The organism is Mycobacterium sp. NGS27, assembly GCF_059813005.1.
Genome location: NZ_JCALDT010000011.1, coordinates 1 through 57,671, shown reverse-complemented (window position 1 = coordinate 57,671; position 57,671 = coordinate 1). Strand labels below are relative to the sequence as shown.

The following is a 57,671-nucleotide window of genomic DNA, read 5'->3' as shown; positions in this document are numbered from 1 at the left end:
GAGCTGCCCTGCGCTTGTCTCGCGAGCAGTCCAGTTTGGCCCTGGATGTCAAGCAAGCGGCGCGCGTTCCCGAACTGCCCACGGCCAAAAGGATCCTCGGTGCACTGCCCGCGACGGAGATTGGGCCAGATGACCCGGGATTGGCCGACGAACTCGACGACGATCCGCGCATCGACGACGGTCACTTCTATGAGGATGTATTGGAGGACGTATGAGCGCGACCGGGGTGGCGAGCCGGAAAAGGACCGTTAACTTAGACAACCTGACGCTGTCGCGCAAGGAGGGATGGCGGGAGTATGTCGAGGCGCCCAGGCGGATCAGGCCCGAAGAACTCTCAAGGAGCCAAATCCGCCGTCTCGGCGATGCAGCAGCCGACATCTACAATCAGCGACGAGCCGACTGGCACAACAACATCGGCCCGTTAAGAACACCTCAGCTCGCGATGCTGCATGAAGATCTGTGGGACATCATGGATAGCAGCACCCAGGACGGAAATCATGCCAAGGGCGCAGTGGCAATAGACGGCTACCCCGGCTTAGGCAAGACCTGGGCGGCGGAAACCTTCGCGAAGGAGTTTCATAAGCGCGAGATTGGGCGGCGCGGTGAATTCACGGTCGCCGGGAACGAGCGTTGGCCGGTCTGCCGGATCGGTATGCGCGGCAATACCAGTATGAAAGACTTCAATGCCGCGCTGTGCGACTTTTACGCGCATCCAGGCTACCGTCGCGGAAACAGGAGTACCGATCAACTAGGGCGGCAAGCGCTCGATTGCGTACTGAGCTGCGAGACAAGGCTACTGATCATCGATGACCTCCACTTCCTGCACTGGCAGCGATCTGGTGGAGTGGAGATCAGCAACCATTTCAAGTATGTCGCCAACGAGTTCCCAGTAACGTTGCTGTTCATCGGCATTGGGCTCGGTGATCGCGGAGTATTGATGGAGGACCTGTGCTGCAGCCTCGAGGGAGCAGGTTACGGCGACATCGTGCTAGAACAAACTGCCCGGCGCACAACAATGTTGGAGATGCGGCCCTACGGTCTGCAAAACGACAAAGAACGACGCCAATGGAACGCGCTTCTAGCCACCGTGGAGCAGCGACTGGTCCTGGGGGCCAAACATCAGGGCATGCTGGTGGAAGATTTGTCAGAGTATCTTTATGAACGAAGCACCGGTCACATCGGATCGCTCATGGAGCTCATCCGACGTGGATGTGCCCGCGCGGTTCGAACCGGCACTGAAACATTGAGCCGGAAAGTGTTGGACTCGTTCAGGATTGACAGTGCAGCCGAAAAAGCGCGCAAAGAACTCGCTGCAGCGTTCCGCACTCGCCGCCTGCGAGCGCGATCTGCGCGACCGCCACGTGTGTCATAGATTCAGGCGCTGCTGAGCGATGCCGCCACGCACACTGCCCATCAGGGTGGCTCCGGTCCCTGGAGAGGCCCTGGAGTCGTGGTTGGGTGCAATTGCGCGGAGGCTCGAAACTCCTTGGGGCCATCTACTCGCAGCGCTCGAGCCGACGCCAGCCGACCCGCCAGGTCTCGTTCGAGAGAACCTCACGGCCTGCCTTCACACCCGCGAAGCCGCAGCAATCGCCCATGCCACTGGGATCTGGCAAGCTGCGGTCGAAGCCTCGACGCTCGTTCACTACGACGGGCATCTGATCACCGTCGATCGATCCACCGGACGGGTGCGGTCGACCTGGAAGTCCGTGCGATCGAGATTTTGCCCGCAGTGTCTTCGCGTCTCGAACGGCCGCTGGCAATTATCGTGGCGACTTCCGTGGATCTTCACCTGCCAGGTACACAGTTGCCTGCTCGTCGATGTGTGCCCCGAATGCGCAATGTTTCAGCGTGTGATGCCGTGGTGGCTGCGGGCACACGAGATTCCGGACCTCTGTCGATGTTCAAGGAATATTGAATTAGATGGTGAGAAGCGCCGATGCGGCGGCGATCTCGCGTATGCAGCGACGCCACACTTAGCCCGGCAGCACCCAATCATGGTGGCGCAGTGCCGTCTATCGGGACTGCTGTCGCGGCCGGTGATCGACTGTGGGATATATCAGGCGATGCCAACGTCGACCCTTGACTTCCTCCGAGACGTGCGACTGCTTTCGGCGCGAATGCTGTCGATGGCAAAGCTTGACTACATCGCAGAGTCACTCGAGATGCGTGGAGATAGTCATATTCGAGAGCATTCGGCAGCTTACGGTTTGAATCTGGACCGCTGGTCGACACCTGGGGCCTTCGCAGCGAGCGCACCTGCGTTGGTCACCGGGCTTGGAATCATGCTGGCCCTCGATGTCATTGGACGTGAAAGTGTAGAAGATGCCGCGTCGCGGCTTCGCCCGCTCATAGAAAGGGCGAAGGCAACGGGACGAGAGCTCACGCCGACGCTTCTTCGCTGCGGCGGCCCGACTGCAACGATGGACGCCGTTCACATCCGTGCATTCGAGCCTTCGTTCGGGGTGTTGGATAGGATGCGATACGGCACAGCGTCGTGCTTGCCGCGCTATCCGCGCACGTTGACCCCCAACTCGTTGCGGTCAATCCCCACCTTGTTCTGGCGCGAGTGGTCTTTTCGCTTGACCGTCGGACGCGGCACTCTTTCCGTGATCCGCCCAGTGCTCTCGATCATGCTCGTGTGCCACGGACATCAGACAACGGTGCCAAGTGCCGCCCGCAGACTGAGCCTGTCGATGACGGACAGGAGATTCGCCTACATGGTCGCAGAACTGCGCCCTCACCGGTTGTGGCCAAACATCCTCGCCACGATGATGCGGCTGGCCGACTATCTTCGCGAAAACCCGAGTCCGATCGACTACCAACGACGTCGCCTGCTTGATTACCGAGACCTGCTGCCGGCCCAGCAATGGAATGCCATCTACGACAACGCTTATCACGGACCCGCCTGGAGAAACCGGGTCGGCGACATTGCGCGATCATGGCTCTTTGAGCGGATAAGTATGCTGCCCCGAAGCGCTGCCCCATTTAAAACGACAACGCAATACCGCGATGCTGTGCGCGCCGAGATGATCGCTATGTTCACACCCGCCTTGATCGATGCTCTGAACAGTGCCGGTCTGCAATACCTATCGCACAACAACGTGATAGGCGAGCCCCTTACCTGGGCGCCGCCGTTCTCCCTAATTAACGACCTTGAGTTGCCGGGATCGGACCTCAACTCGATTTCTGTCACGCAGGTGCACCAGCTAGCTCAGGATCCCTTAATGACCACGGCTGCAATCGCGCGCAATTTGGCGGTTTCCGCCGACGTCGTGAGGTATCTGCTGGAGCAATTTCCGCTTGTACGACCAGCGACACGCCGGCGGATTCGCAACGACCCCGCCGAGACGCGCCTGACAAAAGCAGACCTCCTTCGCATGTACAGCCGCGAGGGCATGACGCTGACGGCCATCGCGGCCGAGGTCGGCGCCGGGCGAGAGGCGGTCGGCGACCTAGCCCGAAAGTATGGCATCCCAATTCGCCACTACTACAAAATTGATCCGGACATCTTGGACTGGCTGTACGAAGAACACGTCGTCAAGCAGCGCACCCTCACCGCTATAGCTCAAGACATCGGCGTCTCTCTTTCCGCTTTGAGTCGAGCAGCGAGAAAGTACGGCATCCCGGTCTGCCGAGACCCCCGCAAACGGCGCCAGTCTTCTCAGCGTGCATGAGAGACGTTTACCGCTCTGCGTGACCAGCTCCGTGACCACCTACCGCGTCGAGAGCCGGCGAGCGATGGTTGCCTGCACGCTGCCGATCACACGGCGCTGAGTTGCGGCCCAGTCCCCGGGAATTGGTCGAGTCGTCCGATATTGGTGCAACCTGCGCGACGAAAGCACCGTCCGCCGAAGGGCGTCCAGTGACAGGCTGTGCCCGATGTTCCAACAGTTCCGGGAATCCATCGGTGAGAATCCACGCCGGCGCATCGACGTCGTCAGCCATTGCAGGCGCTGGGCGGCGATCTCGGTGTCATCAGCCTGGAGGACGGGCATCGCCATACAAGCGGTAACGGCATCGGCGGCGGCGCTCGAGCACGCCACCCGCGCACCGCCACCCGTGACCAAAGGCCGCGCAAACCCGTTCTTTGCTGCGAGCACGAACTGCTCCCAGAGCAGATCGGAGATCGGGGCGGCCCCATCAAAGGGCTGCGCGTAGCGCAACATCCAACTGCCCAGCGTGTGTAGATCTCCCATGAATATCGTCGATGGCACTGGCGACGACCCGTAGATGCCACCCGACGCATAGCCCGCGCGAAGCACGCGGAGAAGCTCGCATTGGGTCACCACCGCCGGATCTGTCCCTAGGCGTATGGCAGGAGCACCCGACAACGGCTCACGGCACCGTGGTCCCTCGCCGGATCGGGTCACACCCCGGGTGCACGACCCCAGCTTCGGTACCTCGTTGAAGCGAGGCGGTGCCGTGCGCTGCAGACCGCCGCACACGCCGCACGCGTCGGCGAGCAAGCATCCATGCGTCGGGCACACGAATGCCCACCGCAACCGCCACCACACCCGCCATCTGCCACCGCGCTCCTCGAGGCACTTGGGACAGAACCGCGAACCAGTCATGCGCAGTGAGGCTGCAGACGGGCGTTGCCAGCTTGTGTCGTTGATCCACGGTTGCAGAGTCATCGCCTGAAGCAGGCGGGGTTCGACGCCCGTGCAGTAGCTGATGGTGTCCCCCTGCCCCGGTGTCAGCGACACGTTGGCCCGCCCCGCCCAGTGCGAGGCCGTATTGCCCCGCGTTCCCGAAATCTCTACTGCGCGCAGAATTTGACCCCAGGTCGCGTCTGTGCGGCTAGCCAACGCCTCCAGCCACGACTCAAGGCTCTCTTCTGGCAACGGTTTCACCCGGAGCGGCAGAGTCCGCACTGCGCGCCAACGTTCTACGCCGCCGCCGCGAGGGACGACCTCGTGTGGCAGCACCCGGTGACCATCAACCCAGGATGCACTACTAGTAGTGCATCCTGGGTTGTTTCGCTATTGCCGTGCTGCGCGTTTGGGATGTCGGGATTTCGGGCTCCGGCGTCCTAATTGTGCAGAGTCAAGTCTCGCCCCCGCCAATCCGAGCAAACTCGCGTATCGAGGCCAGTGAACGCGTCGCATGCACCGAGATCCGGGGGTCCACGCTCGGTGGGCGGCCTTACTAATAATTTAGACCTACTAGTAGGGCAGACTTTTCCGGGATCTGCAGCGGTACTGGTATGCGTGCCGACGCGCCCCAGTCAAAACGACCCGAAACGGGTCGTTGTGTGGGAGAGACGACGCCGTCAGGTGGGCACTCGAATACAGACCCTGCGCATCGAGCGCGGCTACACCCAAGAGGAGCTTGCGTTGAGGTCCGGTGTTTCGCGCAACGTGTTAATCGACCTCGAGTACGGCCGCCGCGGCATCCTGCACGAAAGACTGTTCGATATCGCGAAGGCCCTCGGCGTGTCCGCTTCGGAGCTGCTCGAGGGCATAAAATGACTGCTGTCGGGGTTATTGACCCACTCGGTCGAGATTTGTTGTCAACAGTGTTTCCTCGAGCTGAGGACTTGCGGGGTCGGAGGGCAGGCGGACGCTCTCTATGTGCTGCACGCGGGTGTACCCCGCAATGTGCTGATCCAGTGTCGAATTCGGCTGGCGTGGCCTGCTTTACGCAGCTTTTTCGGCCTCGCGGAGGCCCTCGATGTGCCGGTCGCTAATTTGCTTGTCGTGCCCGAACCGGCACCAGCGCGTAAGCGACATCCCAAGCCTCCTACGAAATACTGCTGCATTCCGGTTGACGTAGGCGGGTGTCGACTTCTGCGGCCAGATGCGCGATCCGATGCAACGCAAACAAGGTGTTCTGCCCTACTAGTGCTACACTCCCTATTGGACCTGGTCTGCTGACTGACCTGAAGAGTCGGACAACGGGTGAGGATCCGGCCGCGCAAGGGGCGGTTCACCGCCGATCAGACGCCCCGCAGTGCCGCCGGCCAGGTCCACCCGCCACCGCGGCCACCTTGCCGCTCCCGGGCGGGCGCGAGCGTGATGGAGGTTGGGCATGTCACCACATGGTTGGGCGGGAGTGGCTCGACACCGCCAACAACCTCATACCCGACCAGCGAGGCGCGCACCGCAGCGCCATTGCCGACAGCACGTTGGAGGGCTGGAATCCTGATGCGCGATCCGTGAAACGGCTCACCCAATTCAGCAGTGGGGCAACCACCTTCACCGAATACCGGGCGATCGTGTTGCATGGAGCGCGAGTTGGTCTCCCGGCTACCCGCACGGTGATTGATGAAGCAGACATTGAGGCCAAACACTATTCACCATAGGTCGACGTTGAAGGGTTTTCGGTCACGGCGCTCAGAGGGTGATCCCACGGGCGGCGAGCAGTCGCTCTTGCTGCGAATCGATATCGATCACCGGTCAACTCGAAATCAATCTGACGCCATGGCGATCTCATGCCAGCCGCGACGGTATGGATGGCCAACCGGAGATGCATATGGTCGATTTCGCCCATGTCCGAAGTGAGGCCGACTACCGAGAACAGCTCGAGAACGCTCGCGCCGAGGCGCGCCGCCGCTACCGCGACCACCTGGCGGCGGCATTCGAGCTGCACCGCTCCCCGCAACCCGAGACGCTTGCCGACCTCGCGCTCAACGCACTCACGGATTGGCGCTACATCGACAGCGGCGAGCGATGCCGGTGCGGCTGCCACCCGCGGCTACCCGAAAGTGATCTTCACGACTACGGATTTGATTGCGTGTGCACACGAACGTCCGAGGATCGCCGCCGCTCGTGGCAGAAGTGGCGCCAGGGCCTGGCGGCGTTCTGGGAATCGCCAGAGGGCCAACAGATCAAAGCCGACGCGCAAAGCGCCGAAGCCGACCTGCAGGCCTGGCTGGCGGGCCAGCGCGATGTCATCGTGCGTCGACATGGCGGGTGGTTCCCCGAAGAGTGGACCGGAGAAGTCGACGGCCGCAGCTTCTACTTCTGTGAACGCCGCGGCGAGTGGCGCATCGAACTCGACCTGCGGCCAAGCGGTCGCTTCGTCCGTACTCTGGCGGAGGGCGACAGTGATGGTGCGCCCCAATGCTACGAGCGTGAACTGGACGAAGGTGATGTAATCGACTCTGGCACAATCGATGTTGAGGGATACGGCAGCACCCCAGCACAGCGGGCAGACTTCATCATCGACACCATCCGCGTCCATCTCGCCCGCCAAGCATGCACACTGCACCGCGACAACCTGCGCTCGATACAAGCATCGCTGGGCAATGTGCTCAGATGGTGCCCAGCTTGCGGAACCCGCCTATCCACCTCGTGACCGCAGCAACCAACGCACGTATTCAGTGCCAAACCATCACCGGCGAAGCGCTGAGATCGATACGCGGCCGTCGACACGAAATCCCGTTGACGACCCGGCAGGCAGGTGAGAATCTGCTGGCCTGCCCTGTCCCCGAATCACCCCAAACGCGATGAACCGCAACGCTAGCGAATCGAACGATCTGCCTGCCGGGCTCACCGGAAGCGCGGACCTCGTCCGCCGACCCATCTCCGACGTCAACGCCTGGCTGGACAGCCAGCATGGCGATGTGCGATCAGCGCTGCGCGCACTCGGGGAGTTGCTGGTCGGCGTCGCCGAACAAGACAGTGCCGAGAACGCTGAGCGATTCACCGCCCGCTGCCTCGGCGTACCGGACTGCGGGCACCTGCTCGACGAGGAACGCCCCTTGCATCCGGTATCACGGCTGACCACTGCACTGGCGTTGGCGCAATGGATCGAGGAACACAGGCCGGACTGCGAGATCGGTCCAGGCGAATTCACCCACCCCCCAACGTGGACGCAGGCCAAGATCGGCGCCCGACGTTACCGCCATCCACTCTGCCTGCGTGTGCACTTTCCCGCCGGGACGCTGCTCGACGACACCGGATGCATCATCCACATCGAGACCCGTGAGAACGTCATGCGGTCCGCTCACGTGAGTGCCTTCGTGACGCCCGATAAGCAAGCCGATGCTTGCGCGCTATTGGATCGGCTCGCCGAACGCGCCAACGCACTCAACCCGTACCGCGGCCGCGCGGTGCGCGCCACCTACCAACGCGGACTGAGCCTGGACGTCATCGACCTGCCCGCAACCGCGACGCGCGACAACGTCATCGTCGGCGACGAGGTGTGGGCCGAGGTCGATCTTGGTGTCACCGCGGTACGCGACCGCCACAGCGTGCTCAACGGGCACGGCTTGGGGGTCCGCCGCGGGGTTTTGCTGTGCGGACCACCCGGCACCGGCAAGTCAGCGATTAGCGCGGTCGTGGCCAGCGAAGTCGTCGGCGACTTCACCGTCATCTACGTCGAAGCCAAGGCGGGTGCTGAGCTGCTGACCGCCGTCGTCGAGGAGGCGCAGCGCCTCGACGGTCCGGTGCTGCTCGTCCTGGAGGACGTCGACCTTTGGTGTCGGGACCGCTCGACCGGTGACGGGGGGCTGTCGGAACTGTTGCAGGCAATGGACATCGAACCCAACGCCCGCATCCTGACACTGGCGTCCACCAACGATGCCGCCACATTGGATAAGGCGGCGATCCGCACGGGGCGATTCGACTCCATCGTCGAGGTCGGTTATCCAAACAGCACGCAGGCTGCCCGGATCCTCTCGGTGTTGATCAACGAGATCCCTGGCGGTCAGACCATTGACATTGCGACCGTCGTAGCCGCGCTGCCTGAAAATACCAGCGGCAGTGACCTTCGTGAAGTTGTGCGTCGTGCCGTGCTCGCCCCCGGTGACGAGGGAAGCATCAGTACCGCGACGTTGCTATCCGAAGTCGGCACCGGGCGATACCGGGCCCAGTTGCCGGCAGGGATGTACTTGTGACGAGCCACCGCGACAGCTTCCCCGAGCTCAGCTAGAAGAAGGGAGCCCCTTTGGCGAGCTATGCCTCCCGAGCTGCGTCACGCCACCAGAGTCGAAGGGGGACTTGAACTCCGAGCTTCGGTGGCCAAAACCGGGCATTCTTCTCCTGTGGCCGCGAGGCCAACCTTGTCGATCCGGCGCAATTGGTCATTATCGACGCTGAGTCGGGCAGGTCCTCTAATGGGCGCGCATCCAAAACCTCATGGATAACATCCGCGACGGGTGTTGCTGGCTAGCGTCGGCATCGGCATATCTACCGATCGAGCATCGCGAGAAGGTGGTGATCGCCAGGCCGCCGACGCTGGAAGGCGCGAGCGGTGACGCATGACGAGGCGGGCTGGACCCTCTAACATGCGATTTTATATAACCCACATGGTACATTGTGAGTTATGAAAACTTCGGCGTTGTTGCCGATCCTACGGTCGCAGCTCCAGGGCGGGCTTCTCGCGCAGTTGTATCTGCGCCCGGATCGCGAATACAGCCTCACGGAGATCGCCAAGTACCTTGGGGCGAGCATCACCGCGGTGCACCACGAGGTTGGGCGCTTGGTTGCCGCCGGACTTGTCGACGAGCGGCGGTACGGCAACATGCGACTGATTAGAGCCGGAGAGAGCCGGCTGGCTCGGCCGTTGACCGAGCTACTGGCCTTGACTTACGGGCCGATTGCGGTGCTCCCAGACGAACTCGCCGCGGTCCAGGGGATACGCCAGGCATACCTTTTTGGTTCTTGGGCGCGGCGCTACGGCGGTGAGCCCGGACCGCCACCCGGCGACGTCGACGTCCTCGTCGTCGGAAGCACAGACCTCGACGACCTCGATGAGGCGGCCCGTCGGGTGGAGAAAATCCTGCAGCTTCCCGTGCACATCATCCGAATTCTGCCTGAGCGGTGGGACAGCCAGGCGCCCGATGACGCGTTCCTGGCCGATGTCCGCAGCAAACCGCGCGTGCTTATTGCATTGGGGAACAACGAATGAGGTGGAATCAGGGACGCGAGACGGTCGACGCATTGATCGCGGATAAGCAGATCGAACAGGTGCAACCGGATCGGGCCGCTGCCGATCGGATGCTAGGTGAAGCTCGTGCGCACCTGGAATCGGCAGCGCAGATCGCAGACTTCGATGCCACTGGTGCGTACGCGTTGGTGTACGACGCCGCGCGGAAAGCGTTGGCAGCGGTATTAGAAAACCAGGGATTGCGGGCCGGTTCGAACGATCTCAGCGCCAAGGCCTTTCGGCAACGACTTGGGGACCTTGGGGCGACCTATCAGCGGCATGGGATTGGACTCAAGCAACTCGCTGGTGTACAGAAAGCTGCACAACGTATTCCATGTCGACCAACAGCGCCGGATCGAGGAGGCCTCGTGGTTATCGGCGTAGGCGGCAAACGCTGTTCGCATCGCGTCCTTCGTGATAGCGCCAGCCGGTAGCTCGCTGATCAGGGTGCGGTCGCCAGCCAAGAGCTCAGCGATCGCGGCGAAGTCTTGCCGGTATGCCTTGGCTGTGTGTCGGGAGGGCTTGCGTACCGCGCGATCAGCCAGAAAGGCCGAGAACCACTGCGGGTAGCCCGGTTCTACGGTCAAGCCTGTACTAGACGTAGGAGAGGTCTTCGCCACAATCGCAATGTTCGCACTTTTTGGTGGATAAGCAGTTGTCCACGAAATATCCCGCGTGCCGCGCGACGCCAGCAGGGGAGTGCGCGGAGATCCTGGAGGTCAACGGTTATGCACGATCGCACGATGTTCCGACCGCAGTGAACGTACGCGTCTCCTTGGTGCATACGCCTAATAGCTATAGGCCGCGTGCATGAGGTACACCGGTGGACTTTGTGCGCGCACGGGGCGGGCATCGTCGGAGTTAGTCAGAGCGGTATTGCGTGTAGAGCGCGGGTGTCAGGTTTTCGCTGCTGGTGAGACGTAGTTGTCCTGGGCGCGTTCGCTGTTCATAGGCAGAGATGACGAGGCCGATGCCGCCGGTGGCCGGAATAAGGATTCCCTGCATGTGCAGGAACCAAGCGGCGTGTCCGACTGCTTGGCAAGCGGACCAATCGTCGCCGTAGGCGTCGTCGTCATCGAGACCGACCCCGTCTCGAGATTCGGGTGTACGCAAGTCGAGAACGTTGAGTTCTTCGATCTGGATATGGTGCAAGCGGTAGGCCGCCTCCAGCATCTTGGTTGCGGTGGTGGCAGCTGCGTTGGCGGCGCGTTCGACTTCGACCATGCAGGCCTTGGCGGAGTCGGCGAGATAGATGGCAGGAAAAAGCAGTGGGGGGTTCCATCGGCCACCGAACCGTCGTGCGCCTTCGCCGGAGAGCGCGTCGCGATGAGCTGTCGTGTATCGGTAGCACGTGCCGGACCACGGAGTGGTGCCGCGTGCGTCGATGCGCTGGACGAGCCCCTCATCGAGGGCATCGCTCACACGAACACTCCCTCGGCCATGGCGTCGATGAGGGCCAGCACTCGTTGGTATTCGCCATCTCGGACGAGGTCGGCCGGCTTGCGGTGCTCTAGCAATCGGTTGGGCGAGAACATCCACATGTTCGCCTGGTCGCGAGGGAGGACTTCAGCCAGGGCGTCGGCGACGTAAGCCAGCTCGATCAGACGTTGCTTGTTTAGTCGTTGTGGAACTACTTGGCCTGACGTCCACCGCGCCACAGAGCGCGGGGAGGCCTCGACGATGTCACCAACTTCTTCGTAGGTCAGTCCCAGACGCTCGATCGCGCTCGACACGGTCGAGGCGAGCGCATTCAATCCCATAGTCGGCTTGTCTTCTTTCTGTCATCCATTCTGTCCTATAGTATGACATGAAACAGCGCCTCGACGCGAGAGGGACTTCGACAACGATGGGCATCCATTCCGACTCGGTCCCGGTGATCACAAACCGGTCGAGGACTTCTTGTCGCGGGAGCACGCGGGCACATCGGCCATTACCCTGGACACTAAGGCCGCCCGTCACCAGCATCATGCCGCCGCAGCTGCCGTCGATGTGGGCCTACACGTGTACTGGGAGCCGGGTGTCGAGCGGCTCGCGGCGCCCGGCTTCGGCCTCGAGAAGTTCCCCTTGTGGACTGGGCAGCCATACGACACCGAGGCACTGTCCAGGGATTCGGGTGCGACCGCGCGTGCAGCGCTCGTTGACCTCACCGTCGAGAACCACCCAAGCCCGGTTACCCACGTTACTGCTCCGCACTTCTACGTCACCGATGATCGGACCGCACATCTGAACGTCGACCTCGCCGAGCGCACGCGACTGCTGGTCGGCAACGACCGCCCGACGCGTGCCGTACTCACGCTATCGACCACCGCCTTCGGGCGCTTGGAGATGAACCTAGCGTCCGAGTACGCCGGCGCCGGTATCACCACCATCGAGGTGCGCTTTTCTCCGCTCGGCGGCGACGATGAGGGCATCCGCAAGATCCGCCGGGTCTTCACCATCCTCGACGAATTCCGTGAGTACGGCATGAACGTCACGCTCGGGCTGTCGGGAAACATCGGTCGAGCGGCTCTTGCGCTGGGCCATGCGGACGCGTATTCGGTTGGGTCGGCATCATGGAGAAGGTCAACCATGCCCAGACCGTCGCGCAGTACCGACAGGCTCCCGATCCGGACAAACAATGGGGTGACGGCTTGCGAATGACGCGATCGGCGAGGAATTCCAAAAACCATGGTGGGTAACTGGATTCCCCATTGTTGTGGCCGGGACGCGGCGTGTCATGAACCAATCGTCGCACGATATGATTGATAACGGCAACAATCCATGAACCTGAGCGCTGACCCGCTCTCGGACAACGTGTTTCAATAACCATGACGCAGTGCGAAGTAACGTCGACCAGCTTCTGCGCTGAAGTGTCCGCCCCTCTAGTCGCTGTCACGTGACGTAATGGTGTTCATGCTGACGGCGGCGCCGAGCGATGACCAGAGCTTGCTAAAGCCACCCAAATGCAGCGCCTGAAGAAATGACTCTCAATGATTAAGTCAAGCCGCCGCGGTCGCTGTGGTCGGCTTTTCGGGGGTGAACTCGCGGCCGTCGCGCAGCAGCGCCCAGAGCACATCGACCAGACGGCGAGCGAGCGCGAGGAGCGCTTGGGTATGGATGAGTCGTTCTTCGCGTTTGCGATCGTAAAAGCAACGCGAGGGTCCGTCGACGCGAAGGCTGGACAGCGCGGCCAGGTAGAACACTCGCCGCCTGATCCGTGCATCTCCCTATCGTTGCCGTGTAGGAGTTTTCAGATAGCCTGCGCAGGTATGGCGTACATGTGGGTTGGGTATGCTGTAGATTGGCAACGCACGACGGCGGTGGGGCTCGCCATAATTGCGCGTCGAGTATTGGCGGCCAACGGTCCCTGCGGAACACATCAGTTTGGCCCGTTATTTGCGCGGCCGAATGTGACGCGGAGGAACACACATGGCCGTCCAATTTTTGTCGATATCTGCAGTCGAAATCCTGGATTCCCGTGGCCGACCAACTCTTTCGGTGTCGGCTACGCTCGCCGATGGCCACCAGGTGTATTCGGGTGTCCCGTCTGGGGCCTCGACCGGCAGTCGGGAAGCCGTCGAATTGCGCGATCATGACGAGCGTTACGACGGTCTGGGGGTGCGCCAAGCGGTGGCTAATGTCAACGGGCCGATCGCAGGATTGCTGACCAGTCGGCCGTTTACCGCTCTGGAGCAAATTGACCAGGCGCTGCAAGCGCTGGATGGTACACCCAATAAATCCCGATTGGGGGCCAATGCAATTGTCGGCGTCTCGATGGCGGCCGCTCGGGCATTCGCGCTGGAGGCTGCACAACCGTTGTGGCAGTGGCTGACTCCTGCCGCCGCGCATCCCCGGCTGCCGGTCCCGCATTTCAACGTCATCAATGGCGGCGCTCATGCAGCCAATGAGCTCGACTTTCAAGAATTCATGGTCGCACCGATTGGCGCGCCGTCATTTTCGGAAGCGCTGCGCGCGGGTGCTGAAGTGTATCGCCAGCTGCGTTCGACGTTGACCGATCGCGGCTTGACGACCGGACTGGGGGACGAAGGCGGTTTTGCCCCCGAAATCAGTTGTCCTGAAGATGTTTTAATGTTGCTGTCCCAGGCGATTGGCGACGCCGGTTATGTCGCAGGGCGGGATGGCGTCGCGATCGCGCTGGATCCGGCCGCGAACGGCTTTTACCGTGACCGTCGCTATCAGATCGACGGCGAGTCGTTGACCAGCGAGGATCTGATCGATCGCTACACCGCCATGGTCGATCGTTACCCGATCTGGAGTATTGAGGATGGAATGGACGAACACGACGTGCAAGGCTGGCGGAAGTTGACGAACGCGCTGCGGAGCAGAGTGCAGCTGGTTGGCGACGACAATTTGGTGACCAATCCGGATTTGATCGCTTTCGCCGTGCGTGCGGGTATCGGCAACGCTGCGCTGATCAAGGTCAACCAGATTGGAACGGTGTCGGAAACCCTTGAAGCGCTTGCCCTGTGTCGGCAGGCCGGTTACGGCGCGATGGTCTCGCACCGTTCGGGAGAAACCGGTGATTCGTTCATCGCCGACCTTGCGGTGGCATCGGGGTGCGGTCAGCTCAAATCGGGCGCTCCTGCTCGGGGTGAACGCGTCTCGAAATACAACCGGCTTCTGATAATCGAGTCGGCCGCCCCGGAGTTGCCATTCGGGTTGACCCCGGTTCATGTCTGACTCTCGGATTTGAGTGCACACCCATCATGATGTCGCGATCACAACGGCGAGAACGGCTAGCACCGCGAGGAGCATGTACGCCATGTAGGCATCCAGGCGACCGGACTGCAATTTTTTGGCGGTGTGTGACACCACGAGCACACCGCGGGTCAGCGGCCGGTAGAAGAAGCGCTCGACGACGTCGACGACGTCGATGCGGTAGGTGTAGCGGTGCGGTGAATCGTGGTGATTGTTGGGTTCGTCTTCGGTCTCCTCGAGGGCGGTTCGGGTCAGCAGGACCGTAGCGAGCACGTTGCGCACCGGGTTGGCGTAACCGGAGGACGTGTAGCCGACACCACGGTCGACTCCCGGTGATGCCGAGGACCACGGTGTGACGGCGCGAGCCCGAAATGGATTGCGGCCGGCGAATACTGCGGTGCAGCCGGCGATGAATAGGGCCATCGCGGGCAGCACGATCCATAGCCACGAGGGCGACAAGGCGGAGAACTTCGCGAAAACGGGCTGCAATACCCAGGGGTCGGCGTTGGCGGCGGCGGCCTGATCACCCACGATGGGCCGCAGGCCGCGTGCGATTAAGCCCACCTGCAGCGGAGCCACGGCCGCGACACCCAGGCAGCCGATGACGAGAACGGCTATACCGAATCGGTAGGTCCACTGGCGATCGACACGGGCGGCTGTCGGAATCAATGGCGGCTCATCGATGCGGGCCGGACCAAATGCGGTGAGCGCAACGACCCGCACGAAGGTCACCCCGGCGATACCGATGGTCAGCGCGATCAACGCCCCGGTGGCGGCGGTGGACAGTTGCATTGCCAGACTGCTGACTCTGAACTGCTGCATCAGTGACTCGAGGGTGAACCATTCTGAGGCGAAGCCTGCGGTCAGCGGTAACCCGGCTAATGTCAGCGACCCGATCACCAGACCCGTGCCTGCCCAGGGCAGCCGGCGTACGATCCCGCCCAGTCGGTCGAGCTCGGTGGTGGCGGTGGCGTGCTCGATTGTCGATGCGGACACGAACATCAGCGACTTGCCTAAGGCATGGGCCATCACCTGGGCGGTGCCGGCGATGAGTCCGGTTGCCACTAGCTTGGGTTCACTAGCAGCAGCACCCACCAGCGCCACGCCGAACCCGGCGGTGATCATGCCGGCGTTTTCCACACTGGACCACGAGATCAGGGTGGCCAGGTCGGGATTGACCGCGGCGTGGGCGATGCCCAGAATCGCGGTCACGCCGCCGAGGACGAGGACCACGCAGACCAGCCAAACCGGGGGGGCACCAAAGACGTTGAGGGTGCGCCACATCCCGTAGAAGCCGACATTGACGGCAGCACCGGCGATCACAGCACGGGCCGGTCCAGGCGCAGCGAAATATCCCCGCGGCATCCAGATGTGGGCGGGTACTAGGCCGACTTTGATGCCGAATCCCAAGAGCAACAGTGCATAGGAGGCTTGGCCCGCGGCACTGTGTGGGTCGATTGTGGCGGCGGTGAAGGCGAAGGTGTGGGTGTGCGCAGCCAGTAGTAAAGCGCCCATCAACAGCGCCGCGCCGCTGGCCTTGCCGAATACCACGGTGATAACGGAGCCGCGTGCTCTGCCCGGCAGGTCGCGGTCGTATCCCGATACCAGGTAGAACGCGACGGTCAGGAGCTCCCAGCCGAAGAGCAGAACAAACAGGTTGTCGGCGGCGAGAATGATCGCGACCGCGGTCAACGTCACGGCAATCGTGGCCGGTAGGCGCGGACGGGGTTGGTTAGCGGATGCGGCCGCGGCGATCAGGGCCGGCACGGCGACCCCGAATGACACGATGAGGAACAGCCCTGATAACGCGTCGAGGCGCAGTGCAGCCGGGCCCAGGCCCGCCAATCCGCCGAGGCTGACTCGTTGCGGATGACCGGCCACCGCTTCAGCGCCGGCGGCGAGCAGGATCGCGGCGCCGGCCGTGTTCGCGGTCCAGGCCGTCGCGGCTAGACGCCTTTGTGCGCCGTGGCCGCGGCGGCGTCCTGTGCATGCGCTGATCAACGCCGCCGTAGCCAGTAGGGCCAGTCCCGCGATCAGCATGGCGTGCTCCTGGCTGCGGGCAGCGTGACGCGGCCCAGTGCCAGCAGGATGCCGTGCAGGATGCTGAACGGAGAGGCGGGTGCGCCGGGGATCCATACGTCGACGGGCACTATGTTGGAGATCCCGACGCCGCCGGTGTAGCCGCGGCCGATCAATCCTCCACTGAGGGCATCGGTGCCGATGGCAATCACGACTGTGGGGGCCGGCATGGCTTCGAGCGTGCGTCGCAGCGGTTCAACCATTGCCGCGGCGCCTATTCCGGTGACCAACAAGATGTCGGCGTGGCGAGGGCTGGCGGTGAAGAAGATCCCTAACCGGTGTAGGTCATAGACCGGGTTGGTCAGGGCCTGAATTTCCCATTCGTCGCTGCCGTCGGATCCGGTGTCGATGTGGCGAAGATGCACCGAGCGGCGTAGCCGGCGCACGCGCTTGGCCAGAGCCGATCGCAGCTCGACGAGCGCCTCGTCGCTGTCGGTAACGTTTCCGACGACGAGTGTGTCGCGGGATAATCGTGCTGTGGCAGCCCCGCCCGCCCAGGTAAACCACTGGGGGGCGAGTTCCACGCAGCGTCCGCACATGATGCAGCGTCCGCGGTCCAGCTGTGGTTGCGGCTGAACCGATATGGCCGCGGTGGGGCAGGCTTCGGCAGCGGCGGCTGCCGGGGAGGTAGTACGCGTGGGCGGGTTTGCGATAACGCGTACTGCTGCGGGGAATTGGTCGAAGTAGTCGTCGGCGTGTTTGGGCCAGCCGCTGGTGATGATGCCATCGCGCAGCCCTCGGAATATCCATGGCATCTACATCGCCACCCCGGCGTAGCACAAGCCGAAGCTGGCTTCGATGAACGGGAAGTCGGTAAAGATGTCGCCGCCGAAAACGTCGTGGAAAAGCAGCATGTTATGGAGGGAGGCTGAGCGGGCAAAGCACCGGTGGATCGCGCGGTCGCGGACCTCTAGGCCGTAGAGCACCTCGCCTTGGGCCGCTTCGGCCCACCCCAGTGTGAAACCGTCGACGATCTCAACCGGCACCAGGATCGCGGTGTCGGTATCGGCGATCGCGGAGAGCCGATCGCAGGCGCGGCGGATCAGTTCGGCGGAGATATCGATTTCACCCCACCGGACTCGTAGCCGAGCCAGCGCGTCGCCGTGATCATCGACTACGGCTCCGTCGATAACAGGGAGTTCTGTGTAGCCGTCGTAGGCGCGTTTGCGTGCATCGTCGTCAACGCCGGACGCGCGGCCCACTGGGCCCAGCGCGCCATGTGAGGTTGCCAACGAGAGGTCCAGATGCCCGGTTCCGCGCAGCCGGTCGAGAAATGAAGCGTCCACCATCAGTGCGTCGCGGTCGCGACGGATTCTGCGCACGATCACCGCCAGGCGGGCGGAGATTTCGGCCGGTTCCAACCGCGGTGGGTTGTTGATCCCGCCGGTCCGCACAACCGAGCGGCCAAACCGGTTGCCGCACAGGGCAGAAACCAATCGCATAATGCTTTCTTTGTGCCACCCGAAGCGCGCCAACGGTATTGCGATTCCCGCGGCGTCGCACAGCCGCGTTACGACGTCGAGGTGGTTGGCGATGCGTTCGAGCTCGGCGAAGATCACTCGAACCAGTCGCGCCCGGCGCGGCGGGGTCGCGCCGGTGAGGGCTTCTGCGGCATGGGCGAAGGCCAACGCGTGGGCCACTGAGGAGATTCCTTCTACCCGTTCAGCGACCAGAACCCCGTTGGCAACCGGCAGTGCTTCGAATCGTTTCGCGATTCCGCGGTGCTTGTAGTGGGGACGGATGTTGAGGTGGGGGATGTCCTCGCCGGGGGTTTCGATGAGAAATTCGATGGATTCAAAGACTCCCGATCGCACTGGGCCCAGCGGCAACGTGAAGACACCGCCCCCGGCGACATCTACGGGTCCGCGCGGTTCGGTGGCGCTGGAATGGATCTGCTGATCCAGCGTGGCGTGGTTGATATAGCCGGGCCGCGGTGAGGGTTGGCCGGGTTCGCGAGCTAGCAGCAGCGGGTCGAGCCTGGGGTGCCCGAGGGGCACGACGCCGGAGAGGTCGTGTAGGGCTCGTTCGTACCAAAACGCTGCCGGCACATCGGGTGTCAGCGCCGGGTAGGTCATCGCGCCCTCGGCGTCGGGGGTCAGTCGGGTGCGAAGGCAGCTCACGCGGGCACCGCCGACCAGTAGTGCGTGCAATTGTTCGGTCTGCATATCGTGGGAGGCGTACACCCCGGCAAAGCGGTAGCCGTTGGTGACGTGTTCGACGACGTCGGCCCGCCAGCGTTCCAGCGGCAGGTCGACGGCGTCGGTCGTCGTCGCCGAGGTCATCGGCCACCGGCCGCGAGTTCGCTGGCGCCATGGTTGAGCAGGTCGACCAAGTCTGCCGGGGGCGCAAGTCCGAGTACCAGCAGCACGAGGACTCCTGCCACAACGGGGGTGACCATCCATCGGCTGGGTTCACCGGGAATCCGGGGGTCGGCAGCGGTCGGTTCGATGGGGCGAGGGCGGAACAGGATTCGGGTCGTTGCCAGGGTCAACCCGAGAAATGCCAGGGTGACCAGACAGACGAGTGCGGCCGCGGCGGCGTTGCGGGGGTGGGCGAATCCCCCGGAGACGATCTGGAATTCGCTGCGAAACAAGCCGAAGGGCGGCATCGCCGATAACGCCAGGACAGCGATCAAAAACAGCGGACCCGACCACGGTAAGACGGCGATGCCGTCGGCCATGCGGGCTAGTTCCTTGGTGCCGAATTTGCGCACCAGCACTCCTGCACCCATGAACGCGTTGCCCTTAGCCGCGGCGTGGGCCAGCACGTGCAACAGCACACCGGACAGAGCAATCGGCGCGCCGAAGCTCACCCCGATCGCTAGGATGCCCATGTGCTCGACACTCGAATAGGCAAGCAGCCGTTTAATATCGCGCTGCTCGAGCAGATACAGCGCAGCTAGAAGCAGCGAGAGCACCCCGAAGACCAGCAACACCATTTGCGGAAAGCGGGCCCCTAGTGCGGCCACCGTGATCTGGTAATAGCGCAGGATGGCATAAAAGCTCACGGCCAGAAGCGATCCCGACAACAGCGCTGAGACCGGTGTAGGGGCCTCTGCGTGCGCATCCGGCAGCCACGTATGTACGGGGAAGAATCCCACTTTGGTGCCATAGCCCACCACCGCAAGGACGAACGCCAACCGCACTGGCGTGTGGGGAGATTGGCCGGCCGCGGCGATCAGTGGGTCGAAGGCTAAGTCATAGGACTGCCCCAATACCTGCGCGCCTGCGTAGTACATGAAGATTGTCGCTAGCAGGCCGATACCGAGTCCCGAGGAGGCGATCAGCACGTACTTCCAGGCGGCCTCCGTGGCCCCTTCGGTATCGTCCAATGCCACTAAAAGCGCCGAAATCACCGTGGTGATCTCGATGGCGATCCATAACAGCGCGAGTCCATTGACCAGCGGTGCGCAGATCATCGACCACGCGAAGGCGTTGAGGCCCATATAGAAGCGGGCGCTATGGCGGGCGAACCGGGCCTGCTGCTCGGCTGTTTGTGTGCGCACCACGCGTTCTTCGTCGGCGAGGTAGCCGATCGAATAGATCCCGACGGTGGCGTACAGGAAGCAGGTGGCGAGGAGAAAGATCAGGGACAGCGAGTCGGCCCTGAGGTAGTGCAGTGCCGTGATGGTGTGGCCGATCCCGGGCGGCACCAGTGCGATGGCCAGAATGAAGGTGGCAACGCCGGTTATGGCTGTCAGGGTGGCGGCGAGGCGATGCGGTGCGCGCAGGCACAACAGGGTCGTGATCAGCGGCAAGATGACCAGTAGCACAACGAGTATCGACATGGGCTATCCCCGCAGCCGGTCGAGTGTCTGGGTGGACAGCGACTGGGTGCGCCGGTGATGGGTCCGCATTAAGACCCCGAAAACCACCACGGCGACAAGTAAATCGAACAAGAAGGCAACTTCGAGGATGAGCGGCATCCCGGCAGCGACTACGAGACTGGCCAACGAGACCCCGTTTTCCAGTGAGAAGAAGCCGATCGCCTGGCTGACGACGTCACGTCGGACGATCATCAAGATGAAGGCAACTAAGATCACGGCCACCGACAGGCTGAGCGCGGCTGTGGGGAGCACGGGGGAATGGATGCCCAGCACGCCGACGGCGAAAAATCCGAACGCCGCCACAGCGATGGAGATCAGGACCTCGTTAGCGACTCCGAGCGCGCCGCTGCCGGCGATTTCTTGGTTGGCCTCTCGCAGCAGGCCTACCACCAGCAGCGGTACCACGATGACTTTCAGCAGTAGCGAAAGCCCGGCCAGCGCATACAGTTCGGGGACATCGCGGCCAAACGCGACGACGGCGGCCAAGACGCTGACGGCCAGTGACTGCCCGGCATACAGGCGCACTTGGCTCCGCAGTAGTGCGGCACGCAGCATTCCGAACTCCAGCAGCAAGACGATCAGGGCCACGGTGTTCGCGAGGCCTTCATATACGGTCGGAACGGACTCCGTTGCCGCGAGCACGGACATCAGCCGCCTCCCAAGTAAAGGGTGAATACCGCCAGGATCGCCAACAGCAAGGCAGCCGAAACGAATTCGGTGATTTTAAACAGCCGCAGCTTGGCATAGCTGTTATCGATCACTGCGACAAGGCAGCCCAACACTGCGGCCTTGGCTAACAATGCAAGGATCGCCAATCCGACTGCAGCTGGGCTGGTGGTGGAGGCCATCCCCCAGGGGGCGACGAACACATTGATCAAGATCACATACAGGACGAATTGCTTGGCTGCGGCACCCCAATGGAGCAAGGCTAGATCCGGCCCGGAATGCTCGAACGAGCGTCCCGTCTCGATCATTCCGAATTCTGTTGTGCCGGTGTTTGTTTCGACAGGGATCCGTGCCGTCTCATACAGGATCACCATGAACAGCGCAGCTGAGGCCAACAAGTGTGCGGGACGTACGATCTGGTCTGGGCCACTGCGCACGGTGGCTCCCAGGACGTAGGGAAGGTCGGTCGTGGTGATCAGCGCCACCGTGATCACTACAAGCAGCACCACTGGTTCGGTAATGGCCGCAAAGGTTTTGGCGCGACTGGACGCCAGCTGCGCGTAGGCATCGCCGGTTTCGGCGGCGGCGACGGCGACCAGGAAGCTGGCGAATGCCAGGATCAGCCCCCCGCCTTGGATATCACCCATGTAGCCTAGCGGCAACGCGTAGCTGGTGAGTACGGGGATGAGCATGGGAACGGTGAGGTAGCAGGCGAACGATGTCAGTGGCGCCAGCCGGAAAAACGGGCCTGCGCCATGTGGAGCCAGCGTCTCTTTCCCGAAGAGTTTGCGCAGGTCGAAATATGGCTGCAGGATTCGGGGTCCGCGGCGGCCCTGCAGACGCGCTTCGAACCAAGCGATGAAGCCGCTAATGGCCGGTGCGCCGCCGGCGACAGTGAGGACCTGTAACCCTTGGATGACCGGTAGCGGCAGGCTGGTCATGAGGTAGTCGGTCCTGCCCGCCACAGATCGCCCAAGTCGCGAGCGTGCCTAGCGTCCGCCGGTGGGAGGTCCCGCACCAAGTCGGCAACGGGCGAGCACAGCGTTGCGTCTTTGAGGTCTGTCCACGACACCCATGTCGACGTTCGCCTCGGCTCACTCGCCGTTGGAGCGGCGTCATCGGACTTGCCTGTAGGCAAGCCCAATTCAACGACGCGTCGGCGGCTGTGCGGATCGTTGACTTGCAGAACCAGCGCACCGCCAACGTGTTCAGTATCCAGGCCGCCCTGTTCGTGGGCTTCTCGCCGCACCCATGAGCCCATGCTCTCGTGCATCCGGGGACGTCCGCTTGACAGCACCCAGTCGCCCTCGTCGCGTTGCAACAGCAGCATCGCATCATTGCCGACGATTGCCATAGCGCAACGCGATTCGACAAGGGATTCATCGGCTGGTTTCATCGCGGCGCCCGACATATCGGGCTGGCGCGGCTAAGGACACAAGTCACCTGCGACTCCTAGGGTGTTCGCAGGTGCCATCAGCCTTGCGGCGGTTTGAAAGCTTCGCTTTCTGGCGGACTCCATCGCCGTTGTCAGTTAACCAATGGCGATTCGGTTGGTCAAGTCGGAACGGGCTGGTCGGGTGCCGGCTGTGGTGCTGAGGCGGTGAGTGCCCAGCTGCGCTAGGTTGACCACCACCATGTTGTTGTCGATGGGATCACCGTTTTTGCTCAGGCCATCAACGACAGTGCGGTATCCGTCGCCCTGCAGCACCGCTTGGTAGCGGCGGTGAAAGTGGCCGTGCCACAGCCGGGCCGGTCGAACTACGTCGACAACGGAGCGCAGCCGCACTCGGTAGAGCTCGGAGCGTCGTAGCTCCTGTGCCGGAAATCCGAACCGGTCGTGCGCTGCGCCTGGAACCGTGATTCCCGCCGGACAGTCGTGGCAGAACATCACATCGACAGGCCCAGGGGCCCCGGCATCACGAGCTTGCGCAGCTGTGATGCATTCCTGTGCCCACCATGATTGTCCGGGCTTGCGCAGAAAGCGGTCGATGGAATACGCGCCCCCCAGCGCTAGACATCTGGTCCCGGCCCATTGCCAGCGATATCCTCGCGGCAAGTGAACGATGCGCTCGCGTAGCTGACGCAGGCCGTCAGCATCGACGGGCCAGCTGTGCAACCGGTCGAAGTTCTCGTGATTGCCGTCGACGAACCCCAAAACGACGCCGCAGCGATCCAGCGCGCGGTCAACTGAATCCAGGAAATCGTCGGAGAAGTTGTAGCCGAAGTCCCCGAGGTGAAGCAACACCGTGGCTTCGCGCTTAGCAGCGTGCTCGATGGCTCTCACTGCATACCCGGTATCGGCATGCCAGTCACCCGCGATCGCGATTCGCGCCGGCGGGGACAAGATCGAATGTGAGAGCACCTGCCCTGGGTCCGGCATTGGCGCGGGTAGTGATGACCGGTTCATGATCGGCTCCTGGGTCCATTGGCGCCGCGCGGCGTGTCTTGTCTCAACGCGCCGCGCGAACGGCACTGCTCAATTCCCAGGGACCGTTGGCGACCGCCAGGCTCTCCTCGCGCCCAGATGCGGTGGCGAATTGGCGGGCCCCACCGCCTGTTCTGTCGAGGCTACGCGCCTATTTCGAGCCAGGTCAATGACATTGGCGCTGGCGTCTTCTGGGTCTAAGCGGCTAGCCTGATCGTTAGGCGATGGATCTCCGCCCGGGTAGTGCCCAAACCGCCAATTCGGCTGATGGCTCCTGTTTGATCTTGGGCGTGCAAACGGGCGAGGAGTCCGCGCTATGACACTGGTCGTCGGATATGACCGCCACCGCGCGAGCCGGGCCGCAGTGCTCTTCGCCAGTGAATTAGCCGGTGCTCTGAAAGTGCCTGTTCACGTTGTCCATGTGGTGGACATATCCGACGGCGCCATCTCCGGTTCATCGGGCGATTCGGCCAACGCCGTCAAACGAAAGCTCGACGCCGAACGTCAGCATGTCGGCGAAGCGCTCGACGCGGCCGGCGTGCAGTGGGACTATCACCTTCTCAACGGCGATCCCGTTAAGGCGCTTCTCAAGACCGCCGATGATTGCGCCGCGACCTTAATCGTGGTGGGCCGCTCGCAGCACAGAATCGCCCCCACCCTGAGCCACCTTCTGACCGGCGCCGTGATACGAAACCTCTTACGTCACAGCACCCGCCCGGTTGCCGTGGTTCCCGAGTTCGCAGAAAGCCGGTAAGTACAGCGCGTCTGCCCCGCGTCTATGTGGCCCCGGCACACCGCGCTGAGCGCGAAGGTCATCTGTGCGGCTCCAGGGGCGGGCCGGCGCACCGGCATGACGCTGCCCCCAGCAGCGGTCTGCGGCCCTTGGCACGAGCCGCTTACCTCGCGCAGGCAATCGGCACCCGGCGAGCCTCGACGCACACGACTATGGGCCCATGATCGACTTTCGGCCAGACAACGCCTGAACGCTATTACGGCAGTGTCGATTCCGCACCTGACGTTGAATCCGGGGCGCTACTCACCAACCGAGCGCGGCGGCGGGGTTTCTTAAGCGTGTGACAGGACTCGGAACGGAACCTGCTATGCTGGGCTGCCACGACCAATGCTTCGGCATCGCTCTACGGGTACAGCGAATCCCTTGCTGGGCCACATAAGTCAGCGAACGGCGTGCTGGACCCGACTCAGTCTGGCCGAGGGGCCACGGTAGGCGGATGGCTATGGACGTGGCGGAGCGACTCGGGTCTGGACGAACTGTGTGGTTGAGGTACGCCATCAGGACATCATCGGCGCGATGGTACCGCAGTGAATCCACCCACAAACGGTGAACCGGTGTCCGGACATGGCCGAGCTTACCTCTCACAGTTGCCACATACCCGCCCACGTCACCCTGGGCAAGCAGAGCCAGCACCGCTTCGACATCGCTGCATTCCAGGTCGGCCAGCTCTGCCCAATACGCCGCGAAGACGCCGTTATTCGCTACCGCCGGGCGGTAGCCAGAACGTGATGTCAAATCGCACGGGGTTCTCGATGGGGCGCCGCGGCGAGTTCATCGCAATTCCATTGCGGTTGGCCTGGTCATATGATCCTCTTTGGTACTGCGCAGGAGCTATTGGCGACGTCCGCAGTGTCGGCAAGCCCCACTGCCTTCTCTCACCTTGGCGCGCTGTGGCCGGGTCCGCCGCTGGATCTGAGCACACGGGTTGTGCTTGAGGCCTCTCCTGCCATTGACATCGCAGGTGATGAGGCTCGCCTTGAGTGCCGCACCAGCTAGCGGTTTCCGCCCGTCGGGTAAGGCGGGTTACACGGCCCTCAGATGACGCACAATCGCGGGGTACTATTGTCGATATAGGCGATGAAGCTCGCCTCAACCGCCGCACCGGCTGATGGCTTCTACCGAGGAGAACAACTCGCGGTAGAAGGAGGGTGAGCGGGAGATGGCGGCTCTTGCGAGCATCCTTGATCCAGCAGCCGGCACTGGAACGGTGGCCAACGGCGCACCGGAGTGTTGCGGCGATCTGCACCTGGATCAGATCATCACCGCGGTGACGGCATCCTGTGAGGGCAATGACATCGCCAGTATTTTCCATGTGCCCCTGCATGATCTGCGCGCCGTGCGATACCGGCAGCAAGTCTTTCGCGACCTCGACGACGAGCAGGCACGGTCAGCGATCCAAAGGTTCGTTGACGGTATGCGTGCCATGCGGGGTCAACTAAGCGTGGCCCGAAATGCCTGGCATCGCTTACAGCGACAGGGCTGGCTGCTCGCTGCGATCGAAATCTATTGCCGTGCAATGAAACGCCTACGCGACGATCTCGTCCGCGTCCAGGCACATTCTGCGGGCCTGCGTAACTTCAGCGAACACGTCACAAGTTATGTGGACGGCGAGGTTTTCACCACGCTGGCAGCGGAGACCCAGACGATGCGAGATCAGCTGCACAAGCTGCGCTACATGGTGCACATCGAGGGCTTGCAGGTCCATGTCGAAACCTACGATGAACAAACCGATTACAGTGCAGCCATCGCGGAAAGATTCGAACGTTTCGCCACCGAAGTGAGCAAGGACTATCGTGTTGGACTGCCCGAATTCGACGATATGAACCACGTCGAGGAACAGATTCTGGAATGTGTCGCCAAACTTCATCCGGAGCCCTTCGAGCTGCTCGGTAGCTTCTGCCGGCGCCACGAACACTTTATTGAGCCGAACATCGCGAGATTTGAGCACGAGATCCAGTTCTACCTGTCATATCTCGCGTTCATCGGCCGCTTCACCGCAGCCGGGCTAGCGTTTTGCTATCCCGATCTCACCGACGAGCCCGGTGTGGCGGATGTGTGTGACGCGTTTGATCTCGCGCTGGCCATATCCGCGATCCAAGATCACGATCGTCCTGTTGCCAATGACTTCTCTCTGTCAGGAACCGAGCGAATCTTCGTGGTCACCGGACCCAACCAGGGGGGCAAGACAACGTTTGCACGGATGATCGGCCAATGCGCCTACCTCGCCTCGCTGGGTTGTCCGATACCGGCCAGCAACGCCAGGCTGACTTTGCCCGACCAGATCTTCACCCACTTCGAACGCCAAGAAGACCTCTCGACATTGCACGGGAAGCTCGACAACGAGCTGGTGCGAATCCATCACATCCTTTCGTGCGCAACCGATGCCAGCATCATTATTATGAACGAAAGCTTCTCGTCGACCACCGTCAATGATGCCCTGCTGATTGGTCGAGAGGTGATTGAACGAATCATCACACTGCGCTGTGTGGCGGTCTATGTTAGCTTCCTCGACGAGCTTTCCAGGCTAGATCCGGTGTGCGTCAGTATGGTTGGCGAAGTTTCTCGCGATGATCCGACGCAGCGAACATTTAAGTTCGTTCGCCGGCCCGCCGACGGCCTAGCCTATGCTGCCGCGTTAGCCGACAAATACCGGCTTGGCTACGATGCCCTGGGGCAAAGGATCCGCCAGTGAGAGTGCGATTACTGCACCCGGTTCACGACCCGGATTTGTCGCCACGTCTTCCTTGGCGGTTGCAGGACCTCGTCGATCAGGACCTCGAGCTGCGGCGTGTGTATCAAGCGATGGCTGGCGGCGACGAATTCCTGCTGGAGACTGCGAAAAAGATCGTGCCGCTGGCGATCACCGACCCCGACGTCATCATCTACCGTCAGCAAGTCTTGGGCGATTGTCTGGCCAATCGCGCGGCGGTGCAGCAGATGTATGACGTCGCGGTCGATGGTGTGCAGGTCCGGCGCAAAGTCTTCCTGGGGGGTTTGATGTCGCGTGACCCGCAAGCCATCCTGCGCCGTTCCGTACGTATCCTCGAACTCCTGGTGGGCAACCTTCGACAACTGCGGGCCGTATGCGACGAACACGCCAACAGTTTCAGCTCAACCGGGTTTGAGCAGTTGCTGGATATGATCGGCATCCAGATCTGCGACGAGTACCTCGAGCAGCTTGACGCAGACCTTCGCGAGTTGCATCTCCCGCGAGGGGTGCTGCTCAGCGTTTCGCTGAGTTCGGGCAATAAGGGCACAGATTATCTTCTTCATCAGCCACCGATCCGCAAGTGGTGGGACAAATTGACCGGAAATCACAGTGGCAGTTGCGGATTCGTTGTCGATGACCGCGACGAGGCTGGCGCGAAAGCGCTCACCGAATTGGCCGGGCGGGCCATCAATGACGTCGCCAATATCGTCACTCGAGCCGCGGACCACGTCGAAGGATTCTTCGGTCGGCTGCGCACCGAACTGGGGTTCTATTTGGCATCTACCAACCTCTACGAACAACTCACGAAAGCTGATGCGCCCACCTGCTTTCCGACCCCCATCCCAGTAGGCCTGCCTCAATTCTGCTGCCGCGATCTGCGCGATGTAGGCCTGTGCCTGACCGCCACTAGACCGGTCGTCGGAAACGACATCGATGCTGCTGGTTCGTCATTGATCGTAATCACCGGGGCCAATGAGGGCGGCAAGTCGACGTGCTTGCGCAGCATGGGCGTAGCGCAGGTGATGATGCAAGCCGGGATGTTCGTGACCGCAGCCTCGTTTTGCGCCAACGTCCGGGACGCTGTCTTCACGCACTTCAAGCGCGAAGAAGACGACACCCACGCCCACGGCAAGCTCGATGAGGAACTTGCTCGCATGAGTGATATCGCCGACGTGGTTGGCTACACATCGATCCTGCTGTGCAACGAGTCCTTCGCCTCGACCAATGAACGGGAGGGATCGCAGATCGCGGGCGATGTGATACGAGCCATGGTGGAAAGCGGAATCAAAGTAGTGTTTGTCACGCATCTATACGACCTCGCGCATCGCCTCAGCTCGCAAGGCGATCCCCGCTATCTCTTCCTGCGGGCCCAGCGTTGCGACAATGGCGTACGAACGTTCCGGTTAGAGCCGGGACAACCGGAGCCCACCAGCTACGGCCAGGATTCATTTCGGCGGGTGTTCGCCAACACCCCACGCGGTGAGGTCAGCCACAAAGCCGTGAGGTCCGATTGACCTTGGGGGCGTCGACAGCAGCCCGGTGGAGCGGGCTCCGGTCGCATACCTAATTACGCCGGCCGCTCGGCGGCGAGCAGGGGACCGATGACCGCACCGAGATTGTCTTCCGCACGTTCGAACCCGAATACGCGCCTCTGAGCCGACTCCCGGCTACAGGGACACCAACACGGCTACAGCGACACCAACAGCGCGTCACGCTCAGGGACCGCAGGCCACGAGACAACCTGGCACACGCACCCAGCGGCACCGGCTTGCCTCCGTGATGGCCGCGCCGACCGCGCCGGTTGTCATGGCGGTGTCGCCGTGGCCATCCGCTGCGGCCGTGCGCGTCTTGGGTTCAGCGGCCGTTGAGGACTCGTTGGGTCGTTATCGACGACCGGTGTGCAGTTCTCCTGTCGTGTTTGCGACGACGGCTCTGGCCCAAATGGTCGGCTGGCAGTGACGCATTCCGTGGTGGACCACGGCTGGTGGTGCTGCTACCGTGAAACTTAGCCGCCGTTCGAGCCGGCGGCCGGCGATGAGGCTCGCCGTTACTTGCGCCGTTCGGCGTTGATGGCTTCTACCCGTAGTGCAGTTGGTCAGCGCTCTGCTGTCCAACACAGCATGGGGAGGAGCCGCGTCTGTGGAAATCAAGCAGCAAGCGGATCTCGGTCTGGTCAACGAGGCTGGACGCATCGTCGGCGGGCACACCATGTGGGGGTGCCGTCCTGAAATAACCGCTGATGTCGCAGCCATTCTCCGTGCTTGGCTGATGGCTCTTCTCGTGAGACGGACACCGCCAGGGCAGATTACGTCTCACGGTGCGCGAGCGTTGTTGCAGCCCTGGTGGTCTTGGCTTGTGGTGTTCGGTCACGGCGACCGGCGTGTACACGTCGGCGAACATCAAAAGCGAATGGACGGATCGATATCGGCGCGGCTTGGCCTTCTCCACACGAGGTGGAGCCGTCGCCAGCAGCGTGACCATGCGATGACCTGCCGGCGCCTTCATTCCAATAGCCACGGCCGCCGTCGTCACGTCTATGGCATCCAAAGATGCTGCATACCAGCCGCTGTCGGCTGTCCGCACCCGATCTACCGTATCGCCAGACCACCCATAGTTCGCGGGCGAAATGTCAAGGACCGCTGGGGAGCGGGGCCAACCAGCCCCGGGATGGCCAGAGTGCGCCCAACTAGCGGGCACGTTGCGCGGGGTAAAAGGTTCCGGACGGATTTACCGGTGAGTCGAGCGCCACCCGAAGCGACTTCGAGATCCGGTGAATAACCTGCGCCTTCGGCTAAGGGGCGATGCGACAGTCAATGACGTTAGCGAGTGGGGAGTTTGGAGCCATGGGTATCGCAGTGCACGTCGAGGGACTCACGAAATCCTTCGGCAATCATCGGATCTGGGAGGACATCACCCTGTCCTTACCGGAAGGGGAAGTCAGCGCGCTGCTAGGCCCCTCCGGGACCGGCAAGTCAGTGTTCTTGAAGGCCTTGGTGGGGCTGATCCACCCAGAACAGGGCAGGATCATCATTGATGGCACCGACATTGTGAATTGTTCTGCCAAACAGCTTTACGAAATCCGCACCCTGTTCGGGGTGATGTTCCAGGACGGTGCATTGTTCGGATCGATGACGCTATATGACAACACGGCCTTCCCGCTGCGTGAGCACACCAAGAAAAAGGAGAGCGAGATCCGCAGGATCGCCATGGAAAAGCTAGAGATGGTGGGTCTTAGCGGCGATGAAGGAAAATTCCCGGGCGAAATCTCCGGAGGCATGCGTAAACGGGCGAGCCTGGCGCGTGCCCTGGTGCTCGAACCGCAGATCATCCTTGTCGATGAACCCGACTCGGGCCTCGACCCCGTCCGCACCGCATATCTAAGCCAGTTACTCATCGACATCAACGCCCAAACTGACTGCACACTCTTGATCGTGACCCATAACGTCAACATTGCCCGGACGATGCCCGATAACATCGGCATGCTATTTCACCGTAAGCTGGTCATGTTCGGGCCTCGTGAAGTATTGCTGACTAGCGACGACCCCGTCGTGCGGCAATTCCTCAATGGCCGCCGGGTCGGCCCGATCGGGATGTCAGAAGAGAAGGACGCCGCCACGATAGCCCAGGAGCAGGCGATGGTGGATGCCGGCCATCCCGACGGCGGTGTCGACGAAATTCGGGATGTGCCAGCACAAATCAACGCCACACCGGGTATGCCGGAACGCAAAGCCGTCGCGCGTCACCGAGCACGGGTGCGTGAGATCCTCGATACGCTGCCAGCAAAAGCCCAGCAAGCCATCCGCGAAGACCCCAATGCTGCTGATTTCTCACACTAGAACCTTGGTTGTAAGAACCGCTCTGCCTGGAATACCGCGGCGGGATCTGCTCGCCCAGGAGGCAACTAACGTTGGCGGCCAACGGCACCTGCAGAAGCACATCGATTTTCGGCTGGCCAATTGCGTAGCTGAATGTGAAGCGGAGGAACGTAGTTGACTGTTCTGATTACCTTGGGATCTCCGAATTGGAACCTCGATTGCCACCCGGCCACCCCGATGGTGTCGAGCACCCAGGTTAACCGCCGATACACGCCCGCATCGGTGACCGTGGTTAAAAGCCGGTGCGCGGGTGAATCGGATGACCACCGCGTCGAATGCTCCAAGCTCATCACTCCCACAGGCGGCTACCGGCGTCATGATCCCGCGGGGACCGCAATCGTGACCAGGGTTGATTGCTTCGGGGCGACACTGGGCGCTACCGAAAGGAAACGATCATTTGAGGTGGGAAGGCCAAATCGATGATCGCTTCCACCACCGAGGCTCAACTTCGCCGTTGTCTAACTGGCATCCGGTTCCCCGCAAACCGGGAAGATCTGCTGGACGCTGCGATCACAAACGGATGTGACCAGGACACCGTCGACGCCGTTCGTGACATTTCACCCATGACATATGCGAACCTCAGACAAGTCCTTGCGTCAATCACCGTTACCGACGACGCGAGCGACGCCGCCACACCGCATCCCTCTAACACCGACGATGCTGATGACACGCGCACCTAAACATCAGCACGCCAACAGACAACCTCGAACATGCCGGCTGGGGACCTCGCAGCAAAGCCACATCCGCACGACCATTTCCAACGCTATGCGACAGGTGGTTAGTAGACAGACATCCCATGGCATCGACCTGATACACCGACGGGAGACCCACGAACGGTTCAGCGTCGATATGATCGCGTCAGCTAAAGCGGCTGGGGCGCAGCGGCTGTCATTGTCGCTTACTGCGCTCTCCCGAGATCTGCGACCACGAGGATCGCGGCCGCATCGAGCGTTGCCTCGTACCGTTTCAGCCACATCCTGGGCCCTTCAATCGCAGTCGAGTCGTCGTCAAAGTCTGTGTGCAAGCTCCAAGTGTTGGATGGCTGGCGGTGCGTGCTGATTCCGATATACCAGCGAGCCTCATTGGTGCTCGTGTCGTTAATGTTGGCCACCGAGACGTCCGCCGCGAAAGTCGCCGAGGCACGTTGACTAGAGACGTTATGGGGTTGTCCGTGCACTGGTTTGACCATGTTGGAGCCCAGCAATTAGGTAGGGATTTACGAGCAACTGACTAGCTGAGTACAGGAGTGAGGATGAATATTCGTCGTATGCAGTTGGATGTCGATAAGGCAATTTCGAGACCAGATCTGTTGGAACTGGCCGCAGCGATCAACGACGTTTCCGGTGTCGAAGCGCTCAACATCACCGTCGCAGAAATTGATCTGGAGACAGTCGGCCTCGAGGTCACGGTGGAAGGCGGATCCATCGATGCGGCTCAATTGATGAGACAAATAGAGAAGGCCGGCGCGGCAGTGCACAGCATCGATGAGCTCGTTGTCGGTGATCGCATCATCGAGCGGGTACCTCGCACCCGGTGAATGCGTTAAGGCCCCGCCGGGGCACGCGCCCGCACCGGTCGGGCAGGCTGATTTTCGCCATGGCACTTGGCGTCTCGGATGGCATCCTTAATGCCCTAACGCTGGCAGCCGCAACGGTGCTGCACGGCGTCGGCCTGAGCCTGCAGTTGAGCGCGCGGGTCGGCCTTGTCGCGTTCGTCTCAGCGGTCGTGACACTTTTCGTCGCGGAATACACCCAGAACCGGGTAGAGTTGCTGCGGGCCGAACGCCAGCTGATGTTTACTCAGTCTGGGCGCCTCGCGGCGACAAGCCTGGGCAGGGCGGTTTTTCGCGACTCGATTACTGCGGCCGTAGTGGCCGGGGGGTCCAGTTTCACCGGTGCCGCACTTCCGCTGATCATTGGTACGTTGCTGCCGCGACTGTCCTGGCTTGCACTCGTGGTGTCGGTCGCGGCCCTGGGGGGCCTGGGTGTCGTCTTAGGAACTCATGTGGGAGGCCGCCGAATCCTATGGGCCGTGGCCCTCGTCGTCGCCGGCATTATCGTAACGATTATCGGCGTGCAGGTCGACCTTGTGTGACGACGCAGCAGGGTCGCCTACAGTGGCTGCGCCTGTCAGACGGATCGCTCACCACTCCGGGCGGTGGAGATGTCTATCGGCCGCATCGCCCTGCCGGGTGCGAAGAAGGGGGCGGCACCGGAACCCGCTCTAAACAAACGTTGAGCGGTCGATAAGACAGATTTCTTGGATCTGTTGCTGAGTGCGACCGCCGAGCCAGGTGGCCTCGTGGCCGTGCCCCGCGAATTGGCCCATGTGGTCAACCGATCGGGGTCCGGCCACCTAGTTGCCAGCTGCGGCTGGCCATACACCGAGCCGCAGAAGAAAGATCGTTGTGGTCAGTTGAGTACTCGGCACTACCCACTTTGTATTCTGTTGGGGAAGCCGGGATGTCGGTGACCGCGGCCGCTCAAGCTGCGTTGGTAGAACTGGTAGCCAAGCGTCAACGCTCCCGCCCCGATAGCCACAGAGACCGGGTACTTGATACTCGGAGAGTTGATGACGAGTGGAAGAAGTCCAATCGCTAATGCGGGCGGCATGTGAAGCCGCAGCAGGCGAAGCGCGAGAACACCGGACATCAGCCCACATCCGGCTGCTACACCGCCGCTGCCGCACACCCCCACCGCGGCCCATCCTGCCGTCGCGGCCAGGCAGCAAGCCGCCGGGAGCGCCAGCGGCTTGCCGGCCCACGGACACGTGGTGGGATGGGCGAACATCTCATAAGCCATGACGATGAGTGGAGGGAACAACACAAGTCGCATGTCCAAAGCCGTGGCACACAAGGCCATCACCGTCACAAACGCAAAGAACGGTAGGAGCCACGTATGTCCGCCCGGGAGGGTTTCAAGAACATCGTCGGAGCTCGCGTCCGAGGCCTGCTGCCGGTACTTCCGGCGGCAATACCGCTGCAGGAGAACAAGAATGGTAAACAACACGACCAAGCTCAGTGCGATCGAGGCGGGGTACAGCCAGCTCCTGATATCCAAGAAGAGTGGTAGTACCCCCGCCGCTATCGCTGGGGCGATGTTGGACTTGAGCAGCGTGAGAAGAAGCAAGCACGAAGTAACGATGAGCAGAATGGCCAGCACACCAAAAGGAAGTGTGCGCGTGATCAATGTACCGATCGTGGCGCCTAGCACTGGGGTCACGACTAGGCGCAGCCGCTGAGCCGCCCACTTGCCTGTCGGCCGGGTCAAAACGTCATGCGAGAGGGCTGCAAGGCCAGGAAACACGAAGTAGTGCCAACCGTGACACTGTGCGGCCACCACGATGTACGCCAGGACTACCGCCTCCATGAGGAGGCGGAGGCGAAGTGGCAGACCCTGATCAGCCATAACCGGCAAGGTGCGCTAGCCGGCCGGTGACGCCGAGCGCCACCCTTTGATCCCGCAGCTTTGAATCAAGCGTGCGCCCGAGTCAGGATTGCGCTTCCTGAAGAAAGCGATCCACCACATCAGGGCCGGTGGAATGCATCGCGATTGAGAGCTCAAGGAGCCTGTCTTTCACCTTTTTGGGGAGCAACTCGATGGATTTGGTAGTAGCAGAGTCATACTTGGCGCCAGGGAACCGCTCCAACACGACATTCTTCTGCTCTTCGGTCGCATAGATCTCCAGCAGCTTCATGCCGGCAAAGGCGTCCTTCGCCGAGTCGGCCATTCCAGCGTTTGCCAGTGCATCCAAGCGTTCTTCGTTGATCCACACGTTGACTTTGATTTTCTTCTCGGCGCTGCTCATGAACCCAGCCCCTCTGGTTGCTTCAGTGTAAAGACCGGCCGGCGTGTGTTGAGGTATTCATCGGTGACGAAGGGTGAACCTTCGCCGTACTTGGCAGCACACTCCATCACAACGTCAAACACTTCGTGGCGCATCACCTTCTGAGTCGGCTTTACTTCATCCGTCAGAATGCTTCGTATGAGGCTGCCACTGAAACTTTGCGCTTGTGAATCGTGGCCGCACAGAGCAGAGTTGGTCACTTCCAAGCACTTTGGGCAGTACCAGTTCTCTCGGAGGAACACCGGTTTGATGCCCAACTCGGTTTTGTGCTGCTTGAGCAGTTTTTGCGCGTCGTAGGGGTCGTAGAAATCGCCCACCCCGGCGTGGTCTCGCCCGAACATGTGATGGGTGCATCCGAGGTTGGTCCGCAGGATCGCGTGGAAGATCGCCTCCCGGGGACCGGCGTACCGCATATCCCAGAGTGTGAAAGACACCGTATGGACGTTGTCGCGGAAATACCCGCTCGTCCTCAGGACGTTCTGCGCCAACAGTATTGCCTCGTCGATATAGTCCCCGATACGCTTCTGGCCGATGATGGCATTGACTAGGACCCCCGTATTCAGATCGCTGACGGGCATGTCCTCGTTGGCCGCAAACCAGGCTTGCTTCATCAATGCTTCGTGGCCGGTGTGCGGAACGTTTCGCGTTTGATGGGCGACCACGTGCCTCCATTGCTTCTGCGCCAACGCGTCCATGTGCTGCTTCGGCGTGAGCCAAAAACTCTTGAACGGCTCGTTGAAGACCGGCTCGTTGATCAGCGTGATCTCACCACCGATGAACCTGTTCTCATAGCCCAACGTCTTTTTGACCCCAGGGTGGCGAGGATCGGTTGTGCCGTAAGTCTTTTCGGCCATACGCTCGAGGTCGTATTCGTATATCTCGGCGATGTCGAAGATGGCCATGGGTGCGCCAAGATATTCCAGAACTACGCTGGCCCCCTCCTTTACACTCAGCTTCTCGATGGTCTCAGCGGACATGTCGAAGACGATGGGTATGCTCCATAGGATTCCGTCTGGAAGTCGCAATTTGTCCAGGGTTCCATCAACTTCGTGTCGGCCCATGAACCCCGTCAGCGGGGTGAAGAAGCCATAGGACAGGCTGATCACTTCGTGGGCGGTGGCCTTTGAAATGGGAACGTGCGGCATGCCTTCAACCCGGCTAGCCACCCTTTCCGTGGACACTCTTTCGACGATCGGTTTCCCGCCATGACCCGTGTAGTTCATGTCATCACCTCGTTTCTCACCTTCTTGCTTTCGGTGGCCTGTATCGTGTGTCGCCGGGTTGGTCGGTCACGATGTCTGTGCGTCATTGACCAGTCCCATGCCAAGCACTAGGCCTCCACAACAAGTTGTCGACGCAGTCATGTCCCGACCGGTTCCCCAAGGTGCTTGCTGCGCCGCTGTTGTCACATCCGTCCTGTGAGGACGCACGTAGTGGACCCACATCAACAACAATGTGGCGACGGTGTAACACGCCGCCAAGAACGCCCAGAATGCGGTTGTCTCGGTGCCCGCGGTGTCGCAGGACTGCGATCAATACATGTCTATTCGTGACGTTTGAGTCGACGTGCTGGAGGTTCTGACTAGGCGAAATCACAACGGCCAATTACCATCCTCCGCGTCACAGGTGGCTACGAAAGTCGTAGCCGAATACCGATCTGTTCCGCAGGGACCGTTGGCCGTCGATACCGACGTGCAGTTGTGGCGAGCCCCACCGCCATCGTGCGTTCGTCTTCAGTAAAGCCGAATTTTGGCCATAGCACAAGCTAAGATGGTCAACTTACTGGAGTTTCCCGTCTGACCTTGTTTTCCTATGCTTTGGGCAGCCGCCAACCACGTGTGTCTTGGAACTTCAACCGAGCTTCGAGCACTCCACGCCAGCAACCATTAACCGCGAACATGGCCTATACATTAAATATTCGCCACCTGAGTCAACTGGTCCGCCCGGAATCACCGAACCTGACTTTGGTGGACGCCGCTCTCATCGGCCGTCCCCTACGGGGGCGGCGTAGGTCATCCGCAAAGCACCTGGCGGTGCTGGCGTTGATCGATGAATCTTCACCGTTCGTGGAGAAGCCCGAGATGGCAAAGCAACTGGGATGCCGAGTAAGCCTGCTGGCCGGAAGCGATCTGTCGTCCCCCAAAGCGAACCCAATTGCGCTGACCATCGTGAAATATGACCGCGCGTTGTAAAGGATTGGCATCCAGCACGCGAAGCGCGTTTCGACCCGGGGTCGAAACCTCGTCAGCGACTGGGCGTCCGCGCCTTTAGGCATGTTTTGGCGACTTGTGCATCGGTAACTGGAGTCAGAGCCGCGACCTGTATGTGGAATCGCTGTGGGCTTGAGTTCGGCGCTGCTAGTACCGATGATTTGCCATGGGCGGTCTCCCGTGATCGTCGTCATCGGAGGCTAAGGCGGGCACCATTTCACTAGTGACCAACCCTTCGTGTCGTGTCAATTCATCGACCACGTCGAAGGATTCGGCGATGTTGGCTGGTGTGTCGACGACGATGGTGACAACGGGCACGTGACGGGCCAACGAGAGCAGCTTGTCCCCGTGGGGTTCGTGATCTCCGTGGAAACCCCAGATTCCGCGTAGGACGGTTGCCCCATCGGGCGCTTTGCGCTGTCGAAGGCGTTGAACAATGGCGCGGTGAATTGGCACGCGGCCGTAGCGGGCCGATTCTGAGGTGTAGATCATCAGCTTCTGCCAGAGAGGTAGACCATGTTCGTCCACACCAGGCAAGGCGTGGGGCCGTTCCAGCAACGCACCGTCGCGCTTGCACACGCGAACTCGTTCGAGGGTGAAAAGGGGCCGCCGCAGCAGCCCGCCCAGTTCGGGCAGCACCCGGCCGATGCGCTCCCCGGACCCAACGGCAATGATCATCATCGGGACGTCGGCATTGCGACCAAAAAAGTGTGCGCGTTCCCGGTGGCCATGGGCGATACCATCTACGCCCAGAAATACCGAGGCGCCGGCAAGGCGGCGCCGATACATCAAATCGCAGATCGCTATGTAGGCGGGCACTCCGTAGGCTTGTTCCTTACGGCCGACATAGATTGTCAGCTTGACGGCTTCGTGCAACTCCTCAGGTAAGTCCACCGGTCCGATGTCCTCGCGCAGCAGCCGGGCACGTTCGAGCGTGACTAATCCGCGTTGTTTGATGGCCAGCACGGAATCGAGTAGCGCTTCGACTTTGGCTCGGGTGTCGATCGCGGTAACGGCGATCGGTGGATCCTCGGATAGCGTGAGGGATTCATCAGTTCTGTAGTGGCGCCCGGTGCCGAAGCCGGCGATGCCGCGCAGGACGATGCTGCTGGCCATGTGGTGCTGCTCGTACAGGCCGAGCAGTACATCGGAGACGAAGACGTCGCCACCGGTCCGTCGCCGCTCGGCCAGATACGCTGTCAGCTTTAGGCAGTCATCTTCCATCGTGGTTCCTTTACACCTTGCCGTGTCCTATGATTGACGGACAATTCCGATCCGCAGCGCGATCACTGCTCCCGTTGTGCCGGTTCGATATTCTGATCGCCCCACGGGATCGACGCTGCTGGGTTAGCCACTCGAAGGTGCGCCATTCAGCGGAGAAGCCTGCGTGAGCGGCGACTGGCCAGTGACAAAGGAACCGACCACCAGATCACGGCCAGCACAGGACAGCGGTGGCATGATGCCGCGCAGCGCGCGGAGTTCAGTTGTTGCCATGGTGCGTTCAATGGTTGCGGCCCATACAAGGATTGGCGTTTTGCCAGTTGCGTGGGTGATGAGCTGCGCAGGGCTAGTCCCTTGCGCGGTTACGGTAGGTGTGGTTGCGTTGCTGCGGCACCTAATGGAGCTACAGCAGAGCAGGCGCTGATCGCGCCGAGGCTTCCCGCGATGGCTCATGAGATCGACCGAACCAGATAGCGATCGACTCGGTGTGGGGCCCGAGGAGGACGATAATGGGCAGCGGCATGCGGATTGGCCAGACGGCCGGAGCGCCAATGATGTTCAGGACGCGCCACATACCGCACAAACCGGCGTTCAAGCCGACCCTCTCTGTCACCGGCCCGGGTGGGCCAGGCGTAAAAGATCAGCCTGGGACCGCCCAAATACGTGCGCGCCGGCCGGACTTCAACGCGAAGCCCGAAACCCAGTACAGCAGCGGAGGATTGGCCAACGGTACTGTACTTATTCACCGTACCGGCGGTGAAGCTGGAAGTATGGGCTGTTTCTACAAGCAAGGAAGCGCCCGTCAGATCGCTGTCCCGCGCGAGCTGCCGGACACGACTGGGCCGCTGGGCCAGCCGCCTATGGCCACGTCGCAGCAACCGCAATCGAACGCCAAGCCCAACGGTGCCCGTCGACGCACTACTGTGTGGCACAGTTGCTTTCGGCGAAGAACATGTGACCATGGCGTCATGGTCGCGGTTGCATGCGACAAGCGCGATGCGCTCCGAACGCCAGGCTTCAACGCCTGCTCGAATTGGAATCTTAGTGGCCGTTCGCGCGAAATCTTTCCAATGATCGTTTCACTTCGGCTTCTGCTGCTTGTTTATTAGACCAATCACCTGCGTTGACATACTTGCCAGGTTCAAGGTCTTTGTAGTGGATGAAGAAGTGTTCGATGGCCTCTAACTCGTGCGACGGGACGTCGTTGATGTCGTTGATCTGGTTCCATCGCGGGTCACTGGCCGGAACACAGAGCACCTTGTCATCACCGCCGGCCTCGTCGACCATTTGGAACATTCCGACCGTCCGGACCGCGATCATCACGCCGGGAAACACCGGCTCGGGCAGCAAGACGAGCGCATCGAGAGGATCCCCATCTTCGCCCAGGCTATCTTCGATATAGCCATAATCTGCGGGATAGCCCATCGACGTGTATAGGTAGCGGTCCAGTCGCATGCGGCCAGTGTCATGGTCAGCCTGGTATTTGTTCCGCTGCCCTTTAGGGATCTCGATCGTCACGTCGAATTCCATAGCGCTACTCCCTTACTGTGTTGAGGATTTCATTCGGACTGACCCCGCGCGCAGGGACGATCAAGCTCAGTCCGGCGCGCGGATGTTTCAAGAAGTTGATGGTCGAAAGGTCCGGCAGCCTGCTGGCCATACCCAGGTCGGATTCGGTATGAAGAATCGCGACTGGCGCGCGCGGCGCCACTCGCCACGCATGACCCTGAACCCAGGCGTGGCAGCCGCGTTGGTGGGGACGCATATCAAGTTGAACGGACTGCGTTGATTCGGGGTGCGCCTGGGGGATAGGCCAGCCGGTCGGATGCTCCTCCGACGTCGAATTGATTGCTTGTGGTGGCGAATTGGCCCGCGATGCAGGCCTGCCTGTGGTAGCAAGACCTGCCAGGCTGCGTCGGGCCGGTTGGTTAGCGAGCATGTTCTCCGCCACTGATCCCGCGGCTGCATTCAGACCGTGGCTGCTATCGGTGGGGCGGGGCATATACAGGGGAGCCGCGAGGAAACCTATATCCCAAGCGGGACACCGTCTTTCGTGCCCTGCGTCCCTGACGCAAGCCGTCATAAGGCACCGCGAGGGCAGCGATATGTGCCGAGGGCGACGTGCTTCAACTGCGACTCCTTCGTTCGCAGGGGCCATCAGCCGTGTCGGCGGTTTAGGGCGGGCTCCATCGCCTGTGTCAGTCAACCAAGAGTAATTCAGTTGGGTCAAGGGAGATCTCAGTCACCCGTCAACGATCGTCTCATGCGAGCGGTCACCTGTTGGGGCGGCGTGCACATGCTTGGGCAGCCGATTGCGTCGCGGGCCATGGGCGCTGTCCGAATCAAGCTGGATGAGCGGTCGCAGGAAGCTGGTAACTTGCTGTGCGTCTGCTCGGTGGCGCTGTGGATCATGGTGGTTCACGCTAGTGTCAAGGGATAAGATCATGTAAGTTTTAAGGTGCGTTCGCTTGATGTTAACGCACCATGGCGGTGGGGCTCGCCACAACCGTTCGTCGCGTCAGCGATGGCCAACGGTCCCTGCGGAACAGAACCAGTACACAGCTGGCTAGGCATGCAGCTGAGACTGACGCGGAGGACCATAAGTGGCCGTTCAATTTTCGTGCACGCCTACGATTCGATGCCGTCGTGGCGGTGCTCCTAGTTGGGGAATATGCCCTTCTGGCGCCTTAGCTCGAGCAAGCCCTGTGGTAGCTACTGCCTGTACGGCTGATTTGCAAGTCCGCATGGTCGAACCTGCTGCAGTGGTCGGCGGGTCTTTCGCTGATTTGCGCCCGTTCACGCATCCCACGTCGATGGTCGCGTCGTGGGTGACTGGGCGCCGCGAGGCCTCGGTTGGGGCTCCTGCGTTGGGTCGGGATTCGCGCACAAATCATTCCGCCGACGCGGGTGCGTGCCGTCGCGTGCTGGCGCCCTCATGTGAAGGTGCGGGCACGTCGCAGAGCCTCGGCGGTCGCAGAAGGCGACCGGGAATCGAATGAAACCGCACGTTTTGGGCATGGTTTCACGCCGGTATCCGAATTGCCAATGCGCCCAATGTAAATAGAACTTGCTCATGCTACGAGTCGCTTCGATGGCCCACCGATGTCTCGCCGAAAGGTACGTAATTCATGGTGCGTTCGCGCATTGCCGACTGGAATCCCGAAGACACCGCGGCATGGGATAGCGGTAATCGTGCCATCGCTCGTCGCAACCTGGCCTGGTTGCTCGTGAATGTTCATGTTGCCTTCTCGATTTGGTACCTCTGGTCGGTGATGGTGCTGTTCATGCCGCAGTCTGTCTATGGGTTCTCAACGGCCGACAAGCTGCTGATTGATGCCATCGCTTCTCTGGTGGGCGCGTTGGTGCGGATACCCTATGCAATGGCGGCCAACTGGTTTGGCGGTCGCACATGGACGACCTTGTCGTCGCTGGTGCTGCTGATCCCGACCGCTGGTGCTCTTGTGCTGCTGGCCCACCCCGGCTTGCCGTTGTGGCCATACCTGGTGTGTGCAGCGTTAACGGGCCTGGGCGGCGGTAACTATTCCGCGTCGCTGGCCAAGGTCGACGGGCTATACCCGCAGCGGCTCAAGGGGTCCACGCTGGGACTGACCGGTGGAATCGCCAACCTAGGATCGGCGTCTATCCAGGCGGTCGGTCTGGTGGTGCTTGCCACTGTCGGCCATCAGGCACCCTACTGGGTCTGCGGCATCTACATGGTTCTGCTCGCCGTCGGTGGCGTGGGCGCGGCGCTATTTATGGATGACGTCATTGCGCATCGCGCCGGCCTGTCGATCGCCAACCTGCGGGCCATCCTCTCGGTGCCCGATACATGGATACTCTCCTTTTTCTACATGTGTGCCTCAGGATCTTTCCTTGGGTTCGCGTTTGCCTTCGGGCAGGTCCTGCAGCACGATTTCACAGCTGCCGGAGAGGGCCATACACGAGCATCGCTGCACGCAGCCCAGATCGCGTTTATTGGACCACTTTTGGGATCGCTGGCGCGGATAGGCGGCGGTAAATTGAGCGACCGATTCGGCGGCGGCCGTGTCGTTCTCAGCGTCTTCGCCGGCGCGATTGTGGCTGGTGGGTTACTCGTTGCGGTCAGCACACACAACGACTTGACCGCGGGGCGCGACGGCTCGTTCACCACCCTAACGATGGCCGGTTACATCGTCGGATTTATCGCGCTGTTCACATTCTGCGGTGCGGGTAAGGGACCGGTATATCAGTTAATCCCTTCGGTCTTCGAGGCGCGTAGCCACACGCTGGGCCTTGACGACGCCGAGCGCCGCGACTGGGCACGAGTCAGATCATCATCGTTAATCGGGTTCGCCGGTGCCTTCGGCGCCCTCGGGGGGGTCGGGATCAACGTCGCTCTTCGCCAGTCCTATGCCAGCGCCGGTACCGCAACCCCCGCCTTCTGGATCTTCTTGCTCTGCTACATCGTCGCAGCGATCTTGTCGTGGGCGCGCTATGTCCGCCCAGGCGGCCCCCTGCCTGCCGCTGGGGAAGGGGCGACGGCGCAGGTGGCACATACCGACCAAGACATGACCCCTTCTGGCGGCAGGTGGCGGGCGTCGTGAACGGCCCCCGGGACCCCGTCGGGAATCTTCTAACCCCACATAAGTCGAACATCCAACACAAAGCCGCCAGGACAACGACAGGAGAGTGGCCTAGTCCGTGAATAGAAACCCCATTCAATACCTTGAAGAAGTCGCTGCCATCGCAGTCGAGGCCGGACGACTCACCCTCAAGCACCGCCGTAATCCGCAGATCGCCGAAAAAGGCGATCATGCCGGTGACACATCTCCGGTGACCGACGCGGATCTGGCGTCAAACCAGTACATTACCGAGCACCTCACAATGCTCGATCCGCAGATCCCGATCATCTCTGAAGAAACCGCATCGGCCGACTATGAACTTCGAAAGAACTGGCCACGCTTCTGGCTAGTAGATCCTTTGGATGGAACCAAGGAGTTTGTCAAAGGCAGCGATGAGTTCACCGTCAACATCGCACTCATCGACAACCTCGAACCCACCCTCGGCGTCATCTATCTTCCAGCCCAAGACCTGCTCTACTATGCCGAAACAGGACGGGGCAGCTGGAAACAGCACAGCACCGATTCGCCTGTCCAAATATTCTCGGCTCCGCCGAACCTGAGTGACGGACTCACTGTGGTCGAGAGCAAGTCACACCCCTCCGCGGAATTGGAAGATTACCTAAAAGACCTTCCCATTAAGGAACGGATCACCGCGGGCAGTTCCCTCAAGTTCTGTTTGGTCGCCGAAGGCCGTGCCGACATCTATCCGCGAATGAACCCCACGATGGAATGGGATGTGGCGGCCGGCGATTGCATCTACCGAAACTCCGGGAAGGGTCGTCCACGGAGGTCCTCGTTGACATACAACAAGGCGACACTGAAAAACGACAGCTTCGTCATCGGTTTCAAATAAATCTAGTCAACTAACGCTCCGGGCAAGACCTAGGAAGTAGGAAAGATGCACGAATTCACCGGGGGAGGTGTCACCGATTAAAATTATGATGAGCAAAAGCGGTGCTGCACCGGCTCCGAGGGCACCATTGTCGCGAAAGCCGTGCACGCGCTCGCCCGGCTTTCACGCGACACCTCATGCCATCCGTAGTACCGGTACCTACCGTCTCGACTTCCCTCATATCCGGTGTATGACCTGGCCGGTGGACGAGGCTGTGGCGTCGTGTCATGGGACAACCGCCGGCGATCTCTTGCATCGCGTCCCGCCAATTTTTGGTTTCGGAGCGTCGTCACTTTCCGTCGAGAAAGTACACCTGCCGCAGCTCATTATGCAAGGAGTTTCTATATGAGCTCGAATATCACCTGGCACGACACCACCGTTACTCGCCGCGAACGGGAGATCCTCAACGGTCACCGGGGATGTGTTCTCTGGTTTACCGGCCTCAGCGCCAGCGGTAAGAGTACGGTCGCAAACCTCGTTGACCAGAAATTGTATGCGCGCAGAGTGCGCAGCTACCTCCTCGATGGTGACAACGTCCGCTACGGCCTCAATGCCAGCCCCGACGCCCTGGAAGAGCGCCATGGTGCGGAATTCGCCAAGCGTTTCGGTCTCGGGTTTTCCGCAGAGGATCGCGAAGAGAATATCCGACGTATCGGCTCAGTTGCACGATTATTTTGTGACGCCGGGATCGTAGCATTAACCGCGTTTATCAGCCCTTATCGTCGTGATCGCGACGCGGTACGCTCCACCCTCGCCCCGGGCGACTTCGTGGAGATATTCGTAGATACCCCGATCGAAATATGCGAGCAGCGTGACCCTAAAGGTCTTTACAAAAAAAGCCGCGCTGGGCAAATCAAGGGATTCACCGGTATCGATGATCCGTACGAACCCCCGCAGAAGCCGGAATTACGCCTCGACGGCCAGCACAACGATGCCGACTCACTGGCCCATGAGGTGGTGTCCTATTTGGAAAAGGTCGGCATCGTTCCCGAGCTCAAAGGGAACGGGAGCTATTGGGAAGGACGCGGCTTGTTTGGTCGATAATTTTAGCTTCGGCGATTTTTCCGACGCACATGTATGTGTATGACAACTTTTAAATCTGATTATGCACCGAAAGGCGGATTCACCATGACGGAACGGTTACTGTCCCCCACCAGAGTCCAGCGGGACTACCTTTCCAATTCCTTGGTGTGGGAGGACTTTCTGGCCCAGGGCGGCTTTACCGACGGGGATATCGTGGTTGCCGACCCGTTCAAGGCCGGCACCACGTGGACCCAGCGCATCCTGCAGCAAATACTGAGCAACGGCGAAGAGCACGACGCCGGACTCTCGGATACCTCGCCGTGGCTCGACTCGAGCTGGGGCAATCACGCCGAAATGCTCAACGTGCTCGCGCAGCAGCGCGCAGCCGGGAACCGGCGCGTCATCAAATCGCACCTGCCCGCGGATGCATTGCCGATTGCTCCTGAAGCCCGTTACGTCTTTGTGGGCCGCAACGGCAAAGACCTCGGAATCAGCTTTCACAACTATCTCCACAATTTCTCCAAGCCAACGATGGACACCATCAACCAAATCCACGCCGAATGGTCCGGCGACCCAACCCCGTTGGTGATCCCGGACGACATGCAGAAGTTTTTTGATCTGTGGCTCGATACCAACGGTTATCAGTGTTGCGACTTGCTCGACATCATGGCGTCCTGGTGGAAGCTCAAGGACGAGCCGAACGTCCTCCTTGTCCACTACCAGAATCTCAAAGAAGATTTGCCCGGCCAGATCACACGGATAGCGAAATTCCTTTCCGTTGATCCCGAATCGCTACAGATGGATGCCATTGTCAGACACTGTTCCTTCGACTACATGAGCGGGCGCGCGGAGAAGATGGCGCCGTTTGGCGGCGAACACATGTCCAGCGCTAAAGCCTTCTTCCACAAAGGTCCCAAGCGGGATTTTCGGACCGAACTGACTTCCGAGCAGATCCAACGCTTCGACCGCGTTGCGCTCGAAAAGCTGGGCCGAGAATGCGCGCAATGGCTGGAATCAGGCGGAAATGTTTGAGTCCGTCAGCGGCACCGGCGCACGCGCGGGGCACGCGCCTTCGTCGCCGTGTGCGTGGGGGAGGCGTTGAGACACAACAGAGTTCGAGCCTCGACGCAATAGTCATTGGGCCGAACCGGGAGGGGCCGGCAGCCTCGATGGCAAGACGCAACGCGAGGTTGTGACGACGACGTGAGGTAAGGGGGCGTCGATGACAATCGATTTCGGGATGCTACCACCGGAAGTTAACTCCGGTCGTATGTATACCGGTCCTGGATCGGGGCCCCTGCTGGCCGTCGCGGCGGTTTGGGACGCCTTGGCTGCAGAGCTGCACTCTGCAGCAGCACTGTATTCGTCGGCGATCTCAGGAATCCTCGCCCGGTGGCAAGGTGCCTCGTCGATGACGATGGCGGCAGCAGCCGCACCATATGCGGCCTGGATGAGCGCGACCGCGACGCTCGCCGAGCAGACGGCGACCCAAGCCAAAGCGGCCGCTGCAGCCTTCGAAATCGGTTTTGCGGCAACGGTACCGCCATCGGCCATCGCAGCCAACCGCGCGCAGTTACTGGCTTTGGTTGCGACAAACTTCTTCGGTCAAAACACGCCGGCGATCATGGCCACTCAGGCTGAATACAGCGAAATGTGGGCTCAGGATGCGGCAGCGATGTATGGCTATGCCGGCTCCTCGGCGGCTGCCTCACAGCTGACGCCTTTCAGCGCGCCGTCGCCGATCACCAATCCGGGTGGGAATGCCGGGCAAGCCGCCGCCATCGCCCACGCCACCGAAGCGGTTGGCGAGGTGCACGCGCAGTCCCTACCGCAACTGATGACTGCGACGCAATCCTCGTTGCAAAGCCTCGCAAATCCGTTGTCTGCCGCAGTGCCTGCGGCAGACCCTGCGTCCTCGTCCTCGTCCTCGTTAGCCTCGTCCCTGAGCAGCCTCAATAGCTTCATCACCGGGCCGCTATCTCCGGTGTCGCTCTTCTCCATCGGGGGTACGCCCGAGCTCTTGGGCGCCCAGTGCTATCTACTCCCTCAGGCGGGCGCGAATTTGACTAGCGCCGCTGACAAGCTGGCAGCAACCCCCGCGGCGAGTGGTGCGGGATTGGTGGTTTCACCAACTCCTGCGCTGGCTCCGACGGTATCGGCGGGACTGGGCCGCGGGGGACTCGTCGGGGGTTTGTCAGTACCCCAGGGCTGGGCGGCTGCTGCCCCGGCTGTCAAACCCGTGGCGGCGGTGTTCGCCGAGACCAGCCCCACGGGCGCTGCGCTGGCGACCGCTGGGCCGGGTGAGGGCACACTATTCGGCGACATAGCTGTGTCGAGTCTGGCCGGGCGGGCAATCGCCGCTAGCGGCAGTACCGCCGCCCGGTCAGCAAGTGCCAGCTCCGGCGCCGCTACCGGTCAGGCCAGCGGCGCAGTCAATATCTTTATCGTCCCGGCGGTCCCGCAATGACCGCTATTGCCGACACTGCCATGTCCTTGCTCAGTCCTTGGGCCCGGGCTAATTACCCAGTGGTGCAGCCAGTTTCACCGTCACGATGAGGAGCGCTCATGTCGTCAACACCGCACCCGAAAATTCCTGTAGTTGCTGCAAGTGAACCGGGGCAGGCCGCGTCGAGCGATAGTGCGCACGGAAGGGTTGAGTCGAGTCCGCCTCGGCAGATGGACTCGACGGCAGATGTTGCGATGTCCAGACTGACTGCGCTGCGATTGGACACTTACGCGCAGACTTTGCGCGCGCTCCGTCCGCCAACCGCCGTGGCCCCGCCCGCGGGCGACGAGGTGTCGGCGCTTACCGCCGCTCAGTTCAGCGCCCATGCCCAGATGTTGCAAAAAATCAACATCCTCTTCGTCGGAGCCCACGAAGCACTGATGAAACGCCTTGCAAATAAGGCAGGTTCGAATGTGAGCGCAGATCCCGGCGAAGCTACGACCTAAGGACAGTGCAATGTATTACGCGTTACTGCCGCCAGAGATCAACTCAAGTCGGATGTACGCCGGACCCGGCTCAGGGCCAATGTTGGGCGCAGCGGAGGCCTGGGACGCCTTGGCTGCCCAACTGCACGCAACCGCACAGGCGTACTCTTCGGTGATCTCAGGGCTGACCGCGGCATGGCTGGGGCCCTCATCGATATCGATGGCTGCCGCGGTTGCGCCGTATGTGTCGTGGATCAGCAGCACGGCCGGCCAAGCTGAGCAGACCGCTGCGCAGGCCAGGGCGGCCGCGGCTGCCTATGAGACAGCATTCGCGGCCACGGTACCCCCGCTGGTGGTGGCGGCCAATCGCAGTGAACTGGCATCTTTGGTGGCCACCAACGTCTTTGGGCAGAACACCGCGGCGATCGCGGCCAATGAAGCCCATTACAGTCAGATGTGGGCCCAAGACACCTCGGCGATGTCAACCTATGCCGGCCAGTCGGCGGCCGCCAGTACGGTAACACCGTTCACTGAGCCGACAACGACCACGAACCCAGACGGCGTGCTTGCCCAGGTTCGGGCAGCGGACACCGGAGTCTCGTCGGTCGCCTCCGGTGTGCGGTCAGAACTATCCCAGCCCTTCAGCGCCGTACCCACGGCCCTGCAAAGCTTCGCGACGGCTCCCACGGGTTCCCAGCCCCTGTCAAACCTGCTGACCACTGTCCAGGATCTCGCTGGATCGCAGAGCTTGAACACGATCGCCTCGGACCTTGAGTTCGTCCCCAAGTTGATCCTTCCGGCGAACTCCGTGTTGGTTAACACGATCATGGGCCTGGTGATCGGGACGAATCACCTCAACGGATTAGCGGCGGCGGGCGTTGGAGCCGGGGTTGCCTCAACGGGGCTTGCGTCGGGCAGCCCTCTGATCGGTTCGGCTGGCATGGGTAGTGCGGTCGTAGCAAATGTTGGCCACGCTGGCTTGGTGGGAGCGATGTCGGTCCCACCAAGCTGGGCGACTGCCACCCCGGCGATCAGAACAGTGGCCGCGGTGCTTTCGGGCGCGGCGGAGGGCGCCATACCGGCCGGCGCGGTGAGCGAGGGGACACTGCTCAGTGGCATCGCGGCAGCCGGGGTGGCCGGAAGCGCTGTGGGCGCAGCGGCTCCGAGCGCTTTTGGTGGTGCCGGTGCCCGCTTTCGTTCTACGCCGCTCAAAGATGCCTCACCAAAAACGGGTGAGTCGGCAAAAAATCTACAGCGCCTCGTCGGCGAAATGGCCGACAAACCAGACAACGTCCAACACTGGCACACCGATACCGCGGGGTTGGAAAGCCTTGTCGCGAAGTTGAAGAAGAAGCCGGGCATCCACGCGGTGCACCTGACCGACGGAGACGGGAATATGCCGCTACCGCACATCGGTTAGAAGTCACCATGCCAGTGGCCCCGAGTGAGACCGTCACCGAAGAAATGGAACAGTCCAGTGTCAAGACATCTGGACCTAAAGATGTTCCCCCAAGTGACCGAGTTGGAGACAAGCAATGAACGCTCGCGGCGTGACCCGGGTCTATTTGGCCAGGCATGGACGTACCGCCCTCAATGCGGATGGGCGACTTCGTGGTCTCAGTGACCCGCCGCTAGATGACGTTGGGATTGCCGAGGTGGCAAGGCTCGCAGACGCCCTGGCCGCGCGACAGCCGCGGGCAGTCATCTCAAGTCCGCTGCAGCGGGCCGTCGCGACCGCGCAAGCAATCGGTTTCGCCGCCGACGCGCCGGTCGCCATCGATGCTCGGCTAACGGATCGTGACTACGGCCCCATGACGGGAGTCCGCCGTGACGAGGTTGAGCGCCGTTACGGCAGCGTTGATTCCGCACCGGGTGTGGAGGACCGTACAGCACTGGCTGAGCGCGCCCACCGAGCGTTCCTCGAATTGGTGTCCGAATTTGCGTCGGGGCCACTTGTTCTGGTGTCTCACGATGCGTTCAACACCGCTTTGTTGGCACGGCTGGATCCAGCACTGGACCATATCGGCCAACGGACCGCGTGCTGGAATGAGCTCAGCCTCATCGATGGAGTGTGGCGGGTAGATGCTTACGACGTTGTCGCCCAATGACTCTCCTTGCGTGTCACCTAATCATCGATGTGGGTCCTGACAGCGCCCCCATGTCAGGCCCAGTGATGACCAAAGCTGATCGGGTTGTCGCCGTTGGGTCGACGGGGTTCACGCCAGCAAGGCCGCGTTGCGATGGGCAGCCAAATCGACCCGATTGATCGCCGGTGTAAACCCTCGGTCCTTCCTGGATTCGCGGTCCGTGCGTACCAGGAGCCAGGGTGTGGCGGTGTCGCTGGGGTATCCCGCCGCAGAAGCCGTCGCTGGAAATCTTCTGTACATCAGCCTTTTACGGTTGTCATACCTTCCTACTGTGGGTATAAATAGTGAATAGTTAGTGAAGTTGCGCCGTCAGTGGATGTAGCTAGTTGACGACGCAACGGCGGTGGGGCTCGCCATAAATTGCTCGTTCGTTATCGGGCGGCCAACGGTCCCTGCGAAACACATGCAGTACTTGGCTTGCGGTTGTGTAGCCAAGCGTGACGCAGGAGGAGCCGTCTGTGGCTATATGTTATGTCTTCGTATCTGGTCTCAAAGTCAGTGGATTTTGTGCTGCGCCGGCTCGTGTGATGCCGTCGCATCGAGCTGTCGTGCGTGTGCGCTCCTGTACCTCGAGGCGTTGCTAGGTAGCTTCCAGAAGCTGTTGTCGCCAACCATGATTATGCGCGCTAAAGGCTCAAAGGCCTTGAGGGACTGGCTGCTTGACCTCGGTCCGGTTTACTCGCGGTGGCGCCTTCTCAGTGGTCGGCTGATGAAGGGGGAATGCTAATGCTGGATTACGGGGCGCTAGCGCCAGAGATTAATTCGATCAGGATGTATTCCGGTCCGGGTTCGGGGCCGATGATGGCCGCCGCAGCGGCGTGGGACACCTTGGCTAATGAGTTGGAGTCGGTCTCCCGTGGCTATTCGTCGGTCATCACCCAATTGCACGGCGGGAGCTGGTCTGGCGGTGCTTCTGTGGCGATGGCGAGCGCGGCGGCGCCGTATGTGGCGTGGATAGCTGCCGCAGGGGCGCAGGCAGAGGAGGCAGCCAGTCAGGCTCGAGCGGCGGCGATCGCCTATGAGACCGCGTTCGCCGCGACGGTGCCGCCAGCGTTGGTAGCGGCTAACCGTACCCAGTTGGCGCAGCTCATCGCGACGAACATTCTCGGGCAGAACACCGCGATGATCGGGACGACCGAGGCCTCTTACCAAGAGATGTGGGCCCAGGATGCGGCCGCGATGTATGGCTACGCCGCGTCCTCGTCGGGCGCGACCAGGCTAACCCAGTTTAACGACCCTCCACAGACCACCACCGTCTCCGGGTCGTCTACGCAGGTCGCCGCGGTAGCTCAGGCTACAGGCACCTCAGCGGCCGGAAAGTCTCAGACAACGCTGTCCCAATTGATGTCGACGGTTCCAAAGCAGTTGCAAAGCCTTGCCACAACCGGATCTGCGAGTTCGTCGGTCTCGGATTCGTCGTCGGCACTCACCGGCATCAGCAACTTCAATACCGTGACCCAGCCGGTCAACCTCGGCGACGGCATCAGCCGCACGATCACATCGGCGGGAAGCTTTGGTACCGGACTGTTCCGGTCGAATTTGCAGGATGCCGCCGCGTCGGCCGCCGATGCTTCCAAGGCCGCCGATGCCGCCAGAGCGGCCGAAGGTGCCGCGAGCGCGGCCCGGGGCGCGACGGCATCCGCGGTGACGCGCGGTCCGGTGATGGCCGGTCTTGGCAGTGGGACATCAGTTGGGGGCTTGTCGGTGCCACAGAGTTGGGCGGCGACGAATCCGGTAGTCACCACTGTTGCCCAGGCGCACTGGTTGTCAGATGCCGAGCTCGAGGGCGGCCCGTCGTGGCATGAGGCCGCACCGGCGGCTGGCGTGTGGAACGGGGGGCCGACAGCGGGTGCGGGGGCCGCTTCGGGCCTGGTGTCGCGGCCTGTAGTCAACAACGTGCTGCGGTTGACGCCACGGCAATTCAAGATGCCGCGTCCTTCGTCCGGCGGTTAGCTACCAAACCCGCTCTTCAATGCAAACAGCACCGGCCGCAACTGCTTGCTGCGCGTGACGGTCGAGCCAGTGGTGAAAGGAATGCCGATGTTTGATTTCGGGGCACTGCCGCCCGAAATCAACTCGGCCCGGATGTATTCAGGTCCGGGCTCGGCTCCACTGATGGCGGCTGCGGCGGCCTGGGACGCGCTGGCTGCACAGCTAGAGCTGTACGCGGCCGGGTATTCGTCAACGCTCGCAGAGCTGCAGGGCCAATGGGCGGGCGGGTCGTCAATGGCGATGGCCGGCTCGGTCGCACCGTACGTGGACTGGGCGACGGCCAGCGCGGTGCAGTCAGAGCAAGCCGCCGGGCAGGCTCGCGTGGCAGCTGCGGCCTACGAAGCGGCATTCGCCATGACGGTGCCACCCGCCGTAGTCGCCGCTAACCGCATGCAGCTTGTGATTCTGGTCGCGACCAACTTCTTTGGGCAGAACACTCCGGCGATCGCGGCCAACGAGACTGAATACGCCGAGATGTGGGCCCAAGACGCCGCCGCCATGTACGGATATGCCGCATCCTCATCTGCTGCGTCCACGCTGACGCCGTTCGCCGAACCGCCGCACACCACCAACGCGGATGGTCCATCCGCTCAAGCGGCCGCGGTAGGACAATCCGCGGGTAGCTCCACCGGCCAGAGCCAGCTCACCCTGTCCCAGCTGATGTCGGCTGTGCCGCAGCAGCTCCAAACCCTCGCGACGGGAGGAGCCGCGAACGCTTCGGCGGCCGATCCTCCCGCGGGGGCGACATCAATAGTCAACGCTTTCAGCATCTTCAACACCCTGGTTACCATCCCGGCGCAACCATTCTGGTCGACAACCTACTCAGTATTTTCAGCGGGGCAATTTGGGACGGGCCTTAACTTAGCGAACCGCCAGGCGATGAAGGCCGCAGCCAAGGCGACGGCTTCTACGGCTGATGCGTTGGCTCCCGGCGGTGTTCGTGGCCCGGTGCTAGCAAGCAGGGGCCGCGCGGCACCGGTGGGGAGATTGTCAGTCCCGCAGGCCTGGACGGCGTCGAGCCCGGCTGGTGGCGCTGTCAACGGTCCAATCACCGTGTCAGGGCCAGAGTTTAGAGCGATCCCGGCAGCTCTGGAAACCACGTCGACCAATGCGGTGGGACCGATGCCGGCGGTGCGCTCAGCAGGTCGACCTTCGGGTGTCCCTGTTTTGCGCAACGGACGGCGCACCTTCACGATGCCCCGCCCCGCCCACGGCGGATAGACACTTGGTTGGGCTCACCAAACTGACCCCATCAGCTGCCACCTGAAACAGCATTGATTCCATGAGGCAATCAATCGCCAGCCGTGCGAAGGAGGCTGCTGCCAAGGGACGCCATCTCGCGGATCACTAACACCGTGCAGTTCTCCTACTCGTAGCGCCAACGTGTTGGTGGAACTCTTCCCATCCGGTGGGCCGAGCTCCCTCGTGGCTGTCATCCGGCGGCCGGCGAGCGGGGCACCACACTTGGCGTGCGCTTCTTGGCGGCGACATTGCTGACAGCGCGTCCAGCGAGCGTGCCCAGCAGCGACTCCCCGAACAGGGTCGCCGGTACCGCGGCTGGAGCAACCGGGGCAGCTGCTGCGCTGGGCGCGGCTAGTCCCGCAGGGCTAACCGCTACCGGAGTTGCGGTGGCGGCCCATGTTTGCGGCACTGACAACGTTCCCGCTAATGTGGCGCGGCCCATCGCCACTGAAACAGTCCGTCCGCCAAGACCTGCTGCTTCAGACGTCAGCGGGCCGGCCGGGCCGCCAAGGAACGGGCCTATGCCTTGGGCGGCATCACGTTCGGCCGCGATGGCAATGGCATGGTTCGTGGTCCCTATGGAGCTTCCCGAGAGCGACGAGCTGGTAACCGACGCGGACGCGCTACCCACGTCCACCGAGTTGCCGAAAATGTCGGCAGGGGTAAAACCTAGCGGGTTCGCCGCCGCGCTTGGATCGGCGGCTTCTGGCACCGCATTCTGTACCTGCGAAAGGGCTTGCGAGCTCGTTGACTGCGCCTGGCCCGCCGGTGTACCTGAGGCTTGACTGACTGCGGCGGCTTGCCTTGCGTGTCCGTCGGGATTGGTAGTTCGTGGTGGATCGCCAAACGGCGCGAGCTGCGCTGCGCTGGCCGAAGAGCCAGCATAGTTGTACATGGTTTCGGCGTCCTGGGCCCACATCGTGTCATAGTCGGCTTCGGTCGCTGCGATCGCCGGGCTGTTCTGGCCGAAGAAATTGTTCCCAATCAGTGACGCCAGGTGAGTTCGATTGTCGGCGATCAGAGCAGGGGGCACGGTTGTCGCGAAAGCGGTCAGATAAGCCGCCGCCGCCGTACGGGCCTGGGTGGCGCTCTGCTCGGCTTGAGCTGCGGCGCTGTGCATCCATGTCACATACGGGGTGACGGCATCGGCCATCGCCGCCGACGACGGGCCCTGCCAAGTGCCGACGGTTAGGCTGGCGATAACCGAACGGTACGCCGACGCTGACGAATTCAGTTCACTGGCCAGGTTGTCCCAGGCATCGGCGGCGGCCAGCATGGAGCCCGAGCCGGGGCCAGAATATATTCTGGCTGAGTTGATTTCTGGGGGTAGGGAGCCGTAATCCATTGGGAGAAACCCTTTCTTACTGTCCAGCGATGGTTCGGAATGCGCAGTTGCCGGCTGTGAGGTGAGCTGCTCTGGTGCGACGGCAGCGTGTTGGACTTCCGCCGCCGCGGGGAGGGGCGGTGACGTTCGGAGTGGCATGAGTTCTATGCATTTTGGTCTTCCTGTCTATCCGGCGGCCGGGGAACGCACGATGATGGGACGGCTTTTCTGACGACGCGCCTCGGCACCCTCTTCCCGCGAAAGAGTTCCTAGAAGCGCCTGGCTGAATGAATTTCCAGGAACTTGATGCATATCCGCGGCGGTGGCAGTGGTGGAAGCGGGATGATCGGGTAACGCCAGCGCAACCTCGCGTACCTCAGGAGCTGCCGTGGTCCACGTGGGTGGGACCGATAATGACCCGATGGCGGACGCGCGGCCCCGTCCTGCTGAGACCATTGATATACCAGGCCGACCAGGGGCGCGCATCCCCCCGTTTTCGAGCGGCGGTGCGGCATTGCGTGCGGATCGGAAAGCCAATCGCTCGTTAGTGATGGCAATCCCGCGCCCTGAGGTAGCGGCGCTGCTGTATCCCACCGCCATATTGACGAACCTGGGGGGAGTGAGCGCGACAGTAACCAGCGCTTGGGGAGTCACCAGTGGGTCCGATGACGCCGCAGGTACGGCAAGCTGTGCCGGTGCAGTTACTGCCTGGGAGGTCAGTTGGGGCAGGCTCGCAGGTTGGGTTGCCGCGGAGTTACTGACGGCTTGCGCGGTAGCTTCGAACTGGACGGTCAATCCGGAGCGACCGGTAGTGGGGGCTGGCGTGCGAAATGGCGTTAAAATGCTTGCGGTAGCTGACGATTCGGCGTAGCTATACATTGCCGCCGCATCTTGGACCCACATCTCTGCGTACTGCGCCTCGGTCGCGCCGATGGCTGGGGTGTTTTGTCCGAAGAAGTTGGTTGCAATCAACGTCATCAGCAGGCTGCGGTTGGCGGCGATCACCGGTGGGGGCACCATCATCGCGAAACCCAGCTCGTAGGCGGCTACCGCTTGCTTGGCCTGGGCGGCGGTCTGTTCGGCCTGCTGCGCGGTGTCGTAGAGCCACGCGATATAGGGTGTGACTGCCGCTGCCATCGATGACGACGACGGGCCCAGCCATTGACCACCAACCAGTTCGGCGATAACAGATCCATAGTGCGCAGCCACGGAAGACAGCTCGACTGCGAGCGCGTCCCAGCCCATTGCGGCACCCATCATTGGTGACGCTCCGGGCCCGGAATACATTCTGGCCGAGTTTATTTCTGGTGGAAGAGCTCCAAAGTCCAGCACTGGCAATCGTTTCAGATCAAGGCCGAGGAGGCATCGGGGTCTCCCACCAGATTGATGCGTTTTGTCCAGTCTGATAGCGCAGACAGTGCTTCGCGTTGGCTAGTGAGAAATCACCTCGGAACTCTTCTCGATGTGTGTCACTGACGGCTGTGGATTGATACAAAGTCGAAACTAGTCTGCAGGGTCGCTCACGTGCTTTCACTGGCCGCAGCGCCCCGAGGCGGTTCATTGGTTCCGATTGCCGCGGCAACCTCGACGTGCCTGTCACCCGTGAAGGGGATACATCAACCACTGGACAGCATGGCCCAGCCACGAAATGCGCGGGTCCGCCCAGGAATCGTCGATGGACAACGGCGGTGGTCTGAATCTGCGCTGCCGCTTTGCTGGCATCGGGCCGGCCGGAGTTGAGGACCACTGTTTCGTCGTGTGCACCAGCCGCATTAGATGGTTTGGGTGCGCGAGCAGGCGCGATGCCGTCAGACGGTTGGGCACGGCGACGCTGCAACGGGTCGGTACTGACCCCGGCGATGATCAGTTTGCGCATCACTAACCCGCCCCCGCTTCTACCCCGATGCACTCAACAGGTAGAAGCCATCAGCCGGTGTCGGCGGTCAAAGGCGGGCCTCATCGCCTAAACGCGATGTTAACTGCGACTTACGGCTTAGTGCAACGCGGCGCACGTAACCAATGGCCGGCCGCCGGCCCGTTCGCAGTGATGACAACCACCGTGTGGGCGCCTCATAACCTGCCAGAGTCGCTTTGTTGGGCGCTGCGGACGCCTGAGCAAGGAGTTGAGACACCCGAACAATACGCTGGGCTGCGAAACCTATTGGGCCGTAGGGGGATGAGCCTGACATGCACAGAACAGATTCGTTGCAGACACGACCGGGTCTAAAAGACAAAGACGCGACCCCGATGGGTTGAGGCACCGTCGCGCCATAGTGGTTCGCTGCGCCGGCCTGCCGCGGCCGGATTGCGAATAACTGTGATTCCTGGCGCGCTGACCTGGTGTGCTGCTATCCTGGCTAAAGCCGCAGTGTCTTTGCGGTTGGCGATGAGGCTCGTCAGAATCGCGCTAAACGGCGCTAATGGCTTCTACCCCGTACCGCATGCAGGTTGCGACGCAACTAGGCGTCCAGGCGAGGGAGGAAGTCATGGATACCCGCGATATCTGGTCGGTACAGGACGCCTCGATGTTCAAACGGCTAAATCCTGCGGTGGCTACCGTCACCGTCCACCGTTCCCTACGTTGGCTGGCTGGCTGTGGGCGTCTTCAATGGCATCGACGACAGGGTCACATACCGAATCCCCCACATCGAGAACCGACACTCGCGCGGTCAACAATTTCCAGTCGTCCTGATGGCATTGTCTCGCTTTGGGTTTCATTCAGGACTGCAACAATGGTAGGGAATCCCACGAGTCTGCTGGCAGGCCCCCACCGGGGGCGGGGCTATGACGGATCGCGGCTTACTTCCAGCTCGTGGATGGTTTGAGATCAATTTAGGAGGGAATCAATATGTCGTTCGTGACAACGCAGCCAGAGGCTTTGGCCGCGGCGGCCGGGAGTCTGCAGGCTATCGGGTCGACCTTGAGCGCCCAGAACGCAGCCGCAGCAGCCCCAACGACGGGGGTGGTACCCGCCGCTGCTGACGAGGTGTCGGCGTTGACCGCGGCCCAGTTCGCCGCACACGCGCAGATGTACCAGGCGGTGAGCGCCCAGGCTGCCGCGATTCACGAGCAGTTCGTGAACACCCTGTCCATGAGCTCCGGTTCCTACGCAGCCACCGAGGCAGCTAATGCGGCCGCCGCTCTCTGATCACCACATCACCCCAGTAACTACGTAGCAAGGAGAACAGCCGACATGGCAACTCGTTTTATGACCGACCCGCACGAGATGCGGGCGATGGCGGGTCGCTTCGAGGTGCACGCCCAGACCGTTGAGGACGAGGCCCGCAAGATGTG

47 protein-coding genes, 3 pseudogenes and 7 riboswitches (1 of these 57 running past the window's edge) are annotated in these 57,671 nt (G+C 61.7%); of the genes and pseudogenes, 29 read left to right on the top strand and 21 right to left on the bottom strand.

The features are described 5' to 3' along the window. The 3 genes in view from AC5Y30_RS23630 to AC5Y30_RS23620 are tightly spaced (at most 19 nt apart) and all read left to right on the top strand, a layout consistent with a single transcriptional unit that may run on beyond the window. Window positions 1-215: the 3' end of a TnsB C-terminal domain-containing protein gene (locus tag AC5Y30_RS23630; RefSeq protein WP_499921593.1), read on the top strand. It extends 1,915 nt beyond the left edge of the window; 215 of the gene's 2,130 nt are visible here — the last part of the coding sequence; the start codon falls outside the window, past its left edge; its stop codon occupies window positions 213-215. Next, on the top strand, window positions 212-1,372 hold the full coding sequence (locus AC5Y30_RS23625) for an AAA family ATPase (RefSeq protein ID WP_499921471.1): 1,161 nt from the start codon (window positions 212-214) through the stop codon (window positions 1,370-1,372). Before AC5Y30_RS23630 ends, AC5Y30_RS23625 begins: the two co-directional genes overlap by 4 nt. Before the next feature lie 19 nt (window positions 1,373-1,391). After that, window positions 1,392-3,677: a TniQ family protein gene (locus AC5Y30_RS23620; protein WP_499921469.1), complete on the top strand. Its 2,286-nt coding sequence runs from the start codon at window positions 1,392-1,394 to the stop codon at window positions 3,675-3,677. 39 nt (window positions 3,678-3,716) lie between these two features. Here AC5Y30_RS23620 and AC5Y30_RS23615 read toward each other — a convergent pair whose 3' ends face one another. After that, on the bottom strand, window positions 3,717-4,199 hold the full coding sequence (locus AC5Y30_RS23615; RefSeq protein WP_499921597.1) for a hypothetical protein: 483 nt from the start codon (window positions 4,197-4,199) through the stop codon (window positions 3,717-3,719). Window positions 4,200-4,475: 276 nt separating this feature from the next. After that, window positions 4,476-4,856, bottom strand: a pseudogene (locus AC5Y30_RS23610) (TniQ family protein); the annotation flags it as partial. Window positions 4,857-5,213: 357 nt separating this feature from the next. On the opposite strand from AC5Y30_RS23610, the gene AC5Y30_RS23605 reads away from it, so the two are divergent. From AC5Y30_RS23605 to AC5Y30_RS23590, 4 genes are all read left to right on the top strand, one after another. After that, window positions 5,214-5,474: a helix-turn-helix domain-containing protein gene (locus AC5Y30_RS23605; protein WP_499921465.1), complete on the top strand. Its 261-nt coding sequence runs from the start codon at window positions 5,214-5,216 to the stop codon at window positions 5,472-5,474. A 1,003-nt stretch (window positions 5,475-6,477) separates the two neighbouring features. After that, window positions 6,478-7,302 (top strand): hypothetical protein, encoded by an 825-nt coding sequence (locus AC5Y30_RS23600; RefSeq protein WP_499921463.1) that lies wholly within the window; start codon window positions 6,478-6,480, stop codon window positions 7,300-7,302. A 151-nt stretch (window positions 7,303-7,453) separates the two neighbouring features. Beyond that, window positions 7,454-8,845, top strand: a complete 1,392-nt coding sequence (locus tag AC5Y30_RS23595; protein ID WP_499921461.1) for an AAA family ATPase — start codon at window positions 7,454-7,456, stop codon at window positions 8,843-8,845. A gap of 428 nt (window positions 8,846-9,273) precedes the next feature. Continuing rightward, window positions 9,274-9,858: an ArsR family transcriptional regulator gene (locus AC5Y30_RS23590; protein ID WP_499921460.1), complete on the top strand. Its 585-nt coding sequence runs from the start codon at window positions 9,274-9,276 to the stop codon at window positions 9,856-9,858. Between the two features lie 203 nt (window positions 9,859-10,061). Here the strand turns inward: AC5Y30_RS23590 and AC5Y30_RS23585 are convergent, their stop codons facing one another. The 3 genes from AC5Y30_RS23585 to AC5Y30_RS23575 form a co-directional block, all read right to left on the bottom strand. Further along, window positions 10,062-10,463, bottom strand: a complete 402-nt coding sequence (locus tag AC5Y30_RS23585; protein ID WP_499921458.1) for a hypothetical protein — start codon at window positions 10,461-10,463, stop codon at window positions 10,062-10,064. Window positions 10,464-10,737: 274 nt separating this feature from the next. Beyond that, entirely contained in the window at window positions 10,738-11,298 is a 561-nt protein-coding gene (locus tag AC5Y30_RS23580) for an RES family NAD+ phosphorylase (protein ID WP_499921457.1), read from the bottom strand. Continuing rightward, window positions 11,295-11,636, bottom strand: a complete 342-nt coding sequence (locus AC5Y30_RS23575; protein ID WP_101953443.1) for an antitoxin Xre/MbcA/ParS toxin-binding domain-containing protein — start codon at window positions 11,634-11,636, stop codon at window positions 11,295-11,297. The genes AC5Y30_RS23580 and AC5Y30_RS23575 overlap by 4 nt, the downstream gene beginning before the upstream one ends. A gap of 139 nt (window positions 11,637-11,775) precedes the next feature. On the opposite strand from AC5Y30_RS23575, the gene AC5Y30_RS23570 reads away from it, so the two are divergent. Beyond that, window positions 11,776-12,516: a hypothetical protein gene (locus AC5Y30_RS23570; RefSeq protein ID WP_499921454.1), complete on the top strand. Its 741-nt coding sequence runs from the start codon at window positions 11,776-11,778 to the stop codon at window positions 12,514-12,516. A gap of 338 nt (window positions 12,517-12,854) precedes the next feature. On the opposite strand, the pseudogene AC5Y30_RS23565 reads toward AC5Y30_RS23570, so the two are convergent. After that, window positions 12,855-13,064, bottom strand: a pseudogene (locus AC5Y30_RS23565) (hypothetical protein); the annotation flags it as partial. 220 nt (window positions 13,065-13,284) lie between these two features. Here AC5Y30_RS23565 and eno point away from each other — a divergent pair. Then, window positions 13,285-14,556, top strand: coding sequence for a phosphopyruvate hydratase (gene eno, locus AC5Y30_RS23560; RefSeq protein WP_499921452.1), 1,272 nt, complete (start codon window positions 13,285-13,287; stop codon window positions 14,554-14,556). 24 nt (window positions 14,557-14,580) lie between these two features. Here the strand turns inward: eno and AC5Y30_RS23555 are convergent, their stop codons facing one another. From AC5Y30_RS23555 to AC5Y30_RS23525, 7 genes are all read right to left on the bottom strand, one after another. Beyond that, complete coding sequence (locus AC5Y30_RS23555; protein ID WP_499921451.1) at window positions 14,581-16,614, bottom strand: proton-conducting transporter transmembrane domain-containing protein; 2,034 nt, start codon at window positions 16,612-16,614, stop codon at window positions 14,581-14,583. After that, a complete protein-coding gene (locus AC5Y30_RS23550; protein WP_499921450.1) occupies window positions 16,608-17,408 on the bottom strand; it encodes an NADH-quinone oxidoreductase subunit B family protein in 801 nt (266 codons plus the stop codon). Before AC5Y30_RS23550 ends, AC5Y30_RS23555 begins: the two co-directional genes overlap by 7 nt. Beyond that, the gene (locus tag AC5Y30_RS23545) at window positions 17,409-18,935 is read right to left on the bottom strand and encodes a hydrogenase large subunit (RefSeq protein WP_499921448.1); all 1,527 of its coding nucleotides are present in this window, start codon (window positions 18,933-18,935) and stop codon (window positions 17,409-17,411) included. It lies immediately after the preceding gene. Beyond that, window positions 18,932-20,440, bottom strand: a complete 1,509-nt coding sequence (locus AC5Y30_RS23540) for a proton-conducting transporter transmembrane domain-containing protein (RefSeq protein WP_499921447.1) — start codon at window positions 20,438-20,440, stop codon at window positions 18,932-18,934. Before AC5Y30_RS23540 ends, AC5Y30_RS23545 begins: the two co-directional genes overlap by 4 nt. A gap of 3 nt (window positions 20,441-20,443) precedes the next feature. Then, window positions 20,444-21,127 carry a hydrogenase gene (locus tag AC5Y30_RS23535; protein WP_499921445.1) on the bottom strand — a complete coding sequence of 228 codons (684 nt, stop codon included), beginning with the start codon at window positions 21,125-21,127 and terminating at the stop codon, window positions 20,444-20,446. Next, window positions 21,127-22,086 carry a respiratory chain complex I subunit 1 family protein gene (locus AC5Y30_RS23530; protein ID WP_499921443.1) on the bottom strand — a complete coding sequence of 320 codons (960 nt, stop codon included), beginning with the start codon at window positions 22,084-22,086 and terminating at the stop codon, window positions 21,127-21,129. Before AC5Y30_RS23530 ends, AC5Y30_RS23535 begins: the two co-directional genes overlap by 1 nt. Window positions 22,087-22,602: 516 nt before the next feature. Next, window positions 22,603-22,677, bottom strand: a riboswitch (Fluoride riboswitch). Next, window positions 22,677-23,525 (bottom strand): metallophosphoesterase family protein, encoded by an 849-nt coding sequence (locus AC5Y30_RS23525; RefSeq protein WP_499921592.1) that lies wholly within the window; start codon window positions 23,523-23,525, stop codon window positions 22,677-22,679. Its footprint overlaps the riboswitch before it by 1 nt. A 256-nt stretch (window positions 23,526-23,781) precedes the next feature. Beyond that, window positions 23,782-23,854: riboswitch (Fluoride riboswitch) on the top strand. A 32-nt stretch (window positions 23,855-23,886) separates the two neighbouring features. On the opposite strand from AC5Y30_RS23525, the gene AC5Y30_RS23520 reads away from it, so the two are divergent. From AC5Y30_RS23520 to AC5Y30_RS23510, 3 genes are all read left to right on the top strand, one after another. Then, complete coding sequence (locus AC5Y30_RS23520) at window positions 23,887-24,324, top strand: universal stress protein (RefSeq protein ID WP_499921441.1); 438 nt, start codon at window positions 23,887-23,889, stop codon at window positions 24,322-24,324. Between the two features lie 1,103 nt (window positions 24,325-25,427). Continuing rightward, a riboswitch (Fluoride riboswitch) is annotated at window positions 25,428-25,488 on the top strand. 34 nt (window positions 25,489-25,522) lie between these two features. Then, on the top strand, window positions 25,523-27,055 hold the full coding sequence (locus AC5Y30_RS23515; RefSeq protein WP_499921439.1) for a MutS-related protein: 1,533 nt from the start codon (window positions 25,523-25,525) through the stop codon (window positions 27,053-27,055). A gap of 2 nt (window positions 27,056-27,057) precedes the next feature. Continuing rightward, window positions 27,058-28,587 carry a MutS-related protein gene (locus tag AC5Y30_RS23510; protein WP_499921437.1) on the top strand — a complete coding sequence of 510 codons (1,530 nt, stop codon included), beginning with the start codon at window positions 27,058-27,060 and terminating at the stop codon, window positions 28,585-28,587. Between the two features lie 507 nt (window positions 28,588-29,094). Next, window positions 29,095-29,159, top strand: a riboswitch (Fluoride riboswitch). Here AC5Y30_RS23510 and AC5Y30_RS23505 read toward each other — a convergent pair. After that, window positions 29,150-29,656, bottom strand: coding sequence for a hypothetical protein (locus AC5Y30_RS23505; RefSeq protein WP_499921435.1), 507 nt, complete (start codon window positions 29,654-29,656; stop codon window positions 29,150-29,152). It overlaps the preceding riboswitch by 10 nt. A gap of 260 nt (window positions 29,657-29,916) precedes the next feature. Between AC5Y30_RS23505 and AC5Y30_RS23500 the strand changes: the two genes are divergently transcribed. The 4 genes from AC5Y30_RS23500 to AC5Y30_RS23485 all read left to right on the top strand — a co-directional run bounded on the left by AC5Y30_RS23500 (window position 29,917) and on the right by AC5Y30_RS23485 (window position 33,042). Continuing rightward, window positions 29,917-30,909 carry an ABC transporter ATP-binding protein gene (locus tag AC5Y30_RS23500; RefSeq protein ID WP_499921433.1) on the top strand — a complete coding sequence of 331 codons (993 nt, stop codon included), beginning with the start codon at window positions 29,917-29,919 and terminating at the stop codon, window positions 30,907-30,909. Between the two features lie 458 nt (window positions 30,910-31,367). Then, entirely contained in the window at window positions 31,368-31,628 is a 261-nt protein-coding gene (locus AC5Y30_RS23495) for a DUF2795 domain-containing protein (RefSeq protein ID WP_499921432.1), read from the top strand. 572 nt (window positions 31,629-32,200) lie between these two features. After that, on the top strand, window positions 32,201-32,485 hold the full coding sequence (locus AC5Y30_RS23490) for a DUF211 domain-containing protein (RefSeq protein ID WP_499921430.1): 285 nt from the start codon (window positions 32,201-32,203) through the stop codon (window positions 32,483-32,485). A 59-nt stretch (window positions 32,486-32,544) separates the two neighbouring features. Next, window positions 32,545-33,042 carry a hypothetical protein gene (locus AC5Y30_RS23485; protein ID WP_499921428.1) on the top strand — a complete coding sequence of 166 codons (498 nt, stop codon included), beginning with the start codon at window positions 32,545-32,547 and terminating at the stop codon, window positions 33,040-33,042. Window positions 33,043-33,377: 335 nt separating this feature from the next. Here AC5Y30_RS23485 and AC5Y30_RS23480 read toward each other — a convergent pair whose 3' ends face one another. The 3 genes from AC5Y30_RS23480 to sat all read right to left on the bottom strand — a co-directional run bounded on the left by AC5Y30_RS23480 (window position 33,378) and on the right by sat (window position 36,017). Further along, window positions 33,378-34,355 carry a hypothetical protein gene (locus AC5Y30_RS23480; protein WP_499921426.1) on the bottom strand — a complete coding sequence of 326 codons (978 nt, stop codon included), beginning with the start codon at window positions 34,353-34,355 and terminating at the stop codon, window positions 33,378-33,380. An 82-nt stretch (window positions 34,356-34,437) separates the two neighbouring features. Further along, window positions 34,438-34,755, bottom strand: a complete 318-nt coding sequence (locus AC5Y30_RS23475) for a DUF6955 family protein (RefSeq protein WP_499921424.1) — start codon at window positions 34,753-34,755, stop codon at window positions 34,438-34,440. Further along, on the bottom strand, window positions 34,752-36,017 hold the full coding sequence (gene sat / locus AC5Y30_RS23470) for a sulfate adenylyltransferase (RefSeq protein WP_499921422.1): 1,266 nt from the start codon (window positions 36,015-36,017) through the stop codon (window positions 34,752-34,754). The genes AC5Y30_RS23475 and sat overlap by 4 nt, the downstream gene beginning before the upstream one ends. 675 nt (window positions 36,018-36,692) lie before the next feature. Between sat and AC5Y30_RS23465 the strand changes: the two genes are divergently transcribed. Beyond that, a complete protein-coding gene (locus tag AC5Y30_RS23465) occupies window positions 36,693-36,986 on the top strand; it encodes a hypothetical protein (RefSeq protein ID WP_499921420.1) in 294 nt (97 codons plus the stop codon). Window positions 36,987-37,151: 165 nt separating this feature from the next. Here the strand turns inward: AC5Y30_RS23465 and AC5Y30_RS23460 are convergent, their stop codons facing one another. After that, window positions 37,152-38,228: a DUF190 domain-containing protein gene (locus AC5Y30_RS23460; protein ID WP_499921419.1), complete on the bottom strand. Its 1,077-nt coding sequence runs from the start codon at window positions 38,226-38,228 to the stop codon at window positions 37,152-37,154. A gap of 1,038 nt (window positions 38,229-39,266) precedes the next feature. After that, window positions 39,267-39,755, bottom strand: a complete 489-nt coding sequence (locus tag AC5Y30_RS23455; RefSeq protein WP_499921417.1) for an inorganic diphosphatase — start codon at window positions 39,753-39,755, stop codon at window positions 39,267-39,269. Between the two features lie 611 nt (window positions 39,756-40,366). Next, window positions 40,367-40,428, bottom strand: a riboswitch (Fluoride riboswitch). A gap of 925 nt (window positions 40,429-41,353) precedes the next feature. Here AC5Y30_RS23455 and AC5Y30_RS23450 point away from each other — a divergent pair. The 10 genes from AC5Y30_RS23450 to AC5Y30_RS23405 all read left to right on the top strand — a co-directional run bounded on the left by AC5Y30_RS23450 (window position 41,354) and on the right by AC5Y30_RS23405 (window position 53,032). After that, window positions 41,354-42,808, top strand: a complete 1,455-nt coding sequence (locus AC5Y30_RS23450; RefSeq protein WP_499921416.1) for an MFS transporter — start codon at window positions 41,354-41,356, stop codon at window positions 42,806-42,808. A gap of 97 nt (window positions 42,809-42,905) precedes the next feature. Continuing rightward, window positions 42,906-43,679 (top strand): 3'(2'),5'-bisphosphate nucleotidase CysQ, encoded by a 774-nt coding sequence (gene cysQ / locus AC5Y30_RS23445; protein WP_499921414.1) that lies wholly within the window; start codon window positions 42,906-42,908, stop codon window positions 43,677-43,679. 384 nt (window positions 43,680-44,063) lie between these two features. Then, complete coding sequence (gene cysC, locus AC5Y30_RS23440; RefSeq protein WP_499921413.1) at window positions 44,064-44,762, top strand: adenylyl-sulfate kinase; 699 nt, start codon at window positions 44,064-44,066, stop codon at window positions 44,760-44,762. 144 nt (window positions 44,763-44,906) lie between these two features. Continuing rightward, window positions 44,907-45,773, top strand: coding sequence for a sulfotransferase domain-containing protein (locus AC5Y30_RS23435; protein WP_499921412.1), 867 nt, complete (start codon window positions 44,907-44,909; stop codon window positions 45,771-45,773). A 196-nt stretch (window positions 45,774-45,969) separates the two neighbouring features. Then, window positions 45,970-47,208 (top strand): PPE family protein, encoded by a 1,239-nt coding sequence (locus AC5Y30_RS23430; RefSeq protein WP_499921591.1) that lies wholly within the window; start codon window positions 45,970-45,972, stop codon window positions 47,206-47,208. Window positions 47,209-47,441: 233 nt separating this feature from the next. Further along, window positions 47,442-47,693, top strand: a complete 252-nt coding sequence (locus tag AC5Y30_RS23425) for a PE family protein (RefSeq protein ID WP_499921590.1) — start codon at window positions 47,442-47,444, stop codon at window positions 47,691-47,693. Window positions 47,694-47,703: 10 nt separating this feature from the next. Beyond that, entirely contained in the window at window positions 47,704-49,092 is a 1,389-nt protein-coding gene (locus AC5Y30_RS23420) for a PPE family protein (RefSeq protein ID WP_499921411.1), read from the top strand. A gap of 115 nt (window positions 49,093-49,207) precedes the next feature. After that, on the top strand, window positions 49,208-49,780 hold the full coding sequence (locus tag AC5Y30_RS23415) for a histidine phosphatase family protein (RefSeq protein ID WP_499921409.1): 573 nt from the start codon (window positions 49,208-49,210) through the stop codon (window positions 49,778-49,780). A 765-nt stretch (window positions 49,781-50,545) separates the two neighbouring features. Next, complete coding sequence (locus tag AC5Y30_RS23410; RefSeq protein WP_499921407.1) at window positions 50,546-51,772, top strand: PPE family protein; 1,227 nt, start codon at window positions 50,546-50,548, stop codon at window positions 51,770-51,772. Between the two features lie 87 nt (window positions 51,773-51,859). Next, window positions 51,860-53,032, top strand: coding sequence for a PPE family protein (locus AC5Y30_RS23405; protein ID WP_499921589.1), 1,173 nt, complete (start codon window positions 51,860-51,862; stop codon window positions 53,030-53,032). Between the two features lie 211 nt (window positions 53,033-53,243). Here AC5Y30_RS23405 and AC5Y30_RS23400 read toward each other — a convergent pair whose 3' ends face one another. Then, window positions 53,244-54,398, bottom strand: a complete 1,155-nt coding sequence (locus AC5Y30_RS23400) for a PPE family protein (RefSeq protein WP_499921405.1) — start codon at window positions 54,396-54,398, stop codon at window positions 53,244-53,246. A gap of 165 nt (window positions 54,399-54,563) precedes the next feature. Continuing rightward, window positions 54,564-55,706 carry a PPE family protein gene (locus AC5Y30_RS23395; protein WP_499921588.1) on the bottom strand — a complete coding sequence of 381 codons (1,143 nt, stop codon included), beginning with the start codon at window positions 55,704-55,706 and terminating at the stop codon, window positions 54,564-54,566. 581 nt (window positions 55,707-56,287) lie between these two features. Beyond that, window positions 56,288-56,350: riboswitch (Fluoride riboswitch) on the bottom strand. A 400-nt stretch (window positions 56,351-56,750) separates the two neighbouring features. Further along, window positions 56,751-56,814, top strand: a riboswitch (Fluoride riboswitch). A gap of 411 nt (window positions 56,815-57,225) precedes the next feature. On the opposite strand from AC5Y30_RS23395, the gene AC5Y30_RS23390 reads away from it, so the two are divergent. Both AC5Y30_RS23390 and AC5Y30_RS23385 read left to right on the top strand, forming a co-directional pair. Next, on the top strand, window positions 57,226-57,525 hold the full coding sequence (locus tag AC5Y30_RS23390) for a PE family protein (RefSeq protein WP_499921404.1): 300 nt from the start codon (window positions 57,226-57,228) through the stop codon (window positions 57,523-57,525). A gap of 45 nt (window positions 57,526-57,570) precedes the next feature. Next, window positions 57,571-57,671: pseudogene (locus tag AC5Y30_RS23385) on the top strand (WXG100 family type VII secretion target); the annotation flags it as partial.

Coding starts and splice junctions, on each gene's coding strand:
- AC5Y30_RS23620 (WP_499921469.1), top strand. CDS start 1,392: ATGCCGCCACGCACACTGCCCATCAGGGTGGCTCCGGTCCCTGGAGAG.
- AC5Y30_RS23390 (WP_499921404.1), top strand. CDS start 57,226: ATGTCGTTCGTGACAACGCAGCCAGAGGCTTTGGCCGCGGCGGCCGGG.
- AC5Y30_RS23600 (WP_499921463.1), top strand. CDS start 6,478: ATGGTCGATTTCGCCCATGTCCGAAGTGAGGCCGACTACCGAGAACAG.
- AC5Y30_RS23425 (WP_499921590.1), top strand. CDS start 47,442: ATGTCCAGACTGACTGCGCTGCGATTGGACACTTACGCGCAGACTTTG.
- AC5Y30_RS23545 (WP_499921448.1), bottom strand. CDS start 18,935: ATGACCTCGGCGACGACGACCGACGCCGTCGACCTGCCGCTGGAACGC.
- AC5Y30_RS23455 (WP_499921417.1), bottom strand. CDS start 39,755: ATGGAATTCGACGTGACGATCGAGATCCCTAAAGGGCAGCGGAACAAA.
- sat (WP_499921422.1), bottom strand. CDS start 36,017: ATGAACTACACGGGTCATGGCGGGAAACCGATCGTCGAAAGAGTGTCC.
- cysC (WP_499921413.1), top strand. CDS start 44,064: ATGAGCTCGAATATCACCTGGCACGACACCACCGTTACTCGCCGCGAA.
- AC5Y30_RS23615 (WP_499921597.1), bottom strand. CDS start 4,199: ATGGGAGATCTACACACGCTGGGCAGTTGGATGTTGCGCTACGCGCAG.
- eno (WP_499921452.1), top strand. CDS start 13,285: ATGGCCGTCCAATTTTTGTCGATATCTGCAGTCGAAATCCTGGATTCC.
- AC5Y30_RS23485 (WP_499921428.1), top strand. CDS start 32,545: ATGGCACTTGGCGTCTCGGATGGCATCCTTAATGCCCTAACGCTGGCA.
- AC5Y30_RS23540 (WP_499921447.1), bottom strand. CDS start 20,440: ATGTCGATACTCGTTGTGCTACTGGTCATCTTGCCGCTGATCACGACC.
- AC5Y30_RS23500 (WP_499921433.1), top strand. CDS start 29,917: ATGGGTATCGCAGTGCACGTCGAGGGACTCACGAAATCCTTCGGCAAT.
- AC5Y30_RS23465 (WP_499921420.1), top strand. CDS start 36,693: ATGGCCTATACATTAAATATTCGCCACCTGAGTCAACTGGTCCGCCCG.
- AC5Y30_RS23400 (WP_499921405.1), bottom strand. CDS start 54,398: ATGGATTACGGCTCCCTACCCCCAGAAATCAACTCAGCCAGAATATAT.
- AC5Y30_RS23525 (WP_499921592.1), bottom strand. CDS start 23,525: ATGCCGGACCCAGGGCAGGTGCTCTCACATTCGATCTTGTCCCCGCCG.
- AC5Y30_RS23410 (WP_499921407.1), top strand. CDS start 50,546: ATGCTGGATTACGGGGCGCTAGCGCCAGAGATTAATTCGATCAGGATG.
- AC5Y30_RS23520 (WP_499921441.1), top strand. CDS start 23,887: ATGACACTGGTCGTCGGATATGACCGCCACCGCGCGAGCCGGGCCGCA.
- AC5Y30_RS23475 (WP_499921424.1), bottom strand. CDS start 34,755: ATGAGCAGCGCCGAGAAGAAAATCAAAGTCAACGTGTGGATCAACGAA.
- AC5Y30_RS23480 (WP_499921426.1), bottom strand. CDS start 34,355: ATGGCTGATCAGGGTCTGCCACTTCGCCTCCGCCTCCTCATGGAGGCG.
- AC5Y30_RS23495 (WP_499921432.1), top strand. CDS start 31,368: ATGATCGCTTCCACCACCGAGGCTCAACTTCGCCGTTGTCTAACTGGC.
- AC5Y30_RS23515 (WP_499921439.1), top strand. CDS start 25,523: ATGGCGGCTCTTGCGAGCATCCTTGATCCAGCAGCCGGCACTGGAACG.
- AC5Y30_RS23490 (WP_499921430.1), top strand. CDS start 32,201: ATGAATATTCGTCGTATGCAGTTGGATGTCGATAAGGCAATTTCGAGA.
- AC5Y30_RS23625 (WP_499921471.1), top strand. CDS start 212: ATGAGCGCGACCGGGGTGGCGAGCCGGAAAAGGACCGTTAACTTAGAC.
- AC5Y30_RS23535 (WP_499921445.1), bottom strand. CDS start 21,127: ATGTCCGTGCTCGCGGCAACGGAGTCCGTTCCGACCGTATATGAAGGC.
- AC5Y30_RS23460 (WP_499921419.1), bottom strand. CDS start 38,228: ATGGAAGATGACTGCCTAAAGCTGACAGCGTATCTGGCCGAGCGGCGA.
- AC5Y30_RS23555 (WP_499921451.1), bottom strand. CDS start 16,614: ATGCTGATCGCGGGACTGGCCCTACTGGCTACGGCGGCGTTGATCAGC.
- AC5Y30_RS23575 (WP_101953443.1), bottom strand. CDS start 11,636: ATGGGATTGAATGCGCTCGCCTCGACCGTGTCGAGCGCGATCGAGCGT.
- AC5Y30_RS23530 (WP_499921443.1), bottom strand. CDS start 22,086: ATGACCAGCCTGCCGCTACCGGTCATCCAAGGGTTACAGGTCCTCACT.
- AC5Y30_RS23420 (WP_499921411.1), top strand. CDS start 47,704: ATGTATTACGCGTTACTGCCGCCAGAGATCAACTCAAGTCGGATGTAC.
- AC5Y30_RS23590 (WP_499921460.1), top strand. CDS start 9,274: ATGAAAACTTCGGCGTTGTTGCCGATCCTACGGTCGCAGCTCCAGGGC.
- AC5Y30_RS23415 (WP_499921409.1), top strand. CDS start 49,208: ATGAACGCTCGCGGCGTGACCCGGGTCTATTTGGCCAGGCATGGACGT.
- AC5Y30_RS23450 (WP_499921416.1), top strand. CDS start 41,354: ATGGTGCGTTCGCGCATTGCCGACTGGAATCCCGAAGACACCGCGGCA.
- AC5Y30_RS23405 (WP_499921589.1), top strand. CDS start 51,860: ATGTTTGATTTCGGGGCACTGCCGCCCGAAATCAACTCGGCCCGGATG.
- AC5Y30_RS23550 (WP_499921450.1), bottom strand. CDS start 17,408: ATGCCATGGATATTCCGAGGGCTGCGCGATGGCATCATCACCAGCGGC.
- AC5Y30_RS23595 (WP_499921461.1), top strand. CDS start 7,454: ATGAACCGCAACGCTAGCGAATCGAACGATCTGCCTGCCGGGCTCACC.